49 protein-coding genes and 2 pseudogenes (2 of these 51 running past the window's edge) are annotated in these 57,671 nt (G+C 41.0%); 37 read left to right on the forward strand and 14 right to left on the reverse strand.

Annotated elements, in window-relative coordinates:
- The 18 genes and pseudogenes from NQU59_RS11925 to NQU59_RS12010 all read left to right on the forward strand — a co-directional run.
- On the forward strand, window positions 1-10,145 hold the 3' portion of the coding sequence (locus NQU59_RS11925; RefSeq protein ID WP_257063580.1) for a two-partner secretion domain-containing protein. Its footprint begins 1,429 nt before the window's first position; 10,145 of the gene's 11,574 nt are visible here — the last part of the coding sequence; the start codon falls outside the window, past its left edge; the stop codon is at window positions 10,143-10,145.
- 11 nt (window positions 10,146-10,156) lie between these two features.
- The gene (locus NQU59_RS11930; protein ID WP_257063581.1) at window positions 10,157-10,552 is read left to right on the forward strand and encodes a hypothetical protein; all 396 of its coding nucleotides are present in this window, start codon (window positions 10,157-10,159) and stop codon (window positions 10,550-10,552) included.
- Between the two features lie 192 nt (window positions 10,553-10,744).
- Window positions 10,745-10,951, forward strand: a pseudogene (locus tag NQU59_RS11935) (VENN motif pre-toxin domain-containing protein); the annotation flags it as partial.
- Between the two features lie 64 nt (window positions 10,952-11,015).
- Window positions 11,016-11,300, forward strand: coding sequence for a hypothetical protein (locus NQU59_RS11940; RefSeq protein WP_257063583.1), 285 nt, complete (start codon window positions 11,016-11,018; stop codon window positions 11,298-11,300).
- Window positions 11,284-12,000, forward strand: coding sequence for a CdiA family toxin C-terminal domain-containing protein (locus NQU59_RS11945; RefSeq protein ID WP_257063584.1), 717 nt, complete (start codon window positions 11,284-11,286; stop codon window positions 11,998-12,000). The genes NQU59_RS11940 and NQU59_RS11945 overlap by 17 nt, the downstream gene beginning before the upstream one ends.
- Window positions 12,000-12,362, forward strand: coding sequence for a hypothetical protein (locus tag NQU59_RS11950; RefSeq protein WP_257063585.1), 363 nt, complete (start codon window positions 12,000-12,002; stop codon window positions 12,360-12,362). The genes NQU59_RS11945 and NQU59_RS11950 overlap by 1 nt, the downstream gene beginning before the upstream one ends.
- Before the next feature lie 93 nt (window positions 12,363-12,455).
- A complete protein-coding gene (locus NQU59_RS11955) occupies window positions 12,456-13,496 on the forward strand; it encodes a VENN motif pre-toxin domain-containing protein (RefSeq protein WP_257063586.1) in 1,041 nt (346 codons plus the stop codon).
- Window positions 13,497-13,770: 274 nt separating this feature from the next.
- Window positions 13,771-14,010 (forward strand): hypothetical protein, encoded by a 240-nt coding sequence (locus NQU59_RS11960; RefSeq protein ID WP_257063587.1) that lies wholly within the window; start codon window positions 13,771-13,773, stop codon window positions 14,008-14,010.
- 63 nt (window positions 14,011-14,073) lie between these two features.
- Window positions 14,074-14,262: a hypothetical protein gene (locus NQU59_RS11965; RefSeq protein WP_005241194.1), complete on the forward strand. Its 189-nt coding sequence runs from the start codon at window positions 14,074-14,076 to the stop codon at window positions 14,260-14,262.
- A gap of 42 nt (window positions 14,263-14,304) precedes the next feature.
- A complete protein-coding gene (locus NQU59_RS11970) occupies window positions 14,305-14,793 on the forward strand; it encodes a hypothetical protein (RefSeq protein ID WP_257063588.1) in 489 nt (162 codons plus the stop codon).
- A 10-nt stretch (window positions 14,794-14,803) separates the two neighbouring features.
- The gene (locus tag NQU59_RS11975) at window positions 14,804-14,947 is read left to right on the forward strand and encodes a hypothetical protein (RefSeq protein ID WP_257063589.1); all 144 of its coding nucleotides are present in this window, start codon (window positions 14,804-14,806) and stop codon (window positions 14,945-14,947) included.
- Between the two features lie 319 nt (window positions 14,948-15,266).
- Window positions 15,267-15,578, forward strand: coding sequence for a hypothetical protein (locus NQU59_RS11980; RefSeq protein ID WP_005241199.1), 312 nt, complete (start codon window positions 15,267-15,269; stop codon window positions 15,576-15,578).
- A gap of 191 nt (window positions 15,579-15,769) precedes the next feature.
- Window positions 15,770-15,989: pseudogene (locus NQU59_RS18870) on the forward strand (VENN motif pre-toxin domain-containing protein); the annotation flags it as partial.
- Between the two features lie 206 nt (window positions 15,990-16,195).
- Complete coding sequence (locus NQU59_RS11990; protein WP_005270922.1) at window positions 16,196-16,534, forward strand: hypothetical protein; 339 nt, start codon at window positions 16,196-16,198, stop codon at window positions 16,532-16,534.
- Window positions 16,535-16,639: 105 nt separating this feature from the next.
- Window positions 16,640-17,089, forward strand: a complete 450-nt coding sequence (locus NQU59_RS11995; RefSeq protein WP_257063591.1) for an SMI1/KNR4 family protein — start codon at window positions 16,640-16,642, stop codon at window positions 17,087-17,089.
- 331 nt (window positions 17,090-17,420) lie between these two features.
- Window positions 17,421-17,648, forward strand: coding sequence for an SMI1/KNR4 family protein (locus NQU59_RS12000; protein WP_257063592.1), 228 nt, complete (start codon window positions 17,421-17,423; stop codon window positions 17,646-17,648).
- A gap of 249 nt (window positions 17,649-17,897) precedes the next feature.
- On the forward strand, window positions 17,898-18,371 hold the full coding sequence (locus NQU59_RS12005) for a DUF2247 family protein (RefSeq protein ID WP_257063593.1): 474 nt from the start codon (window positions 17,898-17,900) through the stop codon (window positions 18,369-18,371).
- A gap of 185 nt (window positions 18,372-18,556) precedes the next feature.
- On the forward strand, window positions 18,557-18,814 hold the full coding sequence (locus NQU59_RS12010; RefSeq protein WP_257063594.1) for a hypothetical protein: 258 nt from the start codon (window positions 18,557-18,559) through the stop codon (window positions 18,812-18,814).
- 23 nt (window positions 18,815-18,837) lie between these two features.
- On the opposite strand, the gene NQU59_RS12015 is transcribed toward NQU59_RS12010, so the two are convergent.
- Window positions 18,838-19,071 carry a hypothetical protein gene (locus NQU59_RS12015; protein ID WP_005241208.1) on the reverse strand — a complete coding sequence of 78 codons (234 nt, stop codon included), beginning with the start codon at window positions 19,069-19,071 and terminating at the stop codon, window positions 18,838-18,840.
- A 473-nt stretch (window positions 19,072-19,544) separates the two neighbouring features.
- On the opposite strand from NQU59_RS12015, the gene hppD reads away from it, so the two are divergent.
- Window positions 19,545-20,600 (forward strand): 4-hydroxyphenylpyruvate dioxygenase, encoded by a 1,056-nt coding sequence (gene hppD / locus NQU59_RS12020; RefSeq protein WP_257063595.1) that lies wholly within the window; start codon window positions 19,545-19,547, stop codon window positions 20,598-20,600.
- A gap of 63 nt (window positions 20,601-20,663) precedes the next feature.
- Here hppD and NQU59_RS12025 read toward each other — a convergent pair whose 3' ends face one another.
- The 4 genes from NQU59_RS12025 to fahA form a co-directional block, all read right to left on the reverse strand.
- Window positions 20,664-21,443, reverse strand: coding sequence for an IclR family transcriptional regulator (locus NQU59_RS12025; protein WP_257063597.1), 780 nt, complete (start codon window positions 21,441-21,443; stop codon window positions 20,664-20,666).
- A gap of 281 nt (window positions 21,444-21,724) precedes the next feature.
- Window positions 21,725-22,273: a VOC family protein gene (locus tag NQU59_RS12030; protein ID WP_005241216.1), complete on the reverse strand. Its 549-nt coding sequence runs from the start codon at window positions 22,271-22,273 to the stop codon at window positions 21,725-21,727.
- Window positions 22,274-22,292: 19 nt separating this feature from the next.
- Window positions 22,293-22,925, reverse strand: a complete 633-nt coding sequence (gene maiA, locus NQU59_RS12035) for a maleylacetoacetate isomerase (protein WP_257063598.1) — start codon at window positions 22,923-22,925, stop codon at window positions 22,293-22,295.
- A complete protein-coding gene (gene fahA / locus NQU59_RS12040; protein WP_257063599.1) occupies window positions 22,912-24,216 on the reverse strand; it encodes a fumarylacetoacetase in 1,305 nt (434 codons plus the stop codon). The genes maiA and fahA overlap by 14 nt, the downstream gene beginning before the upstream one ends.
- A gap of 354 nt (window positions 24,217-24,570) precedes the next feature.
- Here fahA and NQU59_RS12045 point away from each other — a divergent pair, with 354 nt between their 5' ends.
- Entirely contained in the window at window positions 24,571-25,959 is a 1,389-nt protein-coding gene (locus NQU59_RS12045) for an amino acid permease (protein WP_257063600.1), read from the forward strand.
- A gap of 178 nt (window positions 25,960-26,137) precedes the next feature.
- On the forward strand, window positions 26,138-27,310 hold the full coding sequence (locus NQU59_RS12050) for an MFS transporter (RefSeq protein WP_257063601.1): 1,173 nt from the start codon (window positions 26,138-26,140) through the stop codon (window positions 27,308-27,310).
- 1 nt (window position 27,311) lies between these two features.
- Here the strand turns inward: NQU59_RS12050 and NQU59_RS12055 are convergent, their stop codons facing one another.
- Window positions 27,312-28,802 (reverse strand): amidase, encoded by a 1,491-nt coding sequence (locus tag NQU59_RS12055; protein WP_257063602.1) that lies wholly within the window; start codon window positions 28,800-28,802, stop codon window positions 27,312-27,314.
- A 202-nt stretch (window positions 28,803-29,004) separates the two neighbouring features.
- On the opposite strand from NQU59_RS12055, the gene NQU59_RS12060 reads away from it, so the two are divergent.
- On the forward strand, window positions 29,005-29,484 hold the full coding sequence (locus NQU59_RS12060; protein ID WP_026040133.1) for a hypothetical protein: 480 nt from the start codon (window positions 29,005-29,007) through the stop codon (window positions 29,482-29,484).
- Window positions 29,485-29,530: 46 nt separating this feature from the next.
- On the opposite strand, the gene accC is transcribed toward NQU59_RS12060, so the two are convergent.
- The 5 genes from accC to NQU59_RS12085 form a co-directional block, all read right to left on the reverse strand.
- Entirely contained in the window at window positions 29,531-30,895 is a 1,365-nt protein-coding gene (accC, locus tag NQU59_RS12065) for an acetyl-CoA carboxylase biotin carboxylase subunit (protein WP_043969856.1), read from the reverse strand.
- A 17-nt stretch (window positions 30,896-30,912) separates the two neighbouring features.
- Window positions 30,913-31,338 carry an acetyl-CoA carboxylase biotin carboxyl carrier protein gene (gene accB, locus NQU59_RS12070; protein WP_005241231.1) on the reverse strand — a complete coding sequence of 142 codons (426 nt, stop codon included), beginning with the start codon at window positions 31,336-31,338 and terminating at the stop codon, window positions 30,913-30,915.
- A 27-nt stretch (window positions 31,339-31,365) separates the two neighbouring features.
- The gene (aroQ, locus tag NQU59_RS12075; protein ID WP_005241233.1) at window positions 31,366-31,815 is read right to left on the reverse strand and encodes a type II 3-dehydroquinate dehydratase; all 450 of its coding nucleotides are present in this window, start codon (window positions 31,813-31,815) and stop codon (window positions 31,366-31,368) included.
- 724 nt (window positions 31,816-32,539) lie between these two features.
- A complete protein-coding gene (locus tag NQU59_RS12080; RefSeq protein ID WP_257063604.1) occupies window positions 32,540-33,574 on the reverse strand; it encodes an ABC transporter substrate-binding protein in 1,035 nt (344 codons plus the stop codon).
- Window positions 33,575-34,165 (reverse strand): ANTAR domain-containing response regulator, encoded by a 591-nt coding sequence (locus NQU59_RS12085; protein ID WP_257063606.1) that lies wholly within the window; start codon window positions 34,163-34,165, stop codon window positions 33,575-33,577. It abuts the gene before it with no gap.
- A 509-nt stretch (window positions 34,166-34,674) separates the two neighbouring features.
- Here NQU59_RS12085 and NQU59_RS12090 point away from each other — a divergent pair.
- The 5 genes from NQU59_RS12090 (at window position 34,675) to mobA (ending at window position 43,907) form a co-directional block, all read left to right on the forward strand.
- Window positions 34,675-36,027 carry an MFS transporter gene (locus NQU59_RS12090; RefSeq protein WP_005270876.1) on the forward strand — a complete coding sequence of 451 codons (1,353 nt, stop codon included), beginning with the start codon at window positions 34,675-34,677 and terminating at the stop codon, window positions 36,025-36,027.
- 28 nt (window positions 36,028-36,055) lie between these two features.
- Entirely contained in the window at window positions 36,056-38,602 is a 2,547-nt protein-coding gene (nirB, locus tag NQU59_RS12095; protein ID WP_257063607.1) for a nitrite reductase large subunit NirB, read from the forward strand.
- An 11-nt stretch (window positions 38,603-38,613) separates the two neighbouring features.
- Complete coding sequence (gene nirD / locus NQU59_RS12100) at window positions 38,614-40,233, forward strand: nitrite reductase small subunit NirD (protein ID WP_257063608.1); 1,620 nt, start codon at window positions 38,614-38,616, stop codon at window positions 40,231-40,233.
- Between the two features lie 270 nt (window positions 40,234-40,503).
- Window positions 40,504-43,284 carry a nitrate reductase gene (locus NQU59_RS12105; RefSeq protein ID WP_257063609.1) on the forward strand — a complete coding sequence of 927 codons (2,781 nt, stop codon included), beginning with the start codon at window positions 40,504-40,506 and terminating at the stop codon, window positions 43,282-43,284.
- Window positions 43,281-43,907, forward strand: a complete 627-nt coding sequence (gene mobA, locus NQU59_RS12110; RefSeq protein WP_043969862.1) for a molybdenum cofactor guanylyltransferase — start codon at window positions 43,281-43,283, stop codon at window positions 43,905-43,907. Before NQU59_RS12105 ends, mobA begins: the two co-directional genes overlap by 4 nt.
- Before the next feature lie 25 nt (window positions 43,908-43,932).
- Here mobA and NQU59_RS12115 read toward each other — a convergent pair whose 3' ends face one another.
- Window positions 43,933-45,078: a YbfB/YjiJ family MFS transporter gene (locus NQU59_RS12115; protein ID WP_257063610.1), complete on the reverse strand. Its 1,146-nt coding sequence runs from the start codon at window positions 45,076-45,078 to the stop codon at window positions 43,933-43,935.
- Window positions 45,079-45,325: 247 nt separating this feature from the next.
- Here NQU59_RS12115 and NQU59_RS12120 point away from each other — a divergent pair, with 247 nt between their 5' ends.
- Window positions 45,326-46,228, forward strand: coding sequence for a LysR family transcriptional regulator (locus NQU59_RS12120; RefSeq protein ID WP_005241249.1), 903 nt, complete (start codon window positions 45,326-45,328; stop codon window positions 46,226-46,228).
- Between the two features lie 62 nt (window positions 46,229-46,290).
- On the opposite strand, the gene NQU59_RS12125 is transcribed toward NQU59_RS12120, so the two are convergent.
- On the reverse strand, window positions 46,291-47,616 hold the full coding sequence (locus tag NQU59_RS12125) for a D-serine ammonia-lyase (RefSeq protein ID WP_257063611.1): 1,326 nt from the start codon (window positions 47,614-47,616) through the stop codon (window positions 46,291-46,293).
- Window positions 47,617-47,738: 122 nt separating this feature from the next.
- Between NQU59_RS12125 and NQU59_RS12130 the strand changes: the two genes are divergently transcribed.
- The 9 genes from NQU59_RS12130 to NQU59_RS12170 all read left to right on the forward strand — a co-directional run bounded on the left by NQU59_RS12130 (window position 47,739) and on the right by NQU59_RS12170 (window position 56,527).
- Window positions 47,739-48,128, forward strand: a complete 390-nt coding sequence (locus tag NQU59_RS12130) for a GNAT family N-acetyltransferase (protein ID WP_257063612.1) — start codon at window positions 47,739-47,741, stop codon at window positions 48,126-48,128.
- A 259-nt stretch (window positions 48,129-48,387) separates the two neighbouring features.
- Window positions 48,388-49,263 carry a MaoC/PaaZ C-terminal domain-containing protein gene (locus tag NQU59_RS12135; RefSeq protein ID WP_257063613.1) on the forward strand — a complete coding sequence of 292 codons (876 nt, stop codon included), beginning with the start codon at window positions 48,388-48,390 and terminating at the stop codon, window positions 49,261-49,263.
- 18 nt (window positions 49,264-49,281) lie between these two features.
- Window positions 49,282-51,561 carry a molybdopterin-dependent oxidoreductase gene (locus NQU59_RS12140; protein WP_257063614.1) on the forward strand — a complete coding sequence of 760 codons (2,280 nt, stop codon included), beginning with the start codon at window positions 49,282-49,284 and terminating at the stop codon, window positions 51,559-51,561.
- 284 nt (window positions 51,562-51,845) lie between these two features.
- Window positions 51,846-52,877 carry a GTP 3',8-cyclase MoaA gene (gene moaA, locus NQU59_RS12145; protein ID WP_257063615.1) on the forward strand — a complete coding sequence of 344 codons (1,032 nt, stop codon included), beginning with the start codon at window positions 51,846-51,848 and terminating at the stop codon, window positions 52,875-52,877.
- 22 nt (window positions 52,878-52,899) lie between these two features.
- On the forward strand, window positions 52,900-53,151 hold the full coding sequence (locus NQU59_RS12150; RefSeq protein ID WP_005241258.1) for a MoaD/ThiS family protein: 252 nt from the start codon (window positions 52,900-52,902) through the stop codon (window positions 53,149-53,151).
- Window positions 53,152-53,153: 2 nt separating this feature from the next.
- Window positions 53,154-53,693 (forward strand): molybdenum cofactor biosynthesis protein MoaE, encoded by a 540-nt coding sequence (locus NQU59_RS12155; protein ID WP_257063616.1) that lies wholly within the window; start codon window positions 53,154-53,156, stop codon window positions 53,691-53,693.
- A gap of 17 nt (window positions 53,694-53,710) precedes the next feature.
- Complete coding sequence (moaCB, locus tag NQU59_RS12160) at window positions 53,711-54,634, forward strand: bifunctional molybdenum cofactor biosynthesis protein MoaC/MoaB (RefSeq protein WP_005241260.1); 924 nt, start codon at window positions 53,711-53,713, stop codon at window positions 54,632-54,634.
- Window positions 54,634-55,863: a molybdopterin molybdotransferase MoeA gene (locus tag NQU59_RS12165; protein ID WP_257063618.1), complete on the forward strand. Its 1,230-nt coding sequence runs from the start codon at window positions 54,634-54,636 to the stop codon at window positions 55,861-55,863. The genes moaCB and NQU59_RS12165 overlap by 1 nt, the downstream gene beginning before the upstream one ends.
- Window positions 55,864-56,044: 181 nt before the next feature.
- Window positions 56,045-56,527, forward strand: coding sequence for a winged helix-turn-helix transcriptional regulator (locus tag NQU59_RS12170; protein WP_005241263.1), 483 nt, complete (start codon window positions 56,045-56,047; stop codon window positions 56,525-56,527).
- 5 nt (window positions 56,528-56,532) lie between these two features.
- Here NQU59_RS12170 and NQU59_RS12175 read toward each other — a convergent pair whose 3' ends face one another.
- Window positions 56,533-57,671 carry the 3' portion of an aminotransferase-like domain-containing protein gene (locus NQU59_RS12175; RefSeq protein ID WP_257063619.1) on the reverse strand. The gene runs 259 nt beyond the window's last position, so the window shows 1,139 of its 1,398 coding nt (coding positions 260-1,398); its start codon lies off the right edge, out of view; the stop codon is at window positions 56,533-56,535.

Consider the following 57,671-nt stretch of genomic DNA (forward strand, 5'->3'; position numbering starts at 1 on the left):
TTAAAAATCCGGGACAAAACAGTAGTGCACAGGATGCCAGCAAGGTTGAGGTGGTTGCACCGACCGATGTGCAGCCGAAAACCTTTGCCGATGGCGTGATTCAGGTTGAAAATCAGCTCAACAACCAAAGTGGTAAGATCAGCAATAACAATGATCTGACCCTGACGGTTCGGGACAAGATCAACAATACTGGTGGGGAATTACAACTGCCTGAATTGAAATTTGCGGGGCAGGAATTTGAAAACCAAGGCGGTAAGCTCTCTGCCAACCAGATTGATATTCAAGCCAGCAAGGTCAATAACCAGCAAGGCCAGTTAAACGCTGTTCAAGCCTTGGATATTCGCGCACAACAGTTAAATAACCAAGCGGGCAGTATTCAGAGTCAACAGGCACTGAAGATTGACAGCAAGAATATCAATAACCAAGAAGGGAAATTGCTTGCAGTAAGCAATGTCGAGTTGCAAACGGAGCAACTGAATAACCAGAAAGGTGTAATTGCATCGACCAAGCAAGATGTTGCAATCAAGGCGGATCGACTGGATAACAGCGCGGGGCAAATTTCGGGGCAGCAGTTAAATATTGAATCGCAGCAGATCAATAACCAAAGCGGCATGCTTCAAAGCCAAAGCAAAGATTTAGTGCTAAAAGCCACGCATATTGAGAATGGCATCAGTAAAGATACAGCGGGCAATATTATTGCTGCGAAAAACCTGAACATTCAAAGCCAGCAATTGAACAATACAGGGCAAATATATGCGGGGGACTCGGCACAGTTGCATGTCAGTCAGTTACAGCAGCATGGGCAGCTTGCGGCACAAAATCAGATTCAGGTTCAAGCCGAGCAGATTCAGAGCAATGCCGATAGTGTTTGGGCAGCAGGTCTGAGTGCTGATGGTAAACTCAATAACGATGCGGCCACGCTTGAGATCACGGCACAAGATCTACAAATTGCAGGCAAACTCTTGGCTGGTGCAGACGTCATGGTCAAGGCTAGCAAAACTGCCGATCTAAGTGACAGTGCAGCGCAAGCCAAGAACATTCAGGTTGAGACAACAGAATTAAAGACCAATCGTGCCAAATTCATTGCCGAGCAACAGTTAAATCTAAAAGCCAGCCAAAGTATTGAAAATGAGGCAGGACAATACAGCGCAACGGATATCCAACTCGATACCCAAAAACTCAATAACAATAAAGGCTTGATCCAGCATACGGGCACAGGTGATTTTGCTCTGAATATTGCAGAGCGTATTGATAACAATGCAGGGAAAATTATCAGTAATGCTGCCCATACCGAAATCAAGACCAAGAACTTGAGCTCGATAGACGGTGCAATCCTGCATGCGGGAGATCAGCAGCTCAAGATTACTGCACAAGATTTACAAGGTCAGCAAGGCAAGATTCAAAGCAATGGCAATATGCAGCTTGAACTGGGTTCGGCCAATCTCGACCGTGCGACCACCTCAGCTAAAAGTATTAAACTGCGTGCCGACAGTCTAAGCCATCAAAAAGGCCAAATGCTGCAAACAGCCGAAGATGGCTCACTTCAATTGACAGTCAATAAACAACTGAATAACCGTGAAGGTGAGATCAGTGCCGCTGGCAATAGCAGCATCAAGGCACAAAGCCTGAATAATCAGACTGGGAAAATACTGAGTAATGGCCAGTTGGATCTAAGTGTAACTGATCTGAACAATGAGTCAGGGACGATTTATGCCGATAAAAAACTCAATATTGAGGTCAAACAAGGGCTCAATAATCAGCAGGGTTTAATTGCTTCACAACAGGCATTAGCGTTAAAGGCACAAGATTTAAATAACCAAAAAGGGCAGATTCAATCTGGACAAGCGAGTGTGAACCTGAATGTAGCAGGTTCGCTCAACAATCAGGCTGGAACCATACAGTCAGCGCAGGCTTTGCAACTGAATACAGCGCAGTTAGATAATCGGGCTGGGAAACTGATTGCAGGTTCGGACGCCGTGTTGAATGCTGCACAATTGAATAACCAATCTGGAACCATTTACGCCAAAAAACAGTTGGATCTTCATGTCGCAGGGACTACGGATAACAGTGCTGGGGTGATTGCAGCCGAGCAAGTACTGAATCTGACCTCCAACCAACTCTTGAATCATGCAGGGCAAATCCGTTCAGAAAATGCTGATCTGAATTTAACGATCAACCAAGATGTTGAAAACGATACTGGCTTAATTGCGGCAGCTAAAAATCTAAACCTAACTGCACAGCATGTCAGTTCTAAACAAGGCAAAATACAAGCGGGTGGATCGAGCAAATTACAGCTCAAGAGCTTAGATAATACTGAGGGTGTTGTTTATGCAGCTGAACAGCTGGAGCTGACAGCCACCGAATCGTTAAACAATCAAAAAGGGACCATTGCCGCAGAGAAACAAGCTGATTTACAGGCAGGCACGATCAACAATGAAGCAGGACAAATCCGTTCCCAGCAAGAGCAGTTAACGCTCAATGTCCAAAATGATTTGAATAATTTATCTGGTGAGATTTCTGCAGCCAAGAATCTTGAGATCAAAGCCAAGAATATTCAGAATCAAAAAGGTAAAGTGGTAGCGGGTCAATCGCTTCAGGTTGGTGCGCAGCAGATTGATAATACCGAAGGTGTGCTATACGCCAAAGCGCAGCAGAATCTGACGGTAAGCGAGCAACTGAATAACCAATCAGGAACTGTTGTTGCGAATCAGCAGCTTCAAGTAAATGCAGGTGTATTAAATAATAATGCAGGAAAAATCCGTTCAGAACAAAACCAACTTGATCTCAACATCCAAAATAATTTAGACAACCAGTCGGGTGAAATCTTTGCTGGTACTGATGCAAAGATCAATGCAGCTGTATTAGATAACCAGCAAGGCGTGGTGTACAGCAAGCAAGATTTAGGGCTTGATGCGGTACAGCTTAAAAACCAGCAGGGACAGATCTTTGCTGAAGGCCAAGCTCAGCTCAATGTCAAAGGCAGCATTGATAATCATAAAGGTGTCTTGGCAGCCAAGCAGAATCTAGCTATTCAAACTGGCACATTGAATAATCAGGAAGGCACACTTCGTTCGGAAAATGCAGATCTGAATGTCCATGCCCAAGGGCAGCTGATTAACCAGCAAGGTGATATTTATGCTGGGCAGAACCTAAGCCTGAATTCGCTTGGACTAGATAACCGTACTGGACAAATTGCTGCAAAAAATCAGTTGAGTATTAATACCCAACAGCAACAGCTAAACAATCAACAAGGTAAGATTCTGGCAAAAACGGTTGATTTAAATACAGGGCTTGTGGATAACCAAGCCGGTCTGATTCAAGCCGAGCAGTCTGTTAAAATTAATACCCATCAGCAGGCCTTGCTGAACAATAACTCTGGTGAGCAAGGCGGGATTCTCAGTCAGGGTTCGATTGATCTGAATGTTTCGACACTTGAAAACCAGAAGGGCTATATTGCCTCAATGGATACCCAACAGATCACTGCCCAGAATATTGGCAATCAAGCTGGGCAAATCATGAGCCAGACTGATCTGAACATTCAGCAACAGCAGAATGGTGGAGCAATCCAGAATAATGCGGGGACGCTGCAAGCACAAAAAAATCTCAATCTAAGTGTGGATCAGGTTGATAACAGCGGGGTTGGAAGCCAGATTACGGCGGGTGAAAAGCTGACAATTCATGCCAATGACGTGATCAATAGCCAAACCAAAGATGGCAAGGTTGCTGGCGGCTTAAACGCAAAAAATCTTGAGCTTCATGCACAACGCTTAGATAACCAATCTGGTGTGATCCGTGCCAATGATCAGGCGCAACTGAATATTCAAGCCCAGTTGAAAAATCAGGCCGGAACTATAAGCAGTTTAAATCAATTGCGTATTGGCACTGCGGAGAAAGGTCTGAATATCGATAATACCGGTGGTGAGCTACTGGCAAAAAATCAGTTAGATATTCAAGCCAATGAGTTGGTTAACCAAGGTAAAATCATCAGTGAAGGCAATGTTGAAATTGATTTAAAACAAGATTTTACCCATACTCAAGATGGAAAAATCGGTGCAAATGGCTTACTCAAGTTAAGTACGGAAAAGAATATTATCAATCGGTCTGAGTTGTCGGCTGGCCAGAAAATCATGCTGAATGCACAAAACATTGATAACCAGAAAGATGCAACTATTTCAGCAAATGAAATGCATTTGCTTGCTCAAAACACAGTACATAACCAAGGTTTGATTAATGGGGGTGACCTGACCCATATTCAGGCAAATCGTGTCTGGAATGATGGTGCGCGGATTTATGGTACACATGTTGCGATTCAGGCCAATACGCTAGATAACCAGAGTAATCTTGCAGGTACAGGCGCAGTCATTGCTTCTCGTGGAGATATGGATCTTGGTATCGGAACGTTGAATAACCGTTCAGGTGGCGAGGTCAAGGACAATGGGCGAGACAATGCCTGGATTTTCAGTGCTGGTAATTTAAATATCGGTGGCAGCCTAGACAGTAACCTAAAAGCACAAGGCAGTGCAGATAAAATCTACAATGGCAGTGCGGTCATTGAATCGATTGGAGATATGCATTTAGGCGCTCATCATATTGAAAATATGAATGAAAATCTGGTCATTCAATTGATTGAGAAAAAGCGGGAAAGCGTAACTGAATACGGTAAAGATGGGCAAACATGGGACTCAAAAGATGTCCGCCTAGGAAAATCAAAACGTGGCTTGAGCAATGCGATCCTATTTGTTCCAGACGTAGAAGGTGGCGCTGCAACGCGTGAAATCGGTGAGGATTGGACCAAATACGAGTTTACCAAAGTTCATAGTGCAGATGAAGTCCAGTCCACCAGTCCTGGACAGATTATTGCAGGTGGTAATCTGAGTTTTTCACCTGATGCAAATTTCCTGAATAAGGACAGTCAGGTACTTGTGGGTCAGTCTATCTTGAATGGTATTGGTTCGATAACCAATGAGAGCACTGATTTACGCACTATTGATAAAGTTGAAAACGGGACCAGCCAATGGCACTCTGTGGGTTGGAATAAGCTAAGAACCAAACATAAACATAAGTGGGGAGGCAAAGTTAATTATCAACCTTCTGATGTTGTGACCACACAACCGATCCGTTTAGGTGAGATTAAAGAACATACGCTGAATACATCAACCAATCCGGCTGAGAATATTAAACAGCAATCCATCCAGCAACACGTTGATCAGGCACAAACGGGCAATCAAGCGCAACGAGACAATCAACACAGCCAAAACCAGCAGATTGATGTTAAAGCAGGTCAAGTCACTTCAGACCTTGATGTGACGATCAAGAAACCTGATGGACTGAATGCATTAAATGTTGACAGCAAAGCTGAGCTTGAGGGTGGACAGCAACAAAACGTTGATGAGGTTAAAAGTACTCAATTATATGGAGTGAAAAAAGATGCATCCGCGATTCATCAATCCGATGACGTTACGGTAAGAACCATTACACAAGATCATATTCGTTTGCCTAGCAATGCCTTGTTGATTACCACGAAAGACAGCCAAGCTCAGCATTTGGTTGAAACAGACCCGGCCTTTACCAATTATAAGAAATGGCTTTCGTCAGACCATATGATTAAAGCACTCGGTTTAGACCCTGCATTACAGCAAAAACGTCTGGGTGACGGTTATTATGAACAGCGTTTGGTGCAAGATCAGGTTGCAAAATTAACGGGCCGACGTTTCCTTGATGGCTATGGTTCAGATGAAGATCAATATAAGGCCTTGATGAATAATGGTGCATCATTTGCGAAGCAGTACAAATTACAGCCAGGGATTGCTTTAACCCCTGAACAGATTGCTCAGCTCACCAGTGATATTGTCTGGCTTGAAGAAAAGACCATTATTTTAGCAGATGGAAGCAGCACCAAAGCCCTTGTTCCACAGGTGTATGTCAAAGCACGTGTCGGTGATCTGAGAGGCGATGGTACGCTGATTTCAGCGGATTCGATTCAGTTGGATGTTAAAGACAATGTGATTAACTCAGGGACTATAGCCGGGCGTCAAGCAGTTGTTTTAAATGCTGAAAATATTGATGTACTAAATGGTCGCATCCAAGCCAACCAAGTTGGATTAACCACTAAAAAAGATCTCAATATTATTGGTGGGCAAATCCATGCTCAGGACAAGGTTGACTTAAATGTGGGGAATAATCTCAACTTAAGCAGTTCAACCCAAAGCAGTGAAAACAAGATTGGGGAAAGCGTATTTACCCGTACCGGTATTGATCGTGTGGCGGGGATCTACACCAAAGCCCCATCAGGTGTAAAAACGATTGATTCAGAAAATCTCAAAACTTCGATCTCGGTTCGTGTCGGTGGTGATGCAACAATTAAAGGGGCTGAGATTATTAATGAAAATGGTTCAAGCTTAATTAAAACGCAGGGTAATTTGAATATCGGTACGATTCAGACTGAGCTCAATAACCACGGTTATGCCGATGCAGATAATTATAACTTTGATAAAAAACAGCGAGATATCGGCTCTGTAATTAAGAGTCAAGGCGATACCCGTTTACAGGCTGAGAACATTCAGGTGAAAGGTTCACAGATTTCAAGTGAACAAGGATCAAGTATTTTATCTGCACAGCAACAACTGGATATTGTTGAGGGCCGTAATCGATCCGATGTCGAACAGGGCTATAAAATAGAAAGCAAGGGGCTATTAAGCCGTTCAACTGAACAAGGGCAGCTTCGTATTCAGCGTGATGAAGCAATCGCGAGTACCATTGACGGCAAAAAAGTTGTTCTGGACGCGAAAAATATCAAGATTCAAGGCAGTGAGGTGGTGTCGGATGAACTGACTCAGATTCAGGCCAAAGAAAATATTGAGATTAAGGGAGCTGAAAATAGTTATCTCAACATCAATAATACCCAAACCAAGAAATCTGGTTTGATGTCGAGTGGCGGTCTGGGAGTGAGTATCGGCTCTAAAAAAGAAAAAACAGAGCAGGAGCAAACCCAACATACCAACAGTGGTTCAATGGTCGGTAGTCTAAACGGCAACACCAATATTGTGGCCGGTAAAAACTATCAGCAAACTGGCAGTACCGTTTCTTCCCAACAGGGTGATGTCAATATCTTGGCGCAGCAAGTCACGATTGAAGCGGCTAAGGAAAAAAGTACCAGTCAGTATAAACATGAGATGGAACAAAAAGGCTTAACTCTTGCTGTGAATGTACCTGTGGTCTCCAACGTTCAAACAGCACTGGAGAGTGGCAAGCAGGTCGGGCAAAGCAAAAATGATCGGGTCAATGCGATGGCCGCAGCCAATGCAGGATTTGACAGCTATAAGGCTGGCCAGTCACTGAAACAATTGGCTGATGTTGCGAGTGATCTCAACAATGCAGGTAAGGTAGAAGTGGGTGTGAGCCTAACCTACGGTCAGCAAAAGAATACCGAGTTTAACCGTTCAGAAAGCACCACCGCGAGTCAGAGTACGGTTTCAGCGGGCGGCAAAACCAATATTGTGGCTACAGGCGCAGGCAAAGATTCCAATATCAATATTATTGGTTCTGATGTGATGGGCTTGAAGGGTACACATTTGGCGGCCGATCAAGATGTGAATATTAAAGCGGCTGAACAAAACAGCAAGGAAGAATCTGGCAACAAGAGTGCGGGCTGGAATGCGGGTGTTGCTATCAGTAATCAAACTGGGCCAGCCATTACGGCAGGTGGTAATCTGGGTAAGGGTAAAGGCAATGGCGAATCAACCAGCTATGTTAATAGCCATGTCGGTTCTAAAGACAGTCAGACCACGATTAGCAGCGGTAATGCAACCAATATTATCGGTGGTCAGGTACAAGGCAAAGCGGTACAGGTCGATGCCAAAGAACTGAATATTGAGAGTTTGCAAGACAAGGCAACCTATAAGAGCAAGCAGCAAAATATTTCTGGGCAAGTCAGTGTTGGCTTGGGTGGTGGTGGCAATGCCTCAATCAGTGCAAGCAAATCGAATATCAATGCCAATCATGTTTCGGTTAGTGAGCAATCTGGGATTTTTGCAGGTGATGAGGGTTATCAGATCAAGGTCAAAGACAATGCAGATCTGAAAGGTGCGATGATTACTTCGACCCAGCTTGCCGAGACGCAGAATAAAAACAGCCTCAGTACGGGAACATTGACGCATTCTGAGCTGCGAAATGTCAGTGAGTATGATGCCAAAGGTATTTCGGTGGGTGCTGGCTTCAATGCTGGAGCAACCAACAGCAAAGGGGAAAAGCAAGCGGATACGGTACTGTCGAAGCCGAATAAGATTGACGGGCATGCTTCAAGCCAGGTGGGTGTAAGCAAGTCGATAGGGTTTGGTCTGGACAGTGATCAAGACAGTAGTGTGACCAAGAGTGGAGTGAATACGAAAAATATCACCATCACGAACGAAGCTGCACAGCAACAACTGACAGGAAAAACTGCGGAGCAGATTAAATCTGAGATTTTAACCGATGTTACGACGGATACAGCGCGCGAGAACAGTGGTGCTCTGAACAATGTGTTTGATAAGGACAAGGTTCAGAAAGAAATTAATCTACAGATGGATGTGACCAAGAAGTTTGATGCCAATCGTCAAGAAGCTAAGGCTGAAATCAATAAGCAGATTGATGAGTTAAAAGCCGCAGGGAAAGATGCCAGCCAGTGGCAAAAAGCGGGTGTGTTATTAGATATGGTGTCGGCAGGCTTGTCCGCACCTACTGCGAGTGGTGCAGGTATTGCAGCCTCGACATTGAGTCCAGCGGCAAGCTATGAAATTGGTCAGTACTTTAAGGGTAAAGATGCTGAAGGTAGTGCAGCGCATATCTTGGCGCATACGATTTTAGGTGCAGCAGTTGCCGCAACAGGTGGTAATAATGCCTTGAGTGCGGGTATTGCAGCAGGTGGTGCTGAGGCCGCAGCGCCGTTACTTGCGGAGTATTTGTATGGTAAGAAAGCTAAAGATCTAACCGCAAGTGAGAAATCTACAATTAGTTCAATTGTTGGTTTAGCAGGTAGTGCAGTCGGTGCAACCACAGGTGATGTATCAAGTACGGTTCAAGGCGGACAATCTGCTCAGAATGCGGTGGAGAATAATTCTCTATTAGGACGTGATACTCGTAAAAAGGTAAATGAATTTTTTAACGGGCTTTCATCTAAAGTAAAACATCCGATAGATCAAGGTGCTATCAAGGGTGTTGGTACTGTGGCTGATGGTTTGTTGATGATAGCAGATGCATTTGGTGATACCGCCGTATCAGCAATACATTGTCCATTAGGTACATCAGCATGTGCAGATGCGATGGAGAATAACCGTCAAAAAGGTCAAGCGGTCATTGATTTTTTAACCAACTTAGATTTAAAAGAACAAGCAAATAAAATTAAACAATCTTATCAAGATTTAAGCAGTGGAGATCCTGAGAAAGTAGCAAATGCTCAAAGAACTCAAGCAGAAGTGTTTACTAGTTTGGGATTGAGTGCAACGAGTATTAAAAAGCTTGGGGCTAATAATGTCTCTGAATTAAAGACATTAGAAAAAACAAGTGAGGTTGTTAAGCAGAAAGAAACGATTAAAGAAAATATAGCAAAAAGCCAGAAGGCTAGAGAGGTATCTAATTTTGATACTCATGTTCTTAATGAAAAGGTTTCAGCTACAATTCCTCCAAATATGCAACAAATTCTTTTAGAGCATAATACACAGATTGGTACCCGTAATAGTGCGGGGTCAATTAGTGGATCTCATAATATTAAGTCTTTTAATCAGGCATTGGATAAATCAGGATCTGCTTTAATTGGTGAGCCTATAATAGATCCGAAGTACCCAGGTTTGAAAACTTATAATTATCAAGCTCCTGGTGTTGATAGAGCTGGCAAACCAGATGGCAGTTATAAAAATGTACAACAAAAAACAGTTTATGATCCTAAAATTATTTCTGATCAAAAAATGGTTAATATGCAAATGCAGGCAGTAAAGAAAGGTGCGGAGCTACTCCTAAAAATGCCAGCAGATGAAAGGTTAATAAAAGTAAATGTCGATGGTTATATATTTACTGTATCTCGGGATGCGAAGACAGGGAAAATATCAAATGCATTTCCAACTATGCCTAATACACCTAAACCATCTATACCACCAAAATATAAGCTTAAGTAGGAGAGTTTAAAATGCAGTACATGATTGAATGGTTGAGAAATAATCGTCAGGATATTTTAAAAAAACATCCTGACGCTACGCCTTTGTTAGCATATTTTATGGATTATTTTAGTACGTGTTCTGAAAATGATTATTTTATTAATATTCTTAAAAATGCTATTCGAGGTGAGGGTGATAGCATTCAAGAAACTTCAACTTATTTACTTATGAATGATGTGGTTGATGAAGGACATACGGTTGATGCAGCAGAATTTTATTTTAATGGTGAGTTTGATGGTAAAGTACCATTTAAAACTTTTGCATTGGTGTTGGAGATAATTGCATTAGCATATGTTGAATCTAATCCACAAAATAGAGAAGAAATCTTGAGTTGTTTACCGCGTCTTAAGCAGGTTTATGGTATTTAAACTATAGTGTTTTCTTAGTTGTATTTAGATTTTTAACCTATGGTGGAAAATAAATATATAATCTTAAACTGAGTTAAATTTTAGCTCAGTTTTTTATTTTTATTTATGTTGTGAAATTTTTGACAATTAATTATGGGTTTCTTTTTTTAAAGAGCCAGCCAGTGGCAAAAAGCGGGTGTGCTATTAGATATGGTGTCGGCAGGTGGTGCTGAGGCCGCAGCGCCGTTACTTGCCGAGTATTTGTATGGTAAGAAAGCTAAAGATTTAACCGCAAGTGAGAAATCTACAATTAGCTCTATTGTCGGTTTAGCAGGTAGTGCTGTCGGTGCAACCACAGGTGATGTATCAAGTACAGTTCAAGGTGGACAGCCTGCGCAGAATGCGGTGGAGAGTAATTATCAGACCAACTTGGAGTGAATAAAATGAGATTCGTTGAGAAAGATTCAGGATTGAAAGGAATGGTATGCTCTATATATTTTACAGATGGAAAATATCACTACTTATCAATGATAGAAAATTATATTGGGCTGAGGGTTTTTTTGAAAGTGAAATAGATATAACTAGTAATGATTCATCTGAGTTGTTTGAGTTCAAGGCCGCTTTAGATAATGATATTCGTCAAATGCATCCTGTTCTATATAATATATTAAAAGAGGATTGGGATTTATATATAGATATAGTTGAAGGCGTTCCAGAGACTTGGCAAATTTTTCTAGAAAAACTAAAAGAATTTGATAAGGAAAAATGAAGTATTTAGCGTTAATAATGGAAAGCCAGAGCTCAGTCAATTAAGCCAAGATGCCCTAGGCGCAGCTGCTGCAATTGCAGAAGCAGTTTTACTGGGTAAAGTTGGTGGGAAGTTATCACAAGGTGTGAAGAGTGAGGTCAAAACCACTGAGAAAGTAGCAGAAGTTGATGCGACGAAGAAAAAAGAACCCGTTACTAATGAGCCAGAGGCGAATTTCGCTGGTCAGGTTCCTATTCGACCTAGAGATGGGCATACTCCAGCTGGTACAAGCCAAGTTGATACACCTTTAGGAAAACATTTAATTAATGGTGAAGTTGCAGGCCGTAAAAACCAGAAAGTAATTTCAGGTGGACATAATTCTGATAATTTCTATGATGTCCTTAATAGTAATGGGGGGAAAGTAATTGGTAACCCAACTCAAGTGTCAAAAGGCATTACTGATATTAAATATCAATTACCAAATGGAAGGATTGAGACAAAAACAGTTTATGATCCGAAAGTGTATAGTGATAAACAGATGGCAATAATGGCAAATGAAGCAGCATCAAAAGCGATTTTAAATTATGGGGTAAATGGAAATAAAATACAGCATGTAATAGTGAATGGGATTACTTTTAGAGTGCCGATTAGTTCATATAAAGGGACTAATTATGTTCCATCAGCTTTCCCTATAAATCCTACTTCTGGAGCAATCAAATAATGATAGGTTATATTAATGAAGAGGGCTCTTCAGTAGAGTTAATGCCTTTGCTTTGGTGCTTAGGTTTTGGAATAACAGGAGGGCAAGACCTAGAATATTATTTGAGAGGCATTATAGGCAAAGATCCAATGGAACCTGTTGGAGGTGATCCTGGTTGGAGTTTAGCTCCTGAGTTACAAGAAGATGGAACAACGATTTATTGTGCTTGGGTACATGAAATGATGGGTTTAGAGCCGAATGAAGGAGATTATGATGAGGAGACGGTTATGTATCATATTCGACAAGGTCTAGAGAACGTCTTGAAAGAACAGCCTTCTAGAAAAGACGAGATTGAAAAAATATTTGTAAAATATGATTTGTGAGCAATTATAGCATCGACACTCAGTCCAAAAATCAGTTACGAGATTGGCCAGTACTTTCAAGATAAAGATGCTGAAGGTAGTGCAGCGCATATCTTGGCTCATACGATTTTAGGTGCAGCAGTTGCCGCGACAGGTGGTAATAATGCCTTGAGCGCGGGTATTGCAGCAGGTAGTGCTGAGTCCGCAGCACCGTTACTTGCGGAGTATTTGTATGGTAAGAAAGCTAAAGATCTAACCGCAAGTGAGAAATCTACAATTAGCTCTATTGTCGGTTTAGCAGGGAGCGCTGTTGGTGCAACCACTGGTGATGTATCAAGTACAGTTCAAGGTGGACAGTCTGCGCAGAATGCGGTGGAGAATAATTATTTAACAGTGAAACAGGTAAATTCTTACAAGGATGAAATGCAGTCCTGTAATAAGAATAGAAATTGTGATCAAGTTATAGAAAAATATAGAGTCTTAGCATTAAAACAGGACGAAGAATTAGTAGCTGTTTGTTCGACGTCACCTTCTGCTTGTAAAACATACTATCAGTTTATTTTAACTCAAAGAAATCAGGTTAAAGAAGCTATAGGAAATGCAACTAAATATCTGCCAAATATAGATCCAGGCGCCTTATATCTCCAACAAATTAACGCTGAAGGTATTGTCGTTAATACTGAAATTGCAAAGCAATTACAAGCAAAATATGGAATGGACGATCAAACAGCCCAGCTTACAGCTGTTGCAATTGTAGGGGCGATGGGGAGTGTAAAAGGTTTAAAAATTTCGAAACCGAATGAACAACATTCCCCAAATAAAAATGAAATTAATAAAAATGGTTATGAATTTAAACAAGGTATTGATTTGGACTTAAGAGGTAAAAACTATTCAACAAAGGATACTATTGAATTAGCATTTGCAAAGACTGGAGTTTCCAAAAATGAGTTCAGTGTTACTAAATGGGGGGTAGATAAAAATGGTAAAAGTTTCCCTACTGAATATAGAGTAACATCAGGTAAGAATCGTGGTGCTGAAGTAAGTATAGATTTAGGCCATGATGGTGTAGGTACACCTGGTAAAAAAAATATTGTTGGTCATATTTTCTTAGATGAAGTTGATTTTAACCGTAGCAAAGATAAGCCTAAAAAGTGATGGGAATTTAACTTAATGAGTAGTTTAATTTATTTTGTAGAAGATTTTTTGAAGTGGCTGATTCAATGAGTATTAATTATGAAATACTTTCAGAAAATAAAAGTCAAGAAAAGTTGTATAGTTTATTTTCTATATATAGTTTGAAAGATTTTGAGTTATCTATCAATCGAAATAATTTAAAAGAAATTCCTATCCGTGAATTTTTAGATAGACAAAAATTAATGGTAAACACTTACCTAATGGTGCGGGTAACAAAGAGTTACTCTTAGAGTTGTTGCCTGATAATATTGGTGAAGTGTTTTACTCATTTGATTTTAAAGATTATAATAGGTTGGTTAAATTTAAAAATTTTTGTGATCTAAAGGTGATTTTATCCCAAGTTTATAACTTTAATTATTATATATTCGATAACTCAAATGAATTTATTTTAGCTTGGGGGGATGATGAGGTGTTAATGGGAGGAGGGGAGGCTGCAAAATGGGTTGAAAATGTTAAAGGAAATTGGAGGTTTTAATTTTTTAGCAGAACCATTAACCAATTCTAAGATAATGTGACCAATGCCTTAATTGAGAAAGGCATGAGTTCAGATACTGCTAAGTTGGTTGCAAATGGGGTGAGTACGCTGACACTGACAGGTGTAGGTGCATCGACAGGATTGTCAACTGGCAGCATTGGTACAGCGATTAATGTTGACTCAAATAACCGACAATTGCATGTTGATGAAATTGCTATGCTTAAGAAAAAGGCAGCAGAATTAGCTAGCTGAAATGGTCCAATGGATCGGGATAGTTATAATTACTGGTATACGATGTTATATAATGTACCTTACGGAAAAGTTGATACAGAAGGGCGTGAGCAACTGCTAAATATGGCAGGCCAATGGGATCAAGCTGGCGCGAATACAGCAGACAGAAGTCTAGAAAGACATATTGCGAATATGAAGTTTGCGGCAGAAACAATTAATTCAATGTCAGGTAAAGTTCTCACCGACAATAATGGCAAGCCGATCATTGAAAATGGTTCTGCGGTTAAGGCATTTCAGGCTACAGATGCACAGAGAAAAAATAATGGATTGTTTGGTTATGACCCGAACAAAGTTAATTTAAAGGCGAAAGATGATCCAAAAGGGGGGTATTTTAGAGTCTTTGATCCATCTTTAAAAGGTAAAAGGAAGTATTTAGACTTGAATGGGAATGTTCCAAGCAACAAGACTTTACCAAATGGTAAGAAGTCTGGTAGGTCGCAAGCTGAATATAATGAGGCAACTCATTTTAAAATTGATAAAGTAACTTATTAGGAACAAGATCATGAAAACCATTTGTGCCCCTATATCCGAACAAGCTAAATTAAGATTAGATTTTGATGAAAATATTGAAGGGGATCTGATAGAGTTAAATATTTCCCAAAGTGATTATGAGGCTTTAGAAAAATTGATTATTTTAATTGTCTAAATAAGCATCTAGGGTTATTAATCGATAATTATGAAGATGAAAGTATTTCCTATGAGGACTTGCCTAAGGCTTTAGATTTGACAATAGAGTATTCCTGTAAATATAGCGGTTTGGAGGAGCTGTGGTGTAGTATAAAAAAATTATTTTAACAGCCATAGAAAATAAAACAGCTGTTTTCTTCTTTTTTAGATGCTGTTTTTAATGCTTGAGAAATATATAAAAATTGGCAGATAAAATAGTGTGAAAGAAAAGGTTTATGACATGAAAATTGTTAGTAAACCTTTGTCTGAACAAAAAGTAAATTGAAGTGAGCTATTTTATGCGTGTAATTGATAAAGAGTATGGTGAAGAAGTAAATGTTTATGGTCTATATCATTATAATAAGGATATTTATTTTTATGGTATAGCCGTTGGTGAGGATAGTATAGCTGCATTTCGTCAGAAGGATGTTGAAGTTATTGATCCTAAATTTAGTTTTGATGTGGTTTATATTGGTAGTGATGGTAATAGTAGTTTTATGTTACTGCATTGGGCTTTGGCTGAAAACAATTTGTTAGATGATATTTTAGATCGTGATGAAGATGCGATTAATTTGTTTTCTAAACTAAAGTTCATTAAAAGCAAAATATAAACTTAGATGAAAAGAGAGACTGCATAACTCCCTGATTATAAAAGAGAGGTTTGGTTCGGAAAATATAATTTTAATGCAAAATGGTGAGGTAAGAATGTAGCTATTTTATAAGGTTGTAGATCGAAAATATTTTTATATTTATCAATTGCCAAATAGAAGATATGGTATCGGCAGGCTTGTCCGCACCTACTGCGAGTGGTGCAGGCATTGCAGCAGGTAGTGCTGAGGCCGCAGCGCCGTTACTTGCTGAGTATTTGTATGGTAAGAAAGCTAAAGATTTAACCGCAAGTGAGAAATCTACAATTAGCTCAATTGTCGGTTTAGCAGGTAGTGCTGTCGGTGCAACCACAGGTGATGTATCAAGTACAGTTCAAGGTGGACAGTCTGCGCAGAATGCGGTGGAGAAAAATGATTTTGCATTACCAATAAACAAAAATCTTGCGATGTCAATTCAGTCCGCTGTTGATTATTCTGTTAAAAATAATTTAAGCCCAGAAGATACTCAAAAGTTAATTAATAGTATAAGCCAGCCTGATGATGGAGATAAGATATGTTCTTAATGGAAAACCAGTTATCAAATATTTTAATAATGAACCATCCAAGAAATGAGTGTGATTATGGATATGATTAGCCGTCAAACAGAAATTTTGACAAATTTATTACAGATCATGGTTGATTCTGTTTATGAAGATTATGATTCATTACAAGGTATTTTTGATTATTGTAAATCTCCTATAGATCATTCAGTTTCTATGGAAGCAAATTTTTCTTATTTTATTGAAAATAATGAGAAATTTGTTTTCATGAGTGATCCAGAATCAAAAATTCCTTATCTGCTGGAGGAGCTTCATAGATTAGTACAGGAACATACAGGAGGAGTATGGACTAAGCTTATTCTTACACTGGATGAAAATGGCAGGGCTCATACGAAGTTTATTTATGATGAAAAATCATAAAATTTTGTAGTTTGTTTTTCTTGATTTTAATGTATGTCCAATGATGGCATGCTTTTTATTTTAAAACAAAGAAATTTATTTAATAAACAATTTTAAGTGATAAAAATGAAAAATTTAACTGTAATGTATGATTCTGGATCTATTAATAAAAGTTTTCTGGTTGAATTTATAAATACCTATGGATTAACTTTACCTGAAAAATACATGGAGTTAATGGAGAAACATAATGGTGTTCAATTTTTGGAAAATTGTTTTAACTATATAGATTCTAATGGTAATGTTGGTGAGTCTAGTATAGGGTTTTGTGCGTATGGAGATGAAATTGGCGCTGATAACATTGTTAAGTTTCAGGATTATGATGGTTTAGGTTATGATAATGTAATTGTCTTTGGTCTTAATGGAAGAGGTGATTACTTATCATTTGATTATCGCCAAAATCCTGAATCAGATAATCCATTAGTAATAATAATGTATCATGATGATTTCATCGAAGATGAATATGGTAATAAAAAAATGCGTGTTGTTAAAGTGGCGGATAGCTTTGATGATTTTTAAAATTACTCCATGATTAGTACTTAATTTGTTATTTATAAAAAGTCATTTAAAAATTAATGGCTTTTTATTTTGATGATTGAGGTTTAAATGTAAGTAATGGAAAGAATTATGGAAATTTATCGAGATAATGGTCAAAATTCACTAGATGAAATTGTTAAAGCTCAAAATCAAATTGGATATGCTTTTCCAAAAATTACATCAATTTGATAAAGGATCATGATGCTGTAATATTTGAGAAAAATCTTTTGATTTCATAAATATCTACAATAAATCTGATGATAGAGATCTAAACTTCTTAAGTTTTAAAGATAATCATTCAGATGGGGATATTTTGAGGGAGCAAGAGAATATTTCTGACCTGAGTAATTATGGTGTGGAGCATCTTGTTATTTTTGGTATATGTGCGAATGGAGATTATATCTGTTTTGATTATAGAGATAATACAGAAAGCTCAGATCCTAAAGTAGTATTAGTATATCATGATGATTTTGTCGATGATAAAAGTGGGAAAAGCTCAATGGTTGTAAATAATGTTGCCGCTAACTTTGATGATTTTTGAATTTACTTCATGAATAGTATTTAATTGGTGATTCATAAAAAGCCATTTGAAATTAATGGCTTTTTTATTTTGATGGTTGAAGTTTAAATATAAGTAAAATTCTGTACAGTAAGGAAGAATCTGGCAACAAGAAGGTAGTATGAATGGTACTGTTGGTCGTTTTGAATGGATAATTGATCCTAAATTAGGTGGAGTCTCGCATATAATGTTTATTCCAAATGGTAAAATTACAGGGGTGCCAACTAAACCATGATAACTCAAGCATATGAAAAACTTAAACAGCTTAATTTTGATGATTTTGGAGCTATCTATATTGGATATATAGGAGTTCCAGAATATGGTTGTTTAAGTAATGAGATGGTAAGTAGTTTTGTCGAAGATTATTTTCTAAGGACAGAAGTTGTTGCCCACGAATTAACTGAAGTCTTAAATGAATTGTTAGTTATAGATAAAGATACTTCGCGAGATGATATTTTGAATTTGTTGAACAAAGTAGTAAATACTTTAAATATTGATATTTCAAACTCGACTCATAAGTGGTTATTAGTTTGTTTGGACTTGAAGCTTAACGGGCTGAGCTTAGACCCAGTATATGGCCTATTAGAGTTATCAAATTTTTGGATTGATTGGGGGCAGCCAAAGAATTCACCACATATGATTCAAGGTGTAAATAATAATGTAGATGCTTCTGATTATTATACAGAAGAAAATTATAAAAAATGATTTGTATTAATTATGATTGGTTGAAGCTGGAGTTAAGTAAAGAGGGTGTGTGTTAAGTATAAATATTTTGTTTATGTAACTAATCATTTTAACAGTCATTGAGTGTTTTTAGAGTTTTAAAGAAAGTAGTTATAAAATGTTAATTCTAGCCGTATTTCAAATGCGGCTTTTTTTATGTATAGATTTTGCCTCTGGTCTGGAAAAATAGAGTAAAAATTTTTAGGAAAGATGCTAGCCAGTGGCAAAAAGCGGGTGTGTTATTAGATATGGTGTCGGCAGGCTTGTCCGCACCTACTGCGAGTGGTGCAGGTATTGCAGCCTCGACATTGAGTCCAGCGGCAAGCTATGAAATTGCTCAATACTGTAAGGGTAAAGATGCAGCAGGTAGTGCTGAGGCCGCAGCGCCATTACTTGCCGAGTATTTTGTATGGAAAAGAAGCTAAAGATTTAACGGTAAGTCAGAACACTATTCGAGTTCGAGTTGATAATCATCTTTGGTAACTTTAATTTTAATCTTCTTATACTTTCTTTTATTGGGGTTTAATGCCGATTCTGTAACCTCTGTGGCAAAACTCGAATTTCCCATCAAGTCATAATAGGCTTTATAACCAATCAAAATCTTTTGTGGCCTGCCACTGTGCTCGTGACTATAGTTTTCAATCAGTTGAGTCAACTGTTCGAAGATCAGAGTATGGGTCATTGCTCAATCATCTCTTTCATTTAAAGACATTAGTTACTTAAACTAATCGAACTTTGTTAAAGATTTAAGACAGTTCTTTTGGCCTGAGCCCTATTATTTCTGATGCACTCAAGACCATGGTCTGATTTAGCAATACACCGATTTCTTCTTTAATAGTGGCCTTTATGCTCAAGTAAAAACCAATAAAATTACACATAACATAATTTAATTATGTATTGCATAAATTAAAACTTTCTTGTAGCATGAATTTATAGCTGAGAGCCAAGATCAAGAACGATGATTTCTTCATTTGGCTGACTGATGGACGGAAAGGGCTTAAACACGGATGCTTTTACATACTTATAAAAACACCTGTCGCCTTTTCTGATAACGCATGTATAGGTTGATGCTTTTAGACAGCTTTTTAAGCAATTGAAGAATAAAACCTATGCAGAGCATGAAACGGATGAATTTATCTAAATAAGGGAAACTAGATGGACATTTTAGATAACCCATTAGAACTATGTGGTTTTGCTTTTATTGAATTTGTTTCGACGGAAAACGGATTAGATCAGATCTTTGAGACCATCGGTTTTTCCAAAGTCGCAAAGCATAAATCTAAAAAAGTTTATTTATGGCGTCAGGGTAATATCAACATTATCTTGAACTACCAGCCTGAATCTTATGCTTCATTCTTCTTTAAAGAACATGGCCCTTCAGCATGTGCAATGGGTTTCAGAACTCGCGATGCAGCCAAAGCATTTAGCAAAGCCGTGGAACTTGGTGCAGAGCCAATGTATTCACAAGCTGGGCCAATGGAATTGAATATCCCTGCGATTAAAGGAATTGGTGGCATGCCAATTTTCTTGGTTGACCGTGATATCTATGAAAATGACTTCGTTTTCTTTGATGATGCGGACAGAAATCCAAAAGGTGCAGGCCTGAACGAAATCGACCATTTAACCCATAACGTCTATAAAGGACGTATGGAATATTGGGCGAACTTCTATGAAAAAATCTTTAATTTCCAAGAAATTCGTTACTTTGACATCAAAGGCGAATATACCGGTTTAACCTCTAAAGCGTTGACTGCACCAGATGGCATGATTCGTATTCCATTGAATGAAGATTCAGACAAGGGCAATGGTCAAATTGCAGAGTTCTTGGCAGATTTCAATGGTGAAGGTATACAGCATATCGCGTTTATTACCGATGACTTGCTTTCAACATGGGACAAGTTAAAAGAGATTGGCATGCAGTTTATGACAGCGCCGCCTGAAACCTATTATGAAATGTTGAAAGAGCGCTTACCAAATCATGGTGAGCCAACTGAAGAACTGCAAAAACGCGGTATCTTACTGGATGGTAATACCAAAGATGGCCAGAAAAAACTGCTGTTACAGATTTTCTCGCAAAACATGCTTGGGCCTGTGTTCTTTGAATTTATTCAACGTAAAGATGATGATGGTTTTGGTGAAGGTAACTTCAAGGCACTGTTTGAATCCATCGAACGTGACCAGATCCGCCGTGGTGTGTTAGAAGCAAAGTAATTACATTCAAATGAAATAAAAAAGCCAAGAATTCAATTCTTGGCTTTTTATATGGATGAAAAATTAACGGGTTTGAATATATTGATTGATTGCTGCAACTTCACGTTTAAACAGCTCTAAGTTTTCACTATCTTCATGAACCGAGAAAAACATTTCACTGTCCAGTGCCACAATACAAAATTCCATGGAATGATGCGCATTAAAGATTGGTAGACCAACGGCATTAATCCCGACCAGAAGATCACCTTGAGCAATCGACATGCCGTGCTGCAATACATTTTCTTTAAGTAGCAGAAACTCATCCCAATCAGTCGGTTTAATCGGATAATGGTGATGAGCCGCTTTTTCCCATTCCGCTTGCATCAGCGGCTTGATTACGGCTTCAGGCATATAAGAGGCAAACACACGACCTGCTGCTGAATTCACCAGCGGCATGATTGAGCCGACTTTAGTTACAATCGAAATCGGGTGGTTGGATTCAATCGATTGCACCACCAAAGGCCCTTTAGGCGACCATTTGCTGATTTGAATACCGCAACCAATTTTATTCTGTAATTCGTAAATCAGGTGCTGAACCAACTGTAACACATCGGTATGTTGAATACAGTTCAGACCCAAACGCCACGCCTGATCACCCAAGGCATACTGACCATCGGTAAGCTGCTTGGCGTAATTCATGCGAATCAGACTGACCAGATAGCGGTGTACCTTGGCAGGGTGCATATCCAGTTTGCTGGATAGATCTTTTAAAATAATCGGTTTGTTGTGTTCTAAAAGGGCATTGAGCACGGCTAAGCCAACCTCAAGGGATTGAACCCCACCAGATAACTTTTCTTCAATCATTCAATAACCCTTAAGCTGCTTCTCTTTTGCAATGTTTGTTTGCTGTCAATTTTGGACAATTTACAATCAGCACATAATGCCTGAGCATTGGGCAAAATAGAAATCATCTTTTTAAATGAATCAAATCGGTGAATTGTATAAGCATACAATTGTTTTTAGACATATTGCACTTTATTTTGAGCGGTGCAAGATACAGTAAAAACAGGTCGATGTTTTAAATTTAGACCATAAAAAAAGCATTAGCATTTTACAACGCTAATGCCAATTTCATGGAACTGGATTTATGCACCGAGTTCATCTTCATGTAAGAAGTGGGTGTGGTGTGGGGCACGTTTGGTACGGCTCCATTCCTCCAGCATTTCCAGTTTCATTTCTTCGGTAATCCTTGCAATCTTGGCATCGGCATGTGCATCGTTATAGGTCAGTTCAAGGCGATGACCATTTGGATCGAAGAAATAAATCGAATGGAAAATACCATGATTGGTTACACCTAAAACTTTAACCCCATTTTCTTCAAGATGTGATTTTGCAGTCATTAATGCATCTAGGTCTTCGACTTCAAAAGCAATATGCTGTACCCATTGTGGTGTATTTTCATCACGGCCCATTTCTGGTTGGGTCGGTAGCTCAAAGAAGGCCAATACATTGCCTTGACCTGCATCCAAGAATAAATGCATATACGGGTCAAAGGCTTTGGTCGATGGGACATGATCTTCTGCAAACGCCAAGATAAAATCCATGTGCAGCATTTGTTTGTACCATTGCACGGTTTCTTTGGCATCTTTACAGCGATAAGCCACGTGGTGAATTTTTTTAATTGCAAAGCTCATGTTAAAACTCCTTTTTAGCTTATTCCCAATCTGGTTGTTGTTCTGGTGTGGCATTCAAGAATGCGGGAAGGGTTAAGCAATGTTGGTAAATCGACTCAATCTTTGGGAAAGCACTTAAATCAATTTTGAAGCGCTTGGCGTTATAGACCTGAGGAATCAGACAACAGTCTGCAACAGTGGCTTGGGTGCCAAAACAGAATTGCCCATTGGAATGCTGTAATTGCATTTCTAAGCTGTGAAAGCCTTCTAAAATCCAGTGTTGATACCAACTGTTTTTTTGCGCATCACTGACTGCAAGCTGTTTTTGCAGGTACTTTAACACTCTCAAGTTGTTGAGCGGGTGAATGTCACAGGCAATTGTCTGTGCAAAGGCACGAACTTTGGCACGTTCTATAAGGTCTTTAGGCAACAGTGCTTTGGCTGGATAACGTTCTTCCAGATATTCCAATATGCTGAGCGACTGTAATAAGGCCTGATCTTGGTCAATCAGCGTCGGTACAAGCTGGCTCGGGTTTAGTGCCCGATAGCTCGCTTGTTGCTGCTCATTTTTGACCAAATGAACTGCTTCTGTTTCATACGGCAGTTCTTTCAGGTTGAGTGCGATACGCACTCGATAGGCCGCAGAGCTACGAAAGTAACTATACAGTTTCATAGCGCTCGTCCTTTTGTTCATTAAAACTAAAGTGACGTGCTGGCAAAATGCGATTGGCAACTTCACCAAAGCCCACGCGAATGCCATCTTTTTCACAATAGCCTTTCATGACGACACGATCGCCATCTTCCAAGAAGCCACGCTTTTCGCCGTTTGAGAGGCTCAGTGGTTTGGTGGTGTTCCACGTCAGTTCCAGTAAGCTGCCGTACGAGTCTTCGGTTGGGCCTGAAATCGTGCCTGAACCCATCAAGTCGCCAACCTGAACATTACAGCCTGCAACGGTGTGATGGGTCAGTTGCTGCGCCATTGACCAATACATATATTTGAAGTTGGTTTGGCAAATCACATCAGACTGTGCAGATTGCGGTGTTTGAACTTCAACACTCAGGTGAATGTCATAGCTGTTTGCGGTTTTTTCTTGTAGATAGCCCAAAGGTTTCGGCTGTTGTTCTGGGCCTTTGACTTTAAATGGCTCAAGCGCTTCCATCGTCACCACCCATGGTGAAATGGCACTGGCAAAGGTTTTGGCATTGAAGGGGCCTAATGGAACATATTCCCATTGTTGAATATCACGTGCTGACCAGTCGTTCAGCAACACCATACCAAAGATATGTTCCCATGCGTTTTCAATGGCAATTGGCTCGCCCAATTCAGTTGCTTTACCCACTACAAAAGCGGTCTCGAGTTCAAAGTCGAGTTTACGTGTCGCCGAGAATACAGGGCGTTCTTCATTGGGGAATTTGATTTGGCCAGAAGGGCGCACAATGTCTTTGCCACTGACAATCACAGAACTGGCACGACCGTTATAGCCTACAGGCAATTCGCTCCAGTTCGGTAATAGTGCATTCTTTGGATCTCTAAACATGGTGCCGACATTGGTGGCATGTTCTTTAGATGAATAGAAGTCGGTATAGCCAGGCACCTGAATCGGTAAATGCAAAACTACATTTTCTTGTTTAAACAGCACCTGCTGACGTAAATCGGCATCATCACGTAAGCTTGGGTTTTCCGCAGACAACAAGCTTTGTAAAGCGCTGCGAACCGTATGCCAATTTTTTTTGCCTGTTTCAATAAATTTATTCAGTGTTGGCTGATTAAAACAGTTTGCTGTCGTGAGCTGTAATAAGCCTTTTTGCTCTAATGCGGCAAGGTCAAGTACCCAGTCACCAATTGCAACGCCAACGCGTTTTTCACCTTGTGGGCTCTCGCTAAAAATACCGTATGGCAAATTATGTATTGTGAAATCTGATTGCGGATCAATCTCAAGAAAAGAGGTTAATTGTTGTGCCATGATTTACTTTCCTTGTCTCTCGTTCTATGAAGACCTATTAAATTTTTATCCTGCTTTCTATAACAATATGAAAATCAAATAAATATTGATCTTTTGACCCATTTGAATCCTATCGCTCAAGCAAGAAATATGTACTTTATGATTTCTATCATACTGAAAATATTTAATTACGCAATACATAATTTAATTACATTATTCATAATATTTGTTATTTATGGAATTTTCTGTTTATATGCGCGGTTATTCGAAAAATGAATTAATTATTTTTCGGGTTAGATATAGGCATTTGTGATTAACTTATGATATACGTAATTTTAGACAGAAAAATTACGCGACAAGGATGAGAATAATCATATGTCAAAACAGGAACAAGGAAACCTGAAACACGGTTTAAGCAATCGGCACATCCAGCTTATCGCGCTAGGTGGTGCCATTGGTACAGGTTTGTTTCTCGGGATTTCCCAATCGATTAAACTGGCTGGTCCATCGGTCATTCTGGGTTATGCAATTGCAGGCTTGATTGCATTCCTGATGATGCGACAGTTAGGTGAGATGGTGGTACAAGAGCCAGTCAGTGGTTCGTTTAGCCATTTTGCTTACAAATACTGGGGTTCTTTTGCAGGCTTTATGTCTGGCTGGAACTACTGGGTGCTGAATGTTCTGGTCTGTATGGCTGAGCTCACAGCGATTGGGTTATATATTCAATATTGGTGGCCTGAAATCCCGACATGGGTTTCGGCATTGGCCTTTTTTATCTTAATTAACGGTATCAACCTTTTGCATGTCAAATTTTTTGGTGAAATGGAGTTTTGGTTCTCCATCATCAAAATTTTAGCAATCTTGGCCATGATTGGTTTTGGTTCGTATTTACTTGCAACAGGAACAGCAGGGCCACAAGCGGGTATCAGTAATCTTTGGGCATTGGGTGGATTCTTCCCATTTGGTGTGGAAGGTCTGGTCATGGCAATGGCTGTAATCATTTTTGCCTTTGGTGGCATTGAATTATTCGGGATTACTGCGGCTGAAGCACGTGATCCAGATAAAACCTTGCCAAAAGCAGTCAATCAAATTATCTATCGTATTTTGATTTTCTACATTGCAACACTTTTCATCTTATTTGCGTTATTCCCTTGGAACCAAATGGCACAAGGCGGTAGCCCATTCGTGATGGTCTTTGCCTCGTTGGATAGCCAAGGTGTTGCAACCATGTTGAATTTTGTGATTTTGACTGCGGCAGTCTCGGTTTATAACGGAACCAGTTATTGTAGCAGCCGTATGCTTTTAGGTTTGGCACAGCAGGGCAATGCACCCAAGTTCCTGAAAAAAATTAACAGCCGTGGTATCCCAACCAATGCGGTCTATGTTTCTGCATTTGTGACTGTACTTTGCGTCTTACTGAATTATGCATTTCCAGAGAAAGCGTTTGGTCTGCTCATGATGCTAGTGGTTGCTGCGATTGTGATTAACTGGGTAGTGATTTCATGGACGCATTTAAAGTTTCGCAAAACCATGCAGGCACAGGGTGTTACCACCAAGTTCCCAAGTATTGCTTATCCATTTAGTAACTATCTTTGCATGATCTTTATGCTAGGTATTTTGGTGGTGATGTCATTGACTGCGGATATGCGTATTGCAGTGATGATGATCCCAGCTTGGATTCTTTGTTTGATGCTGGCGTATTATCTAAAGCAGCGTAAATTAAGAAATGCTCAACCGAGTGTGGCGTTGAATACAGATGCATAAGTTGTAAAGTGATCATGAGAAAAGGGAATTTTCAGCCCTTTTTTTGTAGATTGATGTTTTCATTATTCATAATGATATTAGACGAATTGTTTGATGAAATGAGCTAAAATTCTCTTGTATTAATCGAGTTCACGTTCTCTTTTTTTCTTCTTTCACATTGTAAATAAAGGCATTTGAATTGCTTCAATCATTAAGTATCCAAACAAGATTGGGTGGTTTTTATCTGTTCTACTACGCCATAGTCGGTACATTCATGCCGTATTGGAACCTGTATCTTCAAGATCAGGGTTTCAATTATCAAGAGATCGGCATTTTATCTTCCATTGCCATTATTACCCGTTTTTTTGCACCGCTGATTTGGGGCTGGATTGCCGATAAATCAGGGAAGCGAATGCTTTTGGTGCGAATTGCGACATGGATGGAAGCCTGTATCTGGTTTGCCATATTTGTGATTCCAAATAGCTTCCAATCCGTGGCTTTGTTGATGCTGATTTTTAGCTTCTTCCAAAATGCAATTTTGGCGCAATTTGAAGGGGTGACCTTATTCTGGTTAGGTGAAAAACGTGCTGAGCTCTATGGCAAAGTACGTAAATGGGGCTCAGTCGGTTTTATTGTTGGTGTGTTTGTGATCGGTGCTTTGCTGGAAGTTATTCCAATTTCAATGCTGCCAATTTTACTGCTCTCTGTTTCATTTTTGGCTTTTCTCTGGTCATTTAGTATTAAAGAACCTGAACACGCACCAAGCTCGCAAAAAACGCTTGAACCGCTGCTGCCGATTTTAAAACGACCCATCGTCGCGGCCTTTTTTAGTATCGAATTTATTTTGCTATTTTCATTGGCGCCGTTTTATAGCTTTTATAGTAACTATCTAAAAGAAATCGGCTTTAGTACCACACAAATTGGCAGCTTATGGGCGATGGGGGTGATTGCTGAAATTGTCATGTTTGCCGTTGCACAAAAGCTGTTCTTTACCCGCTTTTCGTGGCGGACATTGGTGGTAATTTGCCTGATTTTGACCAGTCTACGTTGGTTCTTGGTTAGCATCTTTGCAACCCATTATATTGGGCAATTGCTTGCTCAATGCTTGCATGCCTTTAGCTTTGGCCTGTTCCATCTGATTGCCATGAAAGTGATTTTCCAAAACTTTACACCCGAGCAGCAAGGCCGTGGGCAAGCTTTGTATAGTACCATGTGGGGCTTAGGTGTGGCGTCTGGGAGTTTGTTGGCGGGGCATTATTGGCAAAGCTTTTCAGGCGCAACAATGTTCTTGTGCGCCAGTATTGTAGTCTTGTTTGGTTTGTTACTGGTGCCATGGCTGCCGAATCAAGTGGAAACAGCAGCTAAAACCTAGACTAGAGTTGGATTTGCTTATATTGTGGCATCCACGGTTGGGCTTGTTCCAGTTGAGCGGCAAGTTGTAACAAACGGTCTTCTCGGCCAAAGGGTGCAATAAACTGGCTACCCAGCGGCATACCATGTTTACTCCAGTACAACGGTACTGACATGGCTGGTAAACCCGTTACATTGGCGAGCTGGGTAAAAGGTACCCAACTTAAATTGTCTTGTACCATTTTCTCGACCAGTTTACCTTGAGCCAGATAATGCGCTTTACCAACTTTTAACAGGCCCTTTAGAATAGGTTTCTGCCAGACCGGTGTGGCGACTTCACCATTTTTTGGCGCGACAGATGCTGTGCTTGGAGTGAGGTATAAGTCATATTTTTCAAAGAAAATATTCATTTGGGTGCTATACAGTCCCCAATTATTCAAGGTATGAATATATTCTGTGGCTGTAGTTTTAGCACCAAAAGCAGCCAAAGCAATTGAATCCAGTTCGAAATCACGATCGCTAGCGCCTGCCATTTGCTTGATTTGTGCCTGCATATAAGAAAATTGACTAAACCAAGTGGTCACGAAGTCTTTGGCCAGTTCCATACCATCAATCTTTGGACGGTCTTCCACCACAATATGGCCCAATGATTCCAACAGCTTCGCTGTTTGTTGCACGGCTTGGATGGCATCTTTAGAAACTTTGGTGCCTATCGGTGACTGGGTATTAAATGCAATGCGGAGTTTCTTTGGTATTTGTTGAATCACATCAAGATACTTTTGTTCAGGCGCTTCAATTCGAAATAGTGAGGTTTGTTCAGGGCCTTGCACTGCATCCAGCATGGCTGCACTGTCTCGAACGCTTTTGCTGAGTACATGTTGCATGGCAGCGCCGTGCATAGCTTCGCTAAATTGTGGCCCCCAAGGGGTACGTCCACGACTGGGTTTGAGTCCGAATAAACCACAATAAGAGGCTGGGATACGAATTGACCCGCCACCATCTCCAGCACCTGCAATCGGTACTAAACCACCTGCAACAGCTGAAGCAGCTCCACCAGAGGAACCACCACTATTGTGTTTTAAATTCCAGGGATTATGACATGTACCCCAAGCATCAGGTTCGGTAATTCCTTTAATACCAAATTCAGGGGTATTGGTACGCCCAAAAGTAACAATACCCGTTTTTTCCCAACGATTCACAATTTCTGCATTAAAGTCTGGGGTGTAATTGATGTTTTTGAGTGCCTGACAGCCATAGGAGGTCGGGATATCTTTATATTCTTGAAAGAGGTCTTTGACTAAAAATGGAACCCCAGCAAAGGGGCCTGTTAAATTTTGCTGAGCACGATGTTTAGCTTGTTCATACATGGGGATAATGATGGCATTCAGCTTGGGATTGACCAGATTGCTGCGTTGTAATGCAGTTTCGAGTAATTCAGAGGGATGGATTTGTTTGTTTTTGACCAGTTGTGCTAATCCAAGACCATCATATTGTATGTATTCGGAAAATTTCATGGCTTTTATCCCTAAAGCTAAATCTTTATAAAGTAAAAATAAATATAAGTTGTAAAATAGAATACCTGAAAAATTACTAAAACGATGAACTAAATTACATGGCAAAAATATTGTGTTTATATGGTTATGAATGCATGCTTTTATCCAAAAATATGCTAATTTAAGCTTATGCACCGTTTTAGATGACGACTTAATTAAATCTATGAAAAATATTTATATTATTGGATTATTATGGGCTTGCTCAACATGGACTATGGCAGAGACGGTCGTAAATAACAAAGCAACGGTAACACCGCCACAAGTAGCTAAAGCGAATGCGATTCGTGTCACGACTCGCCCTGAAATCATGGGATTATGGGGAATGGAAATTCCCAATAATAAAAAATGTGTCGAGTACTATAATTTCCGTGGTGCCAGTGATGTCGTGATCAAAAGTGGTCAAGAGTGGTCTTATGGCTTATACGATTATCAGCCATCAGAAGATCATAAAGAACGATTACCAGCGCTGATTCTACAGATTAAATATGACAATAATGAAACGGATTGTTCAGGTCAGAAGGAAGATCAGACAGGTGAGGTGTCCCAATATTTCGTGAAATGGGCAAATGATTCGACCATCGATTTTTGTGCCAGTGAAAAAGGTGATAAGTGTTTTGCAACGTTACGCCGTGTTTTACCTTAAAGAAATTTAGAAATAAAAAAGCCTCTTATTTAAGAGGCTTTTTTATTTAGGCTTTTTCAGTTTTAGGCTCAAGCTGCTTGAGCAAATGCTTTTCAAGATAGTGAATATCCATTGCCTGTTCGCAGAAGTTTTTATCTTGCAAGATTAAATCTTTATGCAATGGAATATTGGTTTTGATTCCAGTCAAAATCATTTCATCTAAAGCTTGGCGCATGCGAGCCAGAGAAGTCTCGCGATCTTTACCATGAGAAATCAATTTTGCAATCATTGAGTCATAGTAAGGAGGAATGCTATAACCTTGATAAATATGAGAGTCTAAACGAATTCCAGCGCCACCAGGTGCATAGAAACTTTCAATTTTACCTGGTGAAGGCAAGAAGGTCGTTGGATCTTCTGCATTGATACGGCATTCAATGGCATGGCCTTTTACTTCGATTTGCTCTTGTTCAAGTGCTAAACCTAAACCAGCCGCAATACGAAGTTGCTGTTCGATAATATCAACACCTGTAACCATCTCGGTCACGGGATGTTCTACCTGAACACGAGTATTCATTTCGATAAAGAAGAATTCACCTTCTTCAAATAAAAACTCGAATGTTCCAGCGCCACGATATTGCATTAATTTACATGCATTGACGCAGGCTTCAAGAATATCGGCACGTGCTTGTTCTGGGAGGTTCGGTGCAGGCGCTTCTTCTAATACTTTTTGATGGCGACGTTGTAAAGAACAGTCACGATCATATAAGTGAATGGCATGGCCGTTGCCATCACCTAACACTTGTACTTCGACATGGCGAGGTTTCTGTAAGAAACGTTCCATATACACCGTATCATCGCCAAACCACATTTCAGCATCACGCTGTGCGGCTTGAACAGATTCAAGTAGCGTGTCGACACGTTCTACGATACGCATACCACGACCGCCACCGCCAGAAGCAGCTTTTACGATCAATGGAAAGCCGATCTCTTTGGCTTCTGCAAGTGCATTATTAATGGTCACGGCGTGATCACAACCGGGTACAGTCGGTACACCTGATTTTTTCATCGCAATAATCGCAGAAACTTTATTCCCCATCAGGCGGATATGTTCTGGACGTGGACCAATAAAAATAAATCCTGAACTTTCTACGATCTCTGCAAATTCTGCATTTTCAGAAAGGAAGCCATAACCAGGGTGGATGGCATCCGCACCTGTAATTTCCGCAGCAGTAATAATTGCAGGAATATTTAAATAGCTTTCACTACTTGCACCTGGTCCAATACATACTGCTTCGTCAACAAAGCGTAAGTGCATTAGATCTTTGTCTGCATCTGAATAGATACCGACAGTTTTAATGCCAAGAGTTTTACAAGCCCGAGTAATTCGTAAAGCGATTTCACCACGGTTTGCAATTAATACTTTTTGCAACATAGGAATCCCCAAACTTATTAAGCACGGTAGCGGAAAAGTGGTTGACCGAATTGGATCACTTCACCATTTTTCACTAAAATTTCTTCAATGACACCGCTCTTGGTTGCTTCAATTGGGTTCATGATTTTCATTGCTTCAATAATACCAAGCGTTTCACCCGCTGAAACGGTTTGACCTACATTAACAAATGGCGCTTCACCTGGGTTAGGTGCAGCGTAGAACACACCAACCATCGGTGATGTTTCAACTGCACCACGAGGAGTTTTTGCAGCTGTTGCAACAGGTGCAGAAGCTGCCGGCGCTGCTGCAACAGCTGCTGCGGTTGCATAAACAGGAGTCGGGCGAGTTAATGAGATGGATTGGTCACCTTCCTTAACTTCAATCGCTTGTAAGTCAGATTCTATCATCAGGTCGATGAGTTTCTTGATTTTACGGATATCCATGAGTGAGCATTCCTAATGTGTTTAAAATTAGTTAGAAGATTGAATTTTTTCGATAGCGTAATCGAGTGCAAAGGAATAACCCTTTGCACCTAAGCCACAAATTACGCCAATGGCTTTATCTGATAAATATGAGTGATGACGGAATGATTCACGAGCGTGAACATTTGACAAATGAACCTCAATAAATGGGATGGCAACACCGAGTAAGGCATCGCGTAAAGCAACTGATGTATGTGTCAAGGCAGCAGGGTTGATAATAATAAATTTCACACCCTCAATTTGTGCCTGATGAATGCGATCGACAATCGCACCTTCCCAGTTGCTTTGAAAAGTATCTAGTGTAACTGATGCATGTTTAGCCTGAGCAGTGAGTTGCTGGTTAATATCATCTAAACTGAGATAACCGTAGACTTCTGGTTCGCGCTTTCCCAGCAAATTTAAATTCGGTCCGTGAATCACCAAAATGGTTGAGCTCATTCAGCCTGCTCCAATTCTAAAACTGCAAATATTTTTTGCAAGATGTCTGCAAAGTTTGCTTATTATGGCACAAAATTCTGCAAGTTTTTTATAATTTGTTTTAATTGATGAAGAAATTTGCATACCAAGCATGGTGCATATAATGAAAACTTTGCAAGGAATTGGCAATGTTAAAATATGACAAAATTTAGCATAATTTAAGTTTTAGACATTTTAAACTGAATTACCCCATTTCGTTCATGAGATTTGTGTAACTCGGGAGTCAAATTGTTTTGTTTTTGTGGATTTACTGGATCTGGATTTCGAGAAAACGATAAGAAGGAGGGTAGATGAACTGGCTTAAAAATGTCTTTTTGTGGTTTTAAATTATTGTTTTTATTAGTTTTGAATTTTACTGTTTGAAATATGAAAATCGAAAAGGTGTGGATGTGCATATTTGTTTTTTTGTGCTGTGATTTCAGTGGGCTTCCTTATGAGAACTGCCTACTTGGAGTAGGGGGAGATGATTGTGGATTGATCATTACGCTCCGTGCAGCAGTTGGCAGAAATGATGAATTTTCATATTAGAGATGGCAGTTAATGACATGAAAATGTCCGATAAAGATATCTGTTTTTTAAATAATATTAACAGTACTTAAGAGCTTACATTTGATTGGCGTAGGCTCTTATGGGTCTTTCAAAGCTGCTTTGGGATATTAAAGCAGCTTTTTTTTGTCTTATTCTTTTATAACTGACTGGCAGCCGCTTGATGGATTTCAAGCAGCAGGCAGGCCCGTGCTTGTTCGGTATAAGCCTGAGTGGTGTGGTCAGCACCGCTCCATTTATACATCTGTTGAAATAGCCACTCAAAATCTTTTGCTTTTGGTTCAGCATTGCCTTGTACAAAATGACGAATAATGTTTTGGATGGTGAAATATTTCTCTACGTGGATATCTGATGAGCACTGGAATTGGATCACATTAAACTCGATCAGCAATTGCCATACAGCACTAAAGTCTTCAAGTTGCTGTAGCTCTTGTTGGGCTTTCGCAATAGCACGGGTTAAAGCAATCAGTGTTTTGGGGTTTTGTTTGGCCCATTCTTGTGTGACGGCCAAAACTTTATCTGCGACATTTGGGATAATCTGTTGGCTAGAGCAGATCATATGGCTGAGTCCTTCGAGCTCTGCTTGAGTATTCCACGGCTCGCCCACGCAAAATCCATCAATGAAATGATTGCTCATGGCTTCAACCATATAAGGTGGCGGTAGGGTTCTTAATTGAATCGATTGAGCGAGTTTTGGGTCGGCCAACGTCAGCCATTCTCTAAGACAATAATGATGAATGGAATGTTGAAAGACATGAGCGAAAGAAATATTTTGATTGTGATGAATATAGTCGGTTATTTTTTTTGCCGAGCTTTCTGCCGAGTCTTGTTTCTGGATATTGAGTGCATAACACAGTTTCTGGCTCAAGCTAATGAAAGCGCGATTTTCGCTTAACACTAAAGGGGTCTGGAGTGGAATGCCAATTTGATCCGTTCCGACCGCTGCTGCTGGCAGCATGGCAGACAGGCAATGTGCGGCATCGAGTAAGCCGAAGGCTAAACGATCGCGTAAGCTTGCCCAAGATGCTTCTTTGACTAAGTTGACATTTAAACCAAGCTCATCAAAAAAACCGCGGTGTTTCGCCCAAAGCAAAGCAATACAATCCAATAATGGGATATAGCCCAGCTGTAATGTTGTTTTTTCTACTTTTTCTAACGCGACTAAATGGGGCATCTATTCATCCTTTAGCTGGTTGTTCAAAAGTTGTTGAGCATCAAGTAATCGGCGAGCCATTTCTCCAATGGTCATACGATGGCTCATGGCATTTTTTCTAAGTAACTGGAATGCAGTATCTTCAGGTAGTCCATGCAAGTGTATTAATAGCACTTTGGCTTTTTCGATGTCTTTACGATCCGCAAGTTTGGTTTGCGCATCTTTTAGATCACATTTTAACTTTTTATGTTTTTTATATTGTTCAATTGAAATTTCCAAAATGGTATGCAATCGACTGGGTTCAATACCATCCACGATATATGCGGTAATACCTGCATCAATGGTCTGTTTTATGGTTTCCTTATCTGTATTTTTGGTAAACAGAACAGTGGGTAGATCAAAGCTGCTGACACAACTTTCAATCACATCGCGATGCGGGTGATCCATATCAAGCAGAATGACATCGGCTTGAAGGTGTTCGAGTTTAAAAATATTGAAGTGATCTAGGGTAAAGCAAGCAACAACATCAAAGCCATGTTCGATCAAACATGCTTTTAAGTATTCAGCCCGAGCCTGGTCGTCATCAATAAGTGCGATCTTGAGTTGCGGCATAAGTATATAAGGTCAAACGGTTGGTCTATACATATCTTGTTGAATGTGAATCAGTCTTGTTTTTGAAGCAAAAAGAGTGCCAGTAAAATAGTTTTTATAACTCAAATACAGTCTGAGTCGATAGTTGATCGCTGCTATTGTACTGTTGCTGATGGATGGAGGAAATGAAAAATCAGGGAGGATGCTAAAAAAGTAGTGGTGTGCAGTATTGGTGCGAAAAAGGAATTGTTTTGAAGCAGGGCAGACAATGCTTCAAAACAGGTCATTCAGTGTGTATAGCGGTATAAAAGTTCAGTCATCTAACGTTGATAAAATAAAAAATAATTAAAAACAATTGAATATGTTTTTTTTCTAGGGTTGCAGCCACTTGGCACGGCAATTGCTAATTCTCTACTGAGTCAAAGATGACTTATAAAGTTATAGACGGCCAACGATGTCCGATCTGATCGATTTGTTGACACAACCTGATGTGTCAACAAAACAAGATACGTTCAGTATGGGAGATGGCTATGTCTTTAGATTTATCCGCTAAAAAAGCGACTTCAATTAAGTTATTTAATTTCTCTGTACCCGCAATGCGGGCCTTCCACATGAGTTGGTTGGCATTTTTTGTCTGTTTCTTTGCTTGGTTTGCCTGCGCACCTTTAATGCCTGTAATTGCAGGCGAGTTCCATTTAACCAAAGATCAAATCGCCAATATCAATATTGCCGCTGTTGCAATCACCATTGTTGTTCGCTTAATCGTTGGACCGCTGTGTGATAAGTATGGTCCGCGAAAAACTTATACCACGCTATTACTGATTGGCAGTATTCCTGTATTTGGTGTTGCTGCTGCAAATAGTTATGAATCCTTTTTGTTCTTTCGTCTGCTGATTGGTGCAATTGGTGCGAGCTTTGTCATCACTCAATACCATACCAGCATTATGTTTGCTCCGAATGTCGTTGGCACTGCAAATGCTGCATCGGCAGGTTGGGGCAACGCGGGTGGAGGTGCAACACAAGCCTTGATGCCTTTGCTGTTATCTGCCTTGGTGATGTTCGGCGTTGAACAAGCCATGGGGTGGAGAATTGCCCTGCTGGTACCGGGTGTGATGATGGTGATCGTCGGTATTCTTTATTGGAAACTCACTCAAGACAGCCCGCAAGGAAATTTTAAAGAACTCCGTGCCCAAGGTGTTGTAGTCGGAAATGATAAAAAAGGCGGGCTTGCAATCTTAATGCATGCTGCACGTAACTATCGTGTCTGGATCTTATTTGGCTCATATGCTGCATGTTTTGGCATTGAGATTTTCATGCATAACATTATTGCGATGTATTACGTTGAGCACTTTAACTTCGGTTTAAAAGAAGCGGGAATGGCAGCAGGGGTTTTTGGTTTGCTGGCGTTATTTGCTCGTGCACTTGGCGGCATCGTCTCAGATCGGGTTGCACTTAAAAAAGGTCTTGATGGCCGTACGAAAGTTTTATTCCTGCTGATTTTGGGTGAAGGTTTATTCCTGATGCTATTTTCTCAAATGAATGGTGTGGCATTGGCAATCCTCAGTATGACCATCTTTGCATTATTTACCCATATGGCATGCGGTGCGACTTATGCGCTAGTCCCATTTATTGATCGTGATGCACTTGGTGGTGTCGCTGGGATTATTGGTGCAGGCGGTAATGTCGGTGCAGTCGCGGCAGGATTCTTGCTCAAAGGCATGGTGGACATCCAAACCTGTTTAATGGTCTTAGGCGGTTTGGTGGTCTTTACCGCAGCTTCTGTAATGTTGATCCGATTCTCAGTTGAGCATAAAGAAAAAGAACAACGCTTGTTTGAACAGGCTGTTTTAGAACGTGGCACAGAACAAAGTAGCGCAGCTTAATCATTCATCAAATCTTGGGAGAAGAACAATGAAATTAGTGATGATTGGTCACGGTATGGTCGGACATAAATTCATCGAAGCCATCTTGGAGAAAGCGGACGATGAGCTGGAAATTACCATTCTCGCTGAAGAACCACGTATTGCCTATGACCGCGTACATTTGACTGAATACTTCTCTGGTAAAACAGCCAAAGACTTATCGCTGGCACGTTTTGACTTTGCTGATGCGCATGGGATCGACCTCCGATTAAACACCAAAGCGGTTGAGATCAATCCTGCCGAGCAAACGGTGACCACCAATTTCGGTGATGTGATTCATTATGACAAATTGGTCTTAGCAACAGGTTCTTATGCCTTTGTCCCGCCAATCTCGGGTAATGACCGTGAAAACTGTTTTGTCTATCGTACCATCGAAGACTTGGATGCCATTCGTGCAGCAAGTCTGAATGCGAAGACGGGTGTGGTGATTGGTGGCGGCTTATTGGGTTTGGAAGCAGCCAAAGCCTTGCATGATTTGAATCTGGAAACCCATGTGGTCGAGTTTGCACCACGCTTGATGGCAGTACAAGTTGATGATCTTGGCGGTAAAGTATTGCGCCGTAAAATTGAAAATCTTGGGGTCAAAGTCCATACCCAAAAAGCCACACAATGTATTGAAGCGGGTGACAGTGCAACGCATGTCATGAAGTTTGCCGATGGTAGCGAGCTGGAAACCGACATTATTTTATTTTCGGCGGGGATTCGCCCACGTGATGAATTAGCGCGTGTCAGTGGCTTAGTGCTTGGTGAGCGTGGCGGGATTAAAATTAATGATTACTGCCAAACCTCAGATTCACATATTTATGCGATTGGTGAATGTGCGCTCTGGGAGAATAAAATCTACGGTCTGGTCGCGCCGGGTTATGACATGGCACGTATTGCCGCAAAACATATCCTAGCCGAAGAAACTCATTGTTTCGCGGGTGCAGATATGAGTACCAAGTTGAAGTTGATGGGCGTTGATGTGGCATCCGTAGGTGATGCGCATGGCATGACGCCAAACTCGCTCAGCTATTTTTATGCTGATGAAGATAGCTTGGTTTATAAAAAGATCGTGGTTGATGCAGATAAAACCAAGTTGCTCGGTGCGATCTTGGTTGGTGATGCTAAAGAATACAATGACCTATTACAAATGATGCTGAATGGGCTGGCACTACCAGAAAGCCCTGAAAGCTTGATCATGCCCGGCTTTGCCGAATCAGGTGCGAAGGCAGGTGGTAGTGGTGTCGATTTATTGCCGGACAGTGCTACCATTTGTTCATGTAACAATGTCTCTAAAGCCGATATTTGCCAAGCGATTTGTGATGGTTCAACCTCACTCGGTGCTTTGAAAAAATGTACTAAAGCGGCAACAGCCTGTGGTGGCTGTGCGCCTTTAGTGACGCAAGTGTTAAAGTCCGAGCTGCAACGCCAAGGCGTAACAGTCAATAACCATGTCTGCGAACATTTTCCATATTCACGCCAAGAGATTTATCACTTGGTTCGTGTCAATGAAATCAAGACTTTTGATGATTTGATTCATCAACATGGTCATGGTTTAGGCTGTGATATTTGTAAGCCCATGGCGGCTAATATTTTGGCATCATGCTGGAATGATTTTGTACTTGAACCAAGCCATGCGGGTCTACAAGACAGTAATGATTACTACTTGGGCAATATTCAAAAAGATGGTTCTTACTCGGTTGTACCACGTATGGCAGGCGGGGAAGTCACACCTGATGGCTTAATCGCCGTGGGTCAAATCGCCAAGAAATATAATCTATATACTAAAATCACGGGCGGACAACGGGTTGACTTATTTGGTGCGCAAATCCATCAACTGCCGTTTATTTGGGAAGAGCTCAATGCAGCTGGTTTTGAATCTGGTCATGCGTACGGTAAATCATTACGTACCGTGAAATCATGTGTCGGTAGTACATGGTGTCGTTATGGGGTCGATGATTCTGTGGGCTTGGCGATTGAATTAGAGAATCGTTATAAAGGCTTACGTTCACCGCATAAACTGAAAATGGCAGTGTCAGGTTGTACCCGTGAGTGTGCCGAAGCGCAAGGTAAAGATGTCGGGGTGATTGCAACTGAGAAAGGCTGGAATCTGTATGTCTGTGGCAATGGCGGCATGAAACCGCGCCATGCCGAATTATTAGCATCAGATCTCGATACGCAAACCTTGATCCGTTATATCGACCGCTTCTTTATGTTCTATATCCAAACCGCAGATCGTTTACAGCGTACTAGTGTCTGGCGTGACAATATGGAAGGTGGTCTGGATTATCTCAAAGCCGTGATTGTGGATGATTCCTTAGGATTAGCCGAAGAACTCGAAAGCCGTATGCGCCATGTGATCGGTACTTATCAAGATGAATGGCGCACTGCGGTGGAAAATCCTGGAATCCGCAAACGTTTCCAAACCTATATCAATGCCAGTGCCGAGGAGCAGGCCGATCCACATATTCAGTTTACCCAAGTCCGTGATCAGATTCGCCCTTTGAATGAGGCTGAACGTTCAGTCGATCGCATCCCCATGGTTGAAGCATAAGGAGAACTTAAATGACCAGTTTAAAGAATATGGATATGCTGCCAGACGATCAATGGGTTGAGGTGTGTGGGCTGGATGACATCACACCAAATACAGGTGTGGGGGCGCTGATTGGAGGTCAATCAGTGGCTCTGTTCCGTGTCGGGCATGAAAAACGCATTTATGCTTTAAGTAATAAAGATCCATTCAGCCAAGCCAATGTGATGTGTCGCGGCATCATCGGTGATTTACAAGGTGAACGCGTGATTGCATCGCCGATTTACAAACAACATTTTAGTTTGGCGACGGGGCGCTGTCTGGAAGATAAAGATCAAAAACTCTTGGTCTTTCCAAGCAAAATTGAAAATGGTCGGGTTTGGGTCGGGACTGTTCCGCAAAAAACCTATATTACCAACAATGGCGCTGCGCAAGAAAAATTAAAACTGGTGCTGATTGGTAATGGTCTGGCAGGTATGCGTTGTTTGGAGGACCTACTGGATATGGCACCAGATCGTTATGACGTCACGGTGATTGGTGAGGAACCTTGGGGCAACTACAACCGTATTATGTTGTCACCAGTACTTTCAGGTGAAAAAACCATTGATGACATCATGCTGCATTCACATGCATGGTACCGCGATAAAGGGATTCAGTTTATTGCCGATGATCCCGCGATCAAGATCGATCGTACCCGCAAAGTGGTGCATACAGAGAAAGGTGAAAGTGTTGATTATGATCGTTTGATCATTGCCACAGGTTCATCTCCGTTTATTCCCCCTGTGCAAGGTGTGGATTTACAAGGTGTGATTAGCTTCCGTGATATTTATGATGTCAACACCATGATCAAATATTGCGAAAGCAAAAAAAATGCGGTGGTGATTGGTGGTGGCTTGCTGGGTCTGGAAGCAGCGTATGGGCTGAAACAACGCGGCATGCATGTGACGGTTCTGCACCTGATGGATCGCATTATGGAACGTCAGTTGGATGGACGTTCCAGCCGTATGCTGCGCCATAGTATTGAGCAAAAGGGTATCAATATCATCACGGAAGCCAATACCGAAGCGTTGATTGGCGAAGACGGTCATGTCAGTCAAGTCCGACTTAAAGATGGAACACTAATGGATGCGGATTTGGTGATTTTTGCGGTCGGGATCCGTCCGAATATTGTTTTGGCTCAACGTGCAGGACTGCGTTGTAACCGTGGCATCTTGGTGAATGACACCATGCAAACTTTTGACCCAAGTATCTATGCCGTGGGTGAATGCATCGAACATCGTAATCAAACTTTTGGTCTGGTTGAGCCGTTATGGGGACAAGCATTTATCTGTGCAACGCATTTGGCTGAACATGGCAGCTTAACCTTTAAATCACCAACCGTACCAACCCAGTTAAAAGTCAGTGGTGTTGATGTGTTCTCTGCTGGGAACTTTGAGCCGAAAGAAGATTATGAAGACATCATCCTGAATGATGATAAACGTCAAATTTATAAACGTATCATTATCCAGAAAGACAAAGTGATTGGTGCGGTTCTATTTGGTGATACAGAAGATGGGATGTGGTATGCCGAGTTGATTGCTGATCAAACGCCAATTTCTACCTTTAGAAATAAGCTGCTATTTGGTAAGGACTTTGCAATGAAAAAGGCAGGGTAATATTTCTAAGAGATTAAATTCCTATGTAAGTAGTTTGATACTCGGAAAACTCATCTGCAACCTGCATGGTTTTTGTAAGAAATGTTTCTGCGATGAACCTAAATAGGTGACAGAAGAGAACAGGTTTTGCAGATGACAATGGTTTTGCCTACTTTTCCCAAAAGAAAAGTAGGTCGAGCCGAAGGCTTAGCCTGAAAATAAGATGAAAACTCGGTAAGACTCCCGAGAGTACGCATCTTTAAAAAGATTAACTAGGTAAAAGGGGCAGTCATGAACAGTATTCAAAATTTAGAACACAGTCGCTCCGATCAAGCAAAAACAATCATTACAAAAACGACATGTCCCTATTGTGGGGTTGGCTGTGGTGTGGATGTTAGTGTGCAACATAAAGCGCATGGCATGACGGTACAAGTTGCGGGTGATCTGGATCATCCTTCCAACTTTGGACGACTCTGCATTAAAGGCAGCAACTTGGCAGATACATTAGGCTTGGAAACTCGTGTCTTGCACCCGATATTTGGCCGTAAAAACCATCGTCAAGTGACGACATGGGATCAAGCCATCGAGAAAATTGCAGACCAGTTTCAAGCCTGTATTGACCAGTATGGAGCAGACAGTATCGCTTTCTATGTCTCAGGTCAGTTACTGACCGAAGATTATTATGTAGTGAACAAGTTTGTTAAAGGCTATTTGGGCACCGCCAATATTGATACCAATTCACGCTTATGTATGTCATCTGCGGTTGCAGCACATAAACGTGCCTTTGGCGAAGATATTGTTCCAGCCAGTTATGAAGATTTTGAACATACTGACATGGTGGTTTTAGTCGGTTCCAATACGGCATGGTGTCATCCCGTACTGTATCAACGCATCATGCAGGCCAAGAGCAAGAATCCAGATTTATTTGTGGTGGTGGTCGACCCTCGTTTTACCAGTACCTGCGAGCAAGCGGATTTACATTTACCGATCTTGTCAGGTCAGGATGTGGCTTTATTTAATGCCTTGTTTCAATATCTTTACCATCATGATTATACCGATCATCATTTTGTCGAGACCCAAACCGAAGGTTTAGCGGAACTGTTAGCGGCGAGTAAAGGTGAAAAAGACTTTGCCGCATTAGTGAAACGTACAGGAATTTCCGCAGAAAAATTACAACTTTTTTTTGATAAATTTGCCCAAACAGAAAAAGTGATCACCTTATTTTCGATGGGGGTTAATCAATCCTCTCAAGGTGTAAATAAAGCCAATAGTATTATCAACTGTCATTTACTCACTGGAAAAATTGGCAAATTAGGGGCAGCGCCATTTTCAATGACAGGCCAGCCCAATGCCATGGGGGGGCGTGAGGTCGGTGGATTGGCCAATATGCTGGCAGCACATCTGGATTTGGACAATCCTTCTCATCAGAATTTGGTGCAAAGTTTTTGGCAAAGCCCGGTGATAGCCAAGCAAGCTGGCTTAAAAGCAGTGGATTTATTCCAAGCAGTGGAAAGTGGCAAAATCAAAGCGATCTGGATTATGGCAACCAATCCTGTGGTGAGCTTACCCAATGCAGATCAAGTCAAACGTGCCTTAGAAAAATGTGAGTTTGTCGTGGTCTCTGATATTTGTGCAGATACCGATACCACGGCTTATGCAGATGTATTGTTGCCCGCGCTGGGTTGGGGGGAAAAAGATGGCACAGTCACCAATTCTGAACGCCGTATCTCAAGGCAACGTGCCTTTTTAACTCCGCCAAAGCAAGCCAAAGCCGATTGGTGGGCGGTGGCTGAGGTTGCAAAAAAACTCGGTTTTACTGGTTTTGATTTTAATCATGCCTGTGACATTTTTAATGAACATGCGGCTTTATCGGCTTATCAAAATGTCAGTGTCGATCAACGTGACCAAGTTGAAAATTTCCGCTATTTCAATCTAAAAGGTTTAATGAATTTAAGTCTGGATGAATATAATCATCTGCGCCCAATCCAATGGCCAGTCTGGGAGAAAGGTCAAAGTGTTGCGGTGCAGCAGCTATTTGATCGAGGCAGTTTTAGCCATAAAAATAAAAGAGCCAAACTGATTCCAACTGTTGCTATTGATCCAGTGCATATGACCTCTGAGGATTATCCATTGGTGTTGAATACGGGACGGATTCGTGATCAGTGGCATAGCATGACCCGCACGGGGTTATCGGCAAATCTCACCACACATCGGGCTGAGCCATTTTGTGAGATTCACCCGAATGATGCGTTAAAATTTGGTATTCGTGATAAAGCTTTGGTGGAGGTTCGCTCACAATGGGGGCGTTGTGTGCTGCGCGTGACCTTGGCACAAGGTGTACGCCGTGGTCAAATCTTTGCACCAATTCATTGGACTGAGCAGGTGGCCTCTGATGCACGCATTGGCAAAGTGGTCAATCCTGTGGTGGATGCGATTTCTGGTGAGCCTGAATTTAAACATACCCCTGTGGCCGTTCAGCCATTCCATACCACATGGCAAGGCGTGCTGTATGTGCGTGAAGGCTTTGAACATCAGATTAAAGCTTCATTGCAAAATTGTGCGTGGTGGGCCAAGATTAAAACGACAAAAGCCATTCGTTATGAACTTGCCGACCGTCAGAGTCTTGATCAAACTCAAAACAATCTGAAAAGCTTTTTGCCTTTTGTCGATGAAACCTATGAATGGTTAAGTCTGGAAGATATTTCATCGCAGCTCAGTCATAGTGTAATTTTAAAAGAGGGTATTCTGATTGCCAGTTTATATATCGCACCTGCTGATCTATTACCCGATCGGGATTGGGTGGCGAGTCTATTTAAACGCGAACGATTAAGTGCCATGCATCGTAAAGCCTTGCTGGCAGGGATGCCGATGTCTGCTGCAAATACTGATGGACCCTTGGTCTGCAGTTGCTTTAAAGTGGGTAAAAATAAGATTATCGAAGCCATTAAAACACAAAAGATTACTCATGAAAAACAAGTTACAGCCTGTTTAAAAGCAGGCGGCAATTGCGGTTCTTGTTTACCTGAGATTCGTGGTCTGATTAAAACCTGTCAATTGGAGGCAGAAGCATGAATACAGAATATCCTGCTACAGATCTGGTAATTTTGGCGGGAGGGCAAGCACGCCGTATGAATGGCGTAAATAAGTTACTTCAACAATTTGATGATCAGATTCAGCTTTCAAAGATCTGTGCAAAGTTAAGAGCAGACGTACAAGATATTTGGGTCAATAGCCATCGAGATTGCACGATTTACCAACAAATTGAACCTGATATTCAATGCTATGCCGATGATCAGCTGGGTTTTCTAGGCCCATTGATGGGGATGAAAAGTGCATGGTTACATTTGCAAGCCGACTATGCTTTATTTATTCCTTGTGATGTGACCTATATTCCCAATCAGGTTGTGTTTAAACTGCATCGTGCTTTGCAAAAGCAGCCGCTGGCTCAAGTGGCTTATGTCAATATCAATGGAGATGCGTTATATCCATTTTGTTTGCTCAAGCGGAGCAGTTTGCCTGTTCTGGAACAAGCGATTGATAAGGATCGCTTAAGCTTACGAGACTGTTTCAAGCAACTAAATGCTCAAGTTGCACATTTTCAAAAACAAAGTCTATTCTGTCATAGCATTAACTCTTTAGATGAATTGCAACAATACAAACAAATGAAAAACTTTAAGCAAATGTTTTCAGACTAATCTCTGCTTAACTTATACCATTCAATTAGGTCGCTTTTAGACTGATTGCTGTAGCAATCAATAAAGCACAACATGCAACAAGTAATGAACTGTTGAAGGTATGATGAATAGAAAATAAAGCGTTTGACACCATTGGGCCAATGATTTGACCTATGCCATAGACAACCGTCATCAGGGCAATTAAATTATTTTGTGTTTGACGGGCGATTCGCTGTGCGATGGGCATGGCAATTGTGACAGTACCCATAAAGGTTGCCCCGACCAAAAATGCACTGAGCAAATAACCCAAAGTTGTTGGTAGAATAATTGGCAAGACTACACCGAAAGCCTGTAAACCTAAGTTTGAGGATAAGGCGACTTGTGTACCAAAACTTTGATGGAGACGATGCCAGAAAAAACAGGAAGGAATTGCACCCAAGCCAAAGATTGCCCAGATTTGTGCTGCATCAATATTGGGAAGTGCATTTTTGACTAACAATGGTAAATAGGTTGCGGTAATGATGTAGCCAAAACCCGCCAAGGCATAAATGATAATCAAAACGTAGGCATGGGGGATTTTTCTATTGGTCTTGAATGTATCTTGAGCTGAAATCGCATTGGGTTGAGCCCGCGATAAACCAAACATTGCGATGCAGCCAAGAACCAAACTGGATATACCGAGCAATAACCACAGTATTTTGCTGTGCCAACCCAGATGCGTACCAAAAACCAAAAGCTCGGCAGAGAGTGCAATCCCGAGCCCAACCCCAGCATATAAAATAGGGGCTTGATGTGTTTGTCTCTGCTGTTCAAGCAGCCATAATGAGGCTGACACCATGGCAAAGGCGCTAAAAATGCCCGCCAGACCACGAATCAAGATAATTAGGCTAATCGTATTAATACAACTGAGCAGAATCAGACAAAGTGCGGTAGCCACTGTGGCAATAATACTACTGAGATAGCTCTGCTGTGATTTAATCTTGACCGCAAATAAAGCACCGAACAGATAGCCTGCATAGTTTGCAGAAGCAGCCAAACTGGCATGCTGTAGATTGACGATACCTTCATCAATCATATGCGGGTAGACCGCAGTAAACGCAAAGCGTCCGAAACCCATGCCAATCGCCATAACCAGCGCGGCACAGATTGCTGATTGTAGTGAGCTGTTGTTGTTTTTTCTCAGATCTATCATGGCGGGTTTACTCCAACCCTTAGTCGCTATGACGCATGTATTCTAGAGGTGGTGCCTTGGCAAGAAATTTGTAGTCCAGTAAATAAAGTCCATAGCTAAAGAAACTTAAAATACAGATCAAAAATAGAAGTTTAGAACCACTCATTATTTAAATCATCTTTGAGTTTTGAGAAATCAAGGAATATTTAAACAAGTGTCATGAATCATGTAAAATGATTTGAATTGATACTAACTATCTCTAATAGTGATGGCGATGCAGATTAAGTCTTTAGAAATTTTTATGATGGTAGTGAAGCTAGGGAGTTTTTCCGAGGCAGCAAAATCGCTTTATACGGTACAATCCAATGTCACCAGTCATATCAAAAAACTGGAAACAGAATTGAATGTCGAATTGCTACATCGGCAGAACCCAATTCAACTCACCAGAGCTGGGCAGCAGTTGTATGGTTATGCTGAAAAAATGCTGCATCTACAAAAAGAGCTGTTGGATAGTTTTTCCAATCATCATCTTGCAGCCAATCTGCCTTTGCAAATCGGCAGTATGGAAACCACGGCAGCAGTTCGACTGCCATCATTATTCCGCGATTTACAACAGCACAGTCCAGATTTTCCTTTTGCATTATTGACTGCACCCACACGAGATTTAATTGATTTAGTAAGTGCATCCAAGCTAGATTGTGCCTTTGTAGCACATCATGCACCGATTGATGGGATGTTTAATTTACATGTATGGACTGAGCAATTGGTGCTGATTTCCTCAACACATGCACCTGAACGACTTACAAATGAGGATCTGATTCAAAAGAGGTTCATTGCCTTTAAGCAAGGCTGTAGTTATCGCAAAGCCATTGATCAGTTCTTATCTGTCCATCATTTGCCCGCAGCCAATGTGATTGAAATGGGTAGTCTAGATGGCATTATCAGCTGTGTCAGTCTAGGTGTTGGCCTCGCAATTTTGCCGATGAGCTATGTACAGCAATCCCATTTTGCTCAAAGTGTGAAAATTCATCCCATCGATTCAGCCACAGCTCAGATCAATACCTATCTGATTGCGCATCGTGATATGAGCACATGGGCAACCAATATGCATCATTTCTTTAGACATTTAAAAATAATGATCCAGCCAAAGTCGGAAGTAAATCTGAGCTGATGGAAAAGAAAACAGAGAAATGCCACTTCTCTGTTTATTCTACGGATTGGGCTAGGCGATGTTCATGCTTTCGCTAAATAATTTTGCATTTCTTCTACAGGAACCATTCCGCCACCCGTTGCCCATACAATATGATTGGCATGTTGTAACTGCTGTTGAGTAAATTGATGCAAGTTTATATAAGCTTGATGTTTGCTCACGAGAATTGGGCCTAACATCCCTGCGAGTGCAGAAGGTTCGAGTTGTAGATTTTCAGACTGGTTAAGCATTCCGAGCAAGCGATACATGGTTTGATCATCCAGTGTATAAAAAGCATCTAATAAGCGTTGCATGGCACGGCCGACAAGACCTGAAGCACGGCCCACAGCGAGACCATCTGCCGCGGTAATATTGTCAATGCCAATATCCTGAACGGAAATTTCATCATGTAAACCAGTGGCTACACCAAGTAACATACAAGGCGAATGGGTGGGTTCGGCAAAGATACAATGCACATGATCACCAAAGGCTATTTTTAGACCAAATGCAACGCCACCCGGCCCACCACCGACACCACAGGGTAAATAAACAAATAAAGGATGGTCTTGATCGACAATAATATGCTGTTGATCCAATTGTTTTTTTAAACGTTCACCCGCAACGGCATAGCCTAAGAATAATGTTTTAGAATTTTCATCATCAATAAAAAAACAATCTGGATTTTTTAATGCTGCTTTTCGGCCAGCCTCTACTGCAACACCATAATCTTGCTCGTATTCAATTACCGTTACACCATGAGCGCGTAACTTGTCTTTTTTCCATTGGCGGGCATCGGCTGACATATGCACAGTCACATCAAAGCCTAATTTTGCGCTCATAATGCCAATCGAAAGTCCTAGATTGCCTGTAGAACCGACCGCGATGCAGTATTGACTAAAAAAATCTCTAAATTCGGGGCTGTCTAGCTTTGTGTAATCATCTTCAACGCTAAGCCGATTGGCTTGTAGTGCAAGTTGCTCAGCCCGATAAAGCACTTCATAAATACCACCACGTGCTTTAATTGATCCTGAAATGGGAAGATGGCTGTCTTTTTTCAGCCAGAGTTTGCCTGTAATTTTCTGATCGAAGCACATTTCAAGCGACTGTTGCATATTTGGGATTGTGCTTAGTTCCGATTCAATAATGCCTTGAGTTGCAAGCGTTTCCGGAAAGACAGCCATCAAGTAGGGGGCAAAACGTGCTAAGCGGTCACGGGCATCATCAATATCAGATTGATTAAGACCCACATAGGGCAAGCCCTGTTCAAGTGTCGTAAACTCAGGGTTAAACCAGATGCTTTCTTTAAGTTCAATCAGGTCTTTAACAATCGGGTAGCGTGTTACGAGGTCTTGAATTTGATCTGATTGCATACAGGTACTCAAAAAGTTTAAATTAATGTGGGTTCGTACAGTTTAGAAAACTTATTATTGATGTTGTATTGATCGTGAACTCCGTCAAAGTCATAAATCTTATTATAGATAAGAGGTGAGTAGTGATTATATCTGCGACAAATGAACATTCACTTGAAGTTGTTAACGTTATACAACAAAGTATTCTCTCTTGTACGCTTGATCATAGGGATGATGCCACGATTATTCAGCATTGGTTAGAAAATAAAACTGAAGCGAATATAGGTGAGTGGATTAACAATAATATTTGTTTTTTATATTGCTTTTCAGGAAAAGTGGTTGGATTTATATGTATGTCTAGACATGGGAATTTATTTCTAAATTACATATTACCTGGTTTTCAAAATCAGGGCATTGGTGAAAAGCTTTTAAAGTATCTGATTGAGTATTGCAAAACTAATCATATTCAGACGATATTTTTAGAGTCTACTTTGACAGCGCTTAATTTCTATAAAAACATAATTTTAAAATAGTTGATGTGGTCACTGAAAATGAAAGAATAGTGGCTTATGAGATGTTGCTCCATGTAAAAATTTAAGGTTGGAAAATAGGCCTTAGCATTACCTGATTATTTGTTGTTAATTTCTGGTTAATGTACTTGACCTTTAATTAAATGAGTTCTATTTTGGAACTTAATTGGTTTTTGACCAGATCAGGCTTGTCTAATCAGGACTAGAATTAACCCAACTATGGTTTGAGAACTGAGAAAAATAAAAGGAACAGGAGTTTCATATGTTTGCGATTCGCTACCAACAGATTCCATTGCAATTCTTATTTGAGCATCAGGCAACTTTGGCAGGACTTGGAAAAATAGGCTTACGCAGTCTTAAAAAAACAAAGATTGCTCCAGTTGACTGGCAGTCATTAGCATCGATTAATGAAGTGATTGATGCGCCGAGTCAAGATTTGATTGAACATTACATCCTATGGAGTGGCGCTGAGCCTGATAAATATCATGACTCAATTCCACCACATATGGTGTCACAATGGGGACTATCCTTTACGACGCGATTATTGCTCCAAACGCATTATCCATTGAGTCAAGTGATCAATCAGGGCGTCAGTCTGAAAATTCACGGCAAGATTCCAAGAACAGAAAAACTCATGATTCAAGCCAAGATCGCACAGGTAGATGAACGTAATGGTTTGGCACGTGTTTCAGTTCAAATTACCACAGGTACGATTGCTGAACCTGAACTGGTGGAAGCGCTACTACATATGGCTTTTATTCTGCCTCATTTTGAAAAAACCAAACGCCCTGAAACCAGCGACACTAAGCTTTGGCACACACTAGGCGAATGGTCGACTCGTTCAGATGATGGCCTGAAGTTTGCCTTACTCACAGGAGACTTCAATCCGATTCACTGGGTTACACCATTAGCCAAACTGTCAAACTTTGGTCAAAAAGTGCTGCATGGCTTTGGGGTGTTTGCACGTAGTTTTGAATTACTGCCACAACCGATTCAGCAAATTGATGTCCGCTTCCTAAAACCGGTCAAACTTCCTTCAGAACATAACCGCGTGGAAACCAGTACCGAGCAGGAACAAAAGTATCTCCGTGTTGTTGGTTCAGCAGGGCAAATCTGCTTAATGGGCCAATATTCATAAAATAATAAGGTGAGAGCAATGACGACGCTTATAGCAGCAAGACAGGATGTAACAGCTTGTATTTTGTGTTCACGCAATTGTGGACTCAGTGTAGAAATTGAAGATAACCAGTTTAAAAAAATTAAAGGTGATGATCAGCATCCTTTCTCGCAAGGCTATATCTGTCAGAAGGCCGCACGTTTGCAGCATTACCAACAACATGCTGATCGTTTAACTTCACCGTTAAAACGTCAGGCAGATGGTTCATTTAAAGAGATTAGCTGGGAACACGCCATTCAGGAAATTGCTGAGCAGCTTGTACAGATTCGAAATAGCCATGGCGGAACTGCCTTTGCATCTGTAGGTGGTGGTGGTCAGGGGAATCATTTAGGTGCTGCTTATGGTCGTCAGTTGCTCTATGCCATGAAAAGTTTTTATTCCTATAATTCTTTGGCGCAGGAAAAAACGGGCGATTTCTGGGTCAATGGTCGTTTGTTTGGCAGCCAAGCGTGTCATACCACCGAAGATGTAGAGCATGCAGATTATGTGCTGTTTATTGGTACTAATCCTTTTCAGGCGCATGGGATTCCAAATGCACGAGACACTTTAAAACATATTAAAAAAGATCCGAATCGGACCATGGTGGTGTTTGATCCACGTGTGACCGAAACCGCTAAACAAGCTGATATCCATGTGCAATTAAAACCAGGGAGTGATGCTTATCTGATGTCCGCCATGATTGCAATTATATTGCAAGAAGAACTGTATGATCAGCAATTTATTCAGCAACATACGCACGGCTTTGATCAGGTTAAACAAGCTTTTCTAGCGGTTCCAATTGTAGAATACATCCGAAAAGCCGATGTCTCCGTAGAACTGATTTATCAGATTGCGCGTGATTTTGCCAAGGCACAACGTGCTTGTGTCCGAATTGATCTCGGTATTCAACACACCTTAAATACCACTTTAAATGGTTATCTGGAAAAACTTTTATATTTGCTCACAGGGAATTTTGGTCAACAAGGCGGCAATAATCTGCATACCATGTTTATTCCAATCCTCAGTAATACCGATGAGCGTAATCCTAAATATCGCCGTACCGTACATCATAAAATGTTCCCGATTTCAGGCTTCTTTCCACCCAATATCTTACCCGATGAAATTCTAAAAGCAGGGGAAAAGCGAGTTCGTGCAGTGTTTGTAGATAGCTGTAATCCTTTATTGACCTATCCGGATACTGCTGCTTATGAACAGGCTTTTCAGTCCTTAGAGCTCTTGGTGGTGGTCGATGTGGCCATGACTGAAACAGCACGAATGGCGCATTATGTGTTACCTGCACATAGTCAATTTGAAAAGTGGGAATTTACAGGATTTAATCTGGAATTTCCGAAGAATGGCTTTCATTTACGCCACCCACTATTTAAGGCACAAGGCAATAGTCTGCCTGAAGCGGAAATCTATACCCGTCTGCTCGAAGCCATGCAGGTCATTCCTAAACAATTTCCGATATTGAGTAAAATTGCAGAAAAAGATTCGGCCAATACCGCGTATCTTGCCTATTTCGGTGCGCTAGGTATCAGTTTTGCGAAAAATAAAAAGTTAATTCCCTATGCGGCATCCATTGTATATCGAACCTTAGGCAAAACGTTGCCGAATGATGCTGCATCAACTGCCTTGCTATTACCCTTATGTATGCAATATGCAGCTCAACATTACCAAGCGGTAAAGCAAGCAGGCTATGTTGGTAATCGTTTAAACCTAGGTGTTAAGTTATTCCAGAACATTTTGCAGCAACGCTCAGGCGTGGTGTTATCACAACATGACTATGCCGATGTTTGGGAATTGATCGCCTATAAAGATAAGAAAATTCGTTTGGCAATTCCTGAAATGTTTATCGAGTTAGCTCAGTTAAAACAACGGTCTTTGACTTTAACTGATGCATATCCCTTTATTTTGCTCGCGGGTGAACGTCGTAGTTATAACGCCAATCAAATTTATCGTGATCCTGCTTGGCGTAAAGTCGATGCGGAAGGACGTTTAAGAATCAATCCTGAGGATGCGCAGACTTTTGGGGTCGAAACAGGACAGATGCTGCACTGTATTTCTGAGCACGGCAAGATTCAGGTCACGGTCGAACTTGATGAGGGCATGCGGAAAGGCGTGGTGTCGTTACCGCATGGATATGGATTGCGCTATCGGGGCGGAGAGCCGATTGGGCCACAATTGAATCGTCTTACTTCTTCTCAACATTGTGATCCATTGTCCAAGACACCCTATCATAAATATGTGCCTGTACGTTTGGAGCGGCTCACAACTTAGACCATTAGCCTATTGATATTTCTGTTGAAATGCACCAAATTCTTACATGTTGCTTAAATCATGTTTGCAATGGGTGCAATATAAACTGAACAAAAATATGCTGACAGGCGCTATTTTTCTTTGTAGATTGAAACAGACTGATTCAATTAAATAAGTAACATCATCATAAAGTTGCTATGGGATTGGAATAATTATTGCTATAAAAATAATTCACTGTGATGCGTACAACAAGGATGCACAGAAGCTGTGCTAAACCCAGTAAAAGATTCACAAAATGAGTGCGTATGATGAAGCATGAGAGACCTGAAACGAGCTTACCGATCTTGCAAGATCAGTATGGTCGTATTAAGCGTAAGTTACGGATTTCGGTAACGGATCGCTGTAATTTTAAATGCGTTTATTGTATGCCTGAGCATCCGCAATGGATGAAAAAGCACGATTTACTGAGTTTTGAAGCCTTATTAATATTTTGCAAATATATGGTTCAACAAGGGATTGAAAATATTCGTATCACAGGGGGGGAACCCCTTATGCGTCAAGGTGTGGTGCATTTTATTCGGGATTTACAGGCCTTCAGGGCTTTGGGACTTAAACGCATTTCAATCACCACCAATGGTCATTATTTAGCGAAGTATGCTGACCAATTGAAGCAAGCTGGCTTGGATGATCTGAATATCAGTCTGGATAGTCTTGATCCAATTCAATTTAAACAACTGACTAAAAAAGAGCTTAGCCCTGTATTGAATGGTATTGAAGCAGCAAAAAAGGTAGGGCTTCCATTCAAAATCAATTGTGTTTTGATGCAGGGGCAAAACCATGACCAGATTTTGCCGATGGTAAAGTGGGCAAAGCAGCATAACATTCCATTACGTTTTATTGAGTTTATGCCGTTGGATGGTGATCAGCACTGGACCGATCAAGCAGTGGTGAGTGAGGCGGAAATCCTAGCGCAACTCAAACCTTATTATGCTATTCAAGTTTTGCAACAACAGCATGAACCTGCACGGATTTACCAATTGGATGGTCAATATCAGCTGGGCATCATTTCAACCATCACGCATTCTTTTTGTGGCGATTGTGATCGCATTCGCTTAACGGCTCAGGGTGAACTCTACAACTGTTTATTTGCGCAACAAGGGCTTAATATCAAAGCTGATTTAGAAGCCGCTAAGCAGTCCAATCTGGATATTAAACAGCACGCATTACAACAGCTTGATCAGAAAATTAAGCCTTATATTTGGCATAAGGCCAAAGGCTATCATGCACTACAGCATCAACAAGCACGTAAAATCAGCATGCATATGCTGGGTGGTTAAATAAAAGTGGTCTGGAGAACATATGCAAACCATTGAGATTAAAATAGAAGCGTTTGGGGCAATCGAAAGGTTATTACCAAAGCCGCTGGCATTTGAGTTTGCAGCAGACCGAATGGTCAAAGATGTATTGGCACATATTGTGACACTTTATCCAGAGGCAAATCATGCCATGGAAAAATGTGCCTGTGCGATAGGCGAAGATATTATTACACGCCAAACTGCTTTAGAAAATTCCTGTACCTTGGTGTTGTTGTCACCTGTAGCGGGAGGTTAAACATGCGTGAATTTGCCAGAGTACAAGATCAGGCTTTAAGCCTTGATTCTGTTGATCCGATTCAGTCTTTTCCAGAATGTGGTGGGGTTGATATTTTTATTGGTACGGTTCGCAATCACCATCAAGGTAAAGCGGTTAAAGCCTTAAAATATACCTCTTATACACCTGTTGCTGAGAAAATGATTCGTGAGATTGAACAGCAAATCCAAGAAAAATATCAGGTCTCTTATGTTCGGGTGATGCATCGGATTGGCTATCTGGATGTCAGTGAAACGGCGATTATTGCCATAGCCTACGCAGCACATCGCCGTGAAGCTTTTCAAGCCTGTGAAGAGGCGGTTGAGCGGGTCAAACATGAAGTGCCGATCTGGAAAGAAGAATTTTTTATGGATGGAACCAGTCAATATGTCGAAGGTTGCTGTATTCGTAAAGATCAAACCGATAATGTTCAAGCGAAAATCCCCCTAAATCCCCCTTTATTAAAGAGGGATTTACCCGAGCATCACCATGAAAATTGTAGCCATGAGCATACACACGAATAAAGCGTCAGGAAGTTAAAATGAAAAATGTTGGGATGAAACCCGAGAGTTATCGTGTTGCAGAAGCACAAGCGATTTTACATGCCCCTGCGCATTGTATTCAGTTACTCCGAGATGGCAATACTGAAAAAGGTGATGCCTTAAAAACGGCTCGTATTGCAGGGATTCTAGCGGCTAAACGTACGGATGAGCTGATTCCACTCTGCCATCCATTACCGATCTACCGCGCCGATGTTGATTATGACCTACATGATGATCATGTGGTGATTCTGACGACGGTTGAGACGATTGGCCCTACAGGCGTGGAAATGGAAGCGCTAACCGCTGCAAGCCTAGCGGGTTTAACACTGTATGACATGCTTAAGCCGCATTGTGAACCAGAAGAGCTATGCTTAGATCAATGCAAATTGCTGAAGAAAAAAGGTGGTAAATCACATTTTAAACGTACTTTACGTCAACCTGTCTCAGCAGCAGTAATTGTACTGTCAGATACGGTTGCTGCAGGCCGTAAACCTGACACCGCAGGTAAATCGGTTGTAGAAACTTTGACTGAAGCGGGCTTTGATCCGATTCATTATCAAATCTTGCCAGATGAAGCTGATCAGCTCAAAGATCTGGTTCTGGAACTGACCAAATCTTATGCCTGTATTATGACGGTGGGTGGAACAGGCATTGGCAAGCGCGATATTACCGTGGATACCCTAGAGCCACTACTGGAGCGCAAACTTGATGGCTTAATGGAGGCAGCACGTTCATTTGGGCAAAAACGAACACCTTATGCAGCGATGTCTCGTGGTGTTGCAGGCTTTATTGATCGTTCATTGGTGGTGACCTTACCAGGAAGCCGTGGTGGCGCAAGTGAATCCATGGCGGCAATTTTACCAGCGTTGGTGCACATTTTTGATGTCTGTCGTGATCTACCGCATCCGGGAGGTTATGAATAATGTCAGGATGTGGTGCCGAAAAAGGTCTGATTAGTATTGATGAAGCATTGGCATTGGTGCAAAGCCAGCCTAAAGCTTTAAAGGTTGAGACATTGCCTTTAGCCGATGGACTGAATCGCTATTTAGCCAAATCGATCAATTCCAATGTCAATCTACCGAGTTTTTCGCAAAGTGCAGTGGATGGTTATGCCCTGAATAGTTCAGTTGAGAAGCTTCAGGACACGGTATATGACGTGATTGGTGAAATTAAGGCAGGCAGTGAGTCTGAGCATCAGCTCCAAGATGGGCAAGCAATTCGTATTTTCACCGGTGGGAAAACTCCTGAGGGAACAACACATGTTGCTCGGCAAGAAATCGTCGCGGTTGAAGCCAATCAATCCATTCGATTGACTGAACATATTTCAGCGCAAGCGGATATCCGTTTTGTCGGTGAAGAAGTGCAACGAGGTCAGCAACTGGCAGATGTTGGGCAGCGCATCAATATTGGTGCACTTGCAGCACTCAGTATGGCTGGGGTACAAAGCATCGATGTGTTTCAATCACCTAAAGTGGTTGTGGTCATTACTGGGGATGAAGTTGCAGAAACGCCTGAAGATTTGCAGACAGGGAAAGTGTTTGATGCCAATGGGCCATTATTAAAAGCTTGGTTGCAAGACTATGGTATCGATGCGGAAATTTTGCATATTGCCGATGAGGCTGAGCAAGTCACGCAATGTTTTGAGCGCCTAAAACAGCAATATGATCTGATCATTACCACGGGTGGTGTTTCCGTTGGCGATTATGATTTTGTTCGGCCATGTGCTTTTGAAACAGGTTTTGAACAAATCTTCTGGAAAGTGAAGCAAAAACCGGGTAAGCCACTGTTCTTTGCTGAGTATATAGATCAAGATCATAGTTGCTATTTATTGGGTTTACCGGGTAATCCAGCAGCGGTGTATGTGTGTATGCAAGTCTATGGCAAAGCCTTATTAGATGCTTTGCAAAACCAACGCCAGCCCTTGCAATGGTTGAGCGGTGTGCTCACTCATGATTTAAAATCGGATGCACGTGAACGTTTTTTAAGAATGCAGGCTTATTTTGATCAAGGGCAACTCAAGTTCCAAAGCTTGGCGAAACAGCAATCGCATATGTTGAGTAATTTAATGCAGGCCAATAGTCTGGTCCGTATCCCCGCCAATACCAAACTGGAAGTAGGACAAATCCTTGCTGGGCTATTCATTCACAACTAAATTGTTTTGATGAATTTATGTAAAATGACTGAATATTGGTACTTTTAGCCTAGTGCCAATATTGCATCTGATGGATAAGGTGATTTAGTGTATATTTTATATTGTTTAGTTTCTAAACATGACGGTTCAAGACATTGATGTCTTTTAAATAAAACTTTAAAAAAATGATTAGGTGATAATAATGAAATGGGATGAAATTGGCGACCAGCCATGTTCAGTGGCGAGGACGCTCTCAGTGTTGGGTGATCGTTGGACAATGCTCATCTTGCGAAATGCATTTATGGGTATACGTCGCTTTGATGATTTTCAGCGCAGTCTGGGGCTGACGCGGCACGTACTTTCAGAGCGTTTAAAGCGCTTGGTGGAGCATGGGATTTTAACCAAAGTACCTTATGTCGATCGTCAGGAGCGTTTTGAATATCAACTCACAGATAAGGGCTTAGACCTTTATCCAATTATTCTTTCTATGGTGCAATGGGCCGATAAGTGGATGGATATGGGGTTAGGTAAACCCGTTGAATTTACGCATAAAAGTTGCGGGCGAAAAGTTAATCCCAAAGTGGTCTGTTCTGAATGTAATCAACCGATTCACGCTAAAGATGTACGAGTCGCGGCAGGTCCAGGCTATTTTGCCTTTATTGAACAAAAGCAGAAAACAGCATGATTTGCTTATCGCCTTTGTTGTTCTATTTCATGCTGAATGGCATGGGATAGAACCTCAAAGACTTTAGGCTCAAGTGATTGTGCTACATTAAAACGAATAAAATTCTTAAAATTCTGACTTTGGCTAAACGCATTGCCCGGAGCCAGAATCACACCATGCTCTAAGCAATTCTGCGCAATACGTGCGGTATCAAAATGTTCAGGTAATTTACACCACAAGAAAATGCCAGCGGATGGTTTAACCCATGCGTTGATTCCGAGTTTCTCAAGTTGCTTCACTGTTGCGTCCATTGCTTTGGCCAAACGTATTTTTAGCTCTTCTAGGTATTTACGGTAATTACCATCGGTCAATGCGGCATACAGAATTTCTGAAGAGAGGTTATTACCCCCAAAACAGGTTGCGATTTTGATATCAGCCAAGTCCTCAATCCATTCTGATTGGCTTGCAATATAGCCCGTACGGACAGAACCTGATAATGTTTTAGAAAAACTACCAATATGAATGACACGGGATAAGCCGTCTAATGCGGCCAGACGAGGGGCGCTATGTCGTTCTAGATCTGCAAAAATATCATCTTCAATCACCACCAGATTAGACTGTTCAACCAGTTTTAAGACTTGATACGCTGTTGATGCGGTTAATACCGCTCCCGTTGGATTATGAATACCTGAGTTGGTAATGTAGAGGCGTGGATTATGGATTTTGATGGCTTGAGCAAAAGCCTCCAGATCAGGCCCTGCAGGCGTGTAAGGCACACCAATGATTTGGATTTGATGAACTTTAAGCAATGCATGGAAGTTAAAATAACAAGGGTCATCCACTAAAACCACATCATTCGGTTTGAGAAAATAACGACAAATTAAATCGATTGCCTGTGTGCCTGAGTCGGTCAATAAAATTTGATTGGGCTGTGCTTCAATACCTTTGCTTAATATTCTGCGTGAGAGTAACTCACGTAAAGGTGCTAGGCCTAATGGCGTTGAATAATTCGTCAAAGTGCTTGAAGGAGCTTTGGATACTTTACGAATGGCTTTACGGATATTTTCATGTGGCATCCAGTCATCAGGTAACCAACCGCAGCCCGGTTTTAAAACTCCTTGTTTTGCTTCGAGGGCTTGTCTTGAAATCCAGAGTGGATCGATAC

Source organism: Acinetobacter colistiniresistens, from assembly GCF_024582815.1.
Taxonomy (GTDB): domain Bacteria; phylum Pseudomonadota; class Gammaproteobacteria; order Pseudomonadales; family Moraxellaceae; genus Acinetobacter.

Coding starts and splice junctions, on each gene's coding strand:
- moaCB (WP_005241260.1), top strand. CDS start 53,711: ATGAAAAATGTTGGGATGAAACCCGAGAGTTATCGTGTTGCAGAAGCA.
- NQU59_RS12030 (WP_005241216.1), bottom strand. CDS start 22,273: ATGAGCTTTGCAATTAAAAAAATTCACCACGTGGCTTATCGCTGTAAA.
- NQU59_RS12080 (WP_257063604.1), bottom strand. CDS start 33,574: ATGCCCCATTTAGTCGCGTTAGAAAAAGTAGAAAAAACAACATTACAG.
- NQU59_RS12115 (WP_257063610.1), bottom strand. CDS start 45,078: ATGATAGATCTGAGAAAAAACAACAACAGCTCACTACAATCAGCAATC.
- accC (WP_043969856.1), bottom strand. CDS start 30,895: ATGTTGCAAAAAGTATTAATTGCAAACCGTGGTGAAATCGCTTTACGA.
- NQU59_RS12015 (WP_005241208.1), bottom strand. CDS start 19,071: ATGACCCATACTCTGATCTTCGAACAGTTGACTCAACTGATTGAAAAC.
- hppD (WP_257063595.1), top strand. CDS start 19,545: ATGGACATTTTAGATAACCCATTAGAACTATGTGGTTTTGCTTTTATT.
- NQU59_RS12005 (WP_257063593.1), top strand. CDS start 17,898: ATGATAACTCAAGCATATGAAAAACTTAAACAGCTTAATTTTGATGAT.
- NQU59_RS12025 (WP_257063597.1), bottom strand. CDS start 21,443: ATGATTGAAGAAAAGTTATCTGGTGGGGTTCAATCCCTTGAGGTTGGC.
- NQU59_RS12045 (WP_257063600.1), top strand. CDS start 24,571: ATGTCAAAACAGGAACAAGGAAACCTGAAACACGGTTTAAGCAATCGG.
- fahA (WP_257063599.1), bottom strand. CDS start 24,216: ATGGCACAACAATTAACCTCTTTTCTTGAGATTGATCCGCAATCAGAT.
- NQU59_RS12055 (WP_257063602.1), bottom strand. CDS start 28,802: ATGAAATTTTCCGAATACATACAATATGATGGTCTTGGATTAGCACAA.
- NQU59_RS12060 (WP_026040133.1), top strand. CDS start 29,005: ATGAAAAATATTTATATTATTGGATTATTATGGGCTTGCTCAACATGG.
- aroQ (WP_005241233.1), bottom strand. CDS start 31,815: ATGAGCTCAACCATTTTGGTGATTCACGGACCGAATTTAAATTTGCTG.
- NQU59_RS12165 (WP_257063618.1), top strand. CDS start 54,634: ATGTCAGGATGTGGTGCCGAAAAAGGTCTGATTAGTATTGATGAAGCA.
- NQU59_RS11965 (WP_005241194.1), top strand. CDS start 14,074: ATGAGTTCAGATACTGCTAAGTTGGTTGCAAATGGGGTGAGTACGCTG.
- NQU59_RS12090 (WP_005270876.1), top strand. CDS start 34,675: ATGTCTTTAGATTTATCCGCTAAAAAAGCGACTTCAATTAAGTTATTT.
- moaA (WP_257063615.1), top strand. CDS start 51,846: ATGATGAAGCATGAGAGACCTGAAACGAGCTTACCGATCTTGCAAGAT.
- NQU59_RS12155 (WP_257063616.1), top strand. CDS start 53,154: ATGCGTGAATTTGCCAGAGTACAAGATCAGGCTTTAAGCCTTGATTCT.
- NQU59_RS12120 (WP_005241249.1), top strand. CDS start 45,326: ATGGCGATGCAGATTAAGTCTTTAGAAATTTTTATGATGGTAGTGAAG.
- NQU59_RS12140 (WP_257063614.1), top strand. CDS start 49,282: ATGACGACGCTTATAGCAGCAAGACAGGATGTAACAGCTTGTATTTTG.
- NQU59_RS11975 (WP_257063589.1), top strand. CDS start 14,804: ATGAAAACCATTTGTGCCCCTATATCCGAACAAGCTAAATTAAGATTA.
- nirD (WP_257063608.1), top strand. CDS start 38,614: ATGACCAGTTTAAAGAATATGGATATGCTGCCAGACGATCAATGGGTT.
- NQU59_RS11980 (WP_005241199.1), top strand. CDS start 15,267: ATGCGTGTAATTGATAAAGAGTATGGTGAAGAAGTAAATGTTTATGGT.
- NQU59_RS11970 (WP_257063588.1), top strand. CDS start 14,305: ATGTTATATAATGTACCTTACGGAAAAGTTGATACAGAAGGGCGTGAG.
- NQU59_RS11940 (WP_257063583.1), top strand. CDS start 11,016: ATGCTCTATATATTTTACAGATGGAAAATATCACTACTTATCAATGAT.
- NQU59_RS11950 (WP_257063585.1), top strand. CDS start 12,000: ATGATAGGTTATATTAATGAAGAGGGCTCTTCAGTAGAGTTAATGCCT.
- maiA (WP_257063598.1), bottom strand. CDS start 22,925: ATGAAACTGTATAGTTACTTTCGTAGCTCTGCGGCCTATCGAGTGCGT.
- NQU59_RS12170 (WP_005241263.1), top strand. CDS start 56,045: ATGAAATGGGATGAAATTGGCGACCAGCCATGTTCAGTGGCGAGGACG.
- NQU59_RS12105 (WP_257063609.1), top strand. CDS start 40,504: ATGAACAGTATTCAAAATTTAGAACACAGTCGCTCCGATCAAGCAAAA.
- nirB (WP_257063607.1), top strand. CDS start 36,056: ATGAAATTAGTGATGATTGGTCACGGTATGGTCGGACATAAATTCATC.
- NQU59_RS12085 (WP_257063606.1), bottom strand. CDS start 34,165: ATGCCGCAACTCAAGATCGCACTTATTGATGACGACCAGGCTCGGGCT.
- NQU59_RS11995 (WP_257063591.1), top strand. CDS start 16,640: ATGAAAAATTTAACTGTAATGTATGATTCTGGATCTATTAATAAAAGT.
- NQU59_RS11990 (WP_005270922.1), top strand. CDS start 16,196: ATGGATATGATTAGCCGTCAAACAGAAATTTTGACAAATTTATTACAG.
- NQU59_RS12135 (WP_257063613.1), top strand. CDS start 48,388: ATGTTTGCGATTCGCTACCAACAGATTCCATTGCAATTCTTATTTGAG.
- NQU59_RS12150 (WP_005241258.1), top strand. CDS start 52,900: ATGCAAACCATTGAGATTAAAATAGAAGCGTTTGGGGCAATCGAAAGG.
- accB (WP_005241231.1), bottom strand. CDS start 31,338: ATGGATATCCGTAAAATCAAGAAACTCATCGACCTGATGATAGAATCT.
- mobA (WP_043969862.1), top strand. CDS start 43,281: ATGAATACAGAATATCCTGCTACAGATCTGGTAATTTTGGCGGGAGGG.
- NQU59_RS12125 (WP_257063611.1), bottom strand. CDS start 47,616: ATGCAATCAGATCAAATTCAAGACCTCGTAACACGCTACCCGATTGTT.
- NQU59_RS11930 (WP_257063581.1), top strand. CDS start 10,157: ATGCAGTACATGATTGAATGGTTGAGAAATAATCGTCAGGATATTTTA.